The 48,546-nt window shown below is 65.0% G+C and carries 51 protein-coding genes and 1 tRNA gene; 21 read left to right on the forward strand and 31 right to left on the reverse strand.

The features are described from left to right. Nucleotides 1-358: 358 nt before the first annotated feature. From KMAL_RS09565 to KMAL_RS09575, 3 genes are all read right to left on the reverse strand, one after another. Entirely contained in the window at nt 359-868 is a 510-nt protein-coding gene (locus KMAL_RS09565; protein ID WP_110095487.1) for a DUF192 domain-containing protein, read from the reverse strand. A 47-nt stretch (nt 869-915) separates the two neighbouring features. Next, the gene (locus KMAL_RS09570) at nt 916-1,584 is read right to left on the reverse strand and encodes an MBL fold metallo-hydrolase (protein WP_110095488.1); all 669 of its coding nucleotides are present in this window, start codon (nt 1,582-1,584) and stop codon (nt 916-918) included. Between the two features lie 80 nt (nt 1,585-1,664). After that, nucleotides 1,665-2,045, reverse strand: a complete 381-nt coding sequence (locus KMAL_RS09575; protein WP_110095489.1) for a baeRF12 domain-containing protein — start codon at nt 2,043-2,045, stop codon at nt 1,665-1,667. Between the two features lie 148 nt (nt 2,046-2,193). On the opposite strand from KMAL_RS09575, the gene KMAL_RS09580 reads away from it, so the two are divergent. The 4 genes from KMAL_RS09580 to KMAL_RS09595 all read left to right on the forward strand — a co-directional run bounded on the left by KMAL_RS09580 (nt 2,194) and on the right by KMAL_RS09595 (nt 5,474). Continuing rightward, the gene (locus KMAL_RS09580; protein WP_110095490.1) at nt 2,194-3,291 is read left to right on the forward strand and encodes an XdhC family protein; all 1,098 of its coding nucleotides are present in this window, start codon (nt 2,194-2,196) and stop codon (nt 3,289-3,291) included. Continuing rightward, on the forward strand, nt 3,288-3,926 hold the full coding sequence (locus tag KMAL_RS09585) for a nucleotidyltransferase family protein (protein ID WP_110095491.1): 639 nt from the start codon (nt 3,288-3,290) through the stop codon (nt 3,924-3,926). The genes KMAL_RS09580 and KMAL_RS09585 overlap by 4 nt, the downstream gene beginning before the upstream one ends. Nucleotides 3,927-4,031: 105 nt before the next feature. Beyond that, a complete protein-coding gene (locus KMAL_RS09590) occupies nt 4,032-4,382 on the forward strand; it encodes a RidA family protein (protein WP_110095492.1) in 351 nt (116 codons plus the stop codon). 327 nt (nt 4,383-4,709) lie between these two features. Beyond that, entirely contained in the window at nt 4,710-5,474 is a 765-nt protein-coding gene (locus KMAL_RS09595) for a CHAP domain-containing protein (RefSeq protein ID WP_110095493.1), read from the forward strand. A 160-nt stretch (nt 5,475-5,634) separates the two neighbouring features. On the opposite strand, the gene KMAL_RS09600 is transcribed toward KMAL_RS09595, so the two are convergent. From KMAL_RS09600 to rfaD, 14 genes are all read right to left on the reverse strand, one after another. Beyond that, the gene (locus KMAL_RS09600) at nt 5,635-6,090 is read right to left on the reverse strand and encodes a 23S rRNA (pseudouridine(1915)-N(3))-methyltransferase RlmH (RefSeq protein ID WP_180999790.1); all 456 of its coding nucleotides are present in this window, start codon (nt 6,088-6,090) and stop codon (nt 5,635-5,637) included. A gap of 16 nt (nt 6,091-6,106) precedes the next feature. Continuing rightward, complete coding sequence (rsfS, locus tag KMAL_RS09605; RefSeq protein WP_110095531.1) at nt 6,107-6,562, reverse strand: ribosome silencing factor; 456 nt, start codon at nt 6,560-6,562, stop codon at nt 6,107-6,109. A gap of 124 nt (nt 6,563-6,686) precedes the next feature. Further along, complete coding sequence (locus tag KMAL_RS09610; RefSeq protein WP_110095495.1) at nt 6,687-7,313, reverse strand: nicotinate-nucleotide adenylyltransferase; 627 nt, start codon at nt 7,311-7,313, stop codon at nt 6,687-6,689. A gap of 19 nt (nt 7,314-7,332) precedes the next feature. Next, nucleotides 7,333-8,601, reverse strand: a complete 1,269-nt coding sequence (locus KMAL_RS09615) for a glutamate-5-semialdehyde dehydrogenase (RefSeq protein ID WP_110095496.1) — start codon at nt 8,599-8,601, stop codon at nt 7,333-7,335. 91 nt (nt 8,602-8,692) lie between these two features. Beyond that, nucleotides 8,693-9,787 carry a redox-regulated ATPase YchF gene (ychF, locus tag KMAL_RS09620; protein ID WP_110095497.1) on the reverse strand — a complete coding sequence of 365 codons (1,095 nt, stop codon included), beginning with the start codon at nt 9,785-9,787 and terminating at the stop codon, nt 8,693-8,695. A gap of 5 nt (nt 9,788-9,792) precedes the next feature. Beyond that, complete coding sequence (gene pth, locus KMAL_RS09625; RefSeq protein WP_110095498.1) at nt 9,793-10,365, reverse strand: aminoacyl-tRNA hydrolase; 573 nt, start codon at nt 10,363-10,365, stop codon at nt 9,793-9,795. Nucleotides 10,366-10,397: 32 nt separating this feature from the next. Beyond that, nucleotides 10,398-11,018, reverse strand: a complete 621-nt coding sequence (locus KMAL_RS09630) for a 50S ribosomal protein L25/general stress protein Ctc (protein ID WP_110095499.1) — start codon at nt 11,016-11,018, stop codon at nt 10,398-10,400. A gap of 266 nt (nt 11,019-11,284) precedes the next feature. Beyond that, the gene (locus tag KMAL_RS09635) at nt 11,285-11,875 is read right to left on the reverse strand and encodes a histidine phosphatase family protein (RefSeq protein WP_110095500.1); all 591 of its coding nucleotides are present in this window, start codon (nt 11,873-11,875) and stop codon (nt 11,285-11,287) included. 123 nt (nt 11,876-11,998) lie between these two features. Next, a complete protein-coding gene (locus KMAL_RS09640) occupies nt 11,999-12,982 on the reverse strand; it encodes a ribose-phosphate pyrophosphokinase (RefSeq protein ID WP_110095501.1) in 984 nt (327 codons plus the stop codon). A gap of 200 nt (nt 12,983-13,182) precedes the next feature. Continuing rightward, nucleotides 13,183-14,637 (reverse strand): hypothetical protein, encoded by a 1,455-nt coding sequence (locus KMAL_RS09645; RefSeq protein WP_110095502.1) that lies wholly within the window; start codon nt 14,635-14,637, stop codon nt 13,183-13,185. A gap of 7 nt (nt 14,638-14,644) precedes the next feature. Then, nucleotides 14,645-15,460, reverse strand: coding sequence for a peptidoglycan editing factor PgeF (gene pgeF, locus KMAL_RS09650; protein ID WP_110095503.1), 816 nt, complete (start codon nt 15,458-15,460; stop codon nt 14,645-14,647). Continuing rightward, on the reverse strand, nt 15,457-16,530 hold the full coding sequence (locus KMAL_RS09655) for a class I SAM-dependent methyltransferase (protein WP_110095504.1): 1,074 nt from the start codon (nt 16,528-16,530) through the stop codon (nt 15,457-15,459). Before KMAL_RS09655 ends, pgeF begins: the two co-directional genes overlap by 4 nt. After that, nucleotides 16,530-17,387: a prolipoprotein diacylglyceryl transferase gene (gene lgt / locus KMAL_RS09660; protein WP_110095505.1), complete on the reverse strand. Its 858-nt coding sequence runs from the start codon at nt 17,385-17,387 to the stop codon at nt 16,530-16,532. Before lgt ends, KMAL_RS09655 begins: the two co-directional genes overlap by 1 nt. 209 nt (nt 17,388-17,596) lie before the next feature. Continuing rightward, nucleotides 17,597-18,577 (reverse strand): ADP-glyceromanno-heptose 6-epimerase, encoded by a 981-nt coding sequence (gene rfaD / locus KMAL_RS09665; protein WP_110095506.1) that lies wholly within the window; start codon nt 18,575-18,577, stop codon nt 17,597-17,599. Nucleotides 18,578-18,786: 209 nt separating this feature from the next. On the opposite strand from rfaD, the gene KMAL_RS09670 reads away from it, so the two are divergent. The 5 genes from KMAL_RS09670 (at nt 18,787) to KMAL_RS09690 (ending at nt 21,607) form a co-directional block, all read left to right on the forward strand. Beyond that, nucleotides 18,787-19,080 carry an accessory factor UbiK family protein gene (locus KMAL_RS09670; RefSeq protein ID WP_110095507.1) on the forward strand — a complete coding sequence of 98 codons (294 nt, stop codon included), beginning with the start codon at nt 18,787-18,789 and terminating at the stop codon, nt 19,078-19,080. Nucleotides 19,081-19,323: 243 nt separating this feature from the next. Then, on the forward strand, nt 19,324-19,827 hold the full coding sequence (locus KMAL_RS09675; RefSeq protein ID WP_110095508.1) for a type III secretion system chaperone family protein: 504 nt from the start codon (nt 19,324-19,326) through the stop codon (nt 19,825-19,827). Next, nucleotides 19,827-20,657 carry a pyrroline-5-carboxylate reductase gene (proC, locus tag KMAL_RS09680; protein WP_110095509.1) on the forward strand — a complete coding sequence of 277 codons (831 nt, stop codon included), beginning with the start codon at nt 19,827-19,829 and terminating at the stop codon, nt 20,655-20,657. The genes KMAL_RS09675 and proC overlap by 1 nt, the downstream gene beginning before the upstream one ends. 124 nt (nt 20,658-20,781) lie before the next feature. Further along, nucleotides 20,782-21,435, forward strand: coding sequence for a TetR family transcriptional regulator (locus KMAL_RS09685; protein WP_110095532.1), 654 nt, complete (start codon nt 20,782-20,784; stop codon nt 21,433-21,435). 97 nt (nt 21,436-21,532) lie between these two features. After that, a tRNA-Gln gene (locus KMAL_RS09690) sits at nt 21,533-21,607 on the forward strand. 537 nt (nt 21,608-22,144) lie between these two features. Here the strand turns inward: KMAL_RS09690 and KMAL_RS17255 are convergent. Further along, nucleotides 22,145-22,312: a hypothetical protein gene (locus KMAL_RS17255; protein WP_167400068.1), complete on the reverse strand. Its 168-nt coding sequence runs from the start codon at nt 22,310-22,312 to the stop codon at nt 22,145-22,147. Nucleotides 22,313-22,377: 65 nt separating this feature from the next. Between KMAL_RS17255 and dosP the strand changes: the two genes are divergently transcribed. Next, on the forward strand, nt 22,378-24,936 hold the full coding sequence (dosP, locus tag KMAL_RS09695; RefSeq protein WP_110095510.1) for an oxygen-sensing cyclic-di-GMP phosphodiesterase DosP: 2,559 nt from the start codon (nt 22,378-22,380) through the stop codon (nt 24,934-24,936). Between the two features lie 125 nt (nt 24,937-25,061). Here the strand turns inward: dosP and KMAL_RS09700 are convergent, their stop codons facing one another. Together KMAL_RS09700 and KMAL_RS09705 are read right to left on the reverse strand one after the other, a co-directional pair. Beyond that, nucleotides 25,062-26,105, reverse strand: a complete 1,044-nt coding sequence (locus tag KMAL_RS09700; protein ID WP_110095511.1) for an alpha-E domain-containing protein — start codon at nt 26,103-26,105, stop codon at nt 25,062-25,064. Continuing rightward, nucleotides 26,087-27,559, reverse strand: a complete 1,473-nt coding sequence (locus KMAL_RS09705; protein ID WP_110095512.1) for a circularly permuted type 2 ATP-grasp protein — start codon at nt 27,557-27,559, stop codon at nt 26,087-26,089. The genes KMAL_RS09700 and KMAL_RS09705 overlap by 19 nt, the downstream gene beginning before the upstream one ends. A gap of 311 nt (nt 27,560-27,870) precedes the next feature. On the opposite strand from KMAL_RS09705, the gene KMAL_RS09710 reads away from it, so the two are divergent. The 3 genes from KMAL_RS09710 (at nt 27,871) to KMAL_RS16935 (ending at nt 30,342) form a co-directional block, all read left to right on the forward strand. Beyond that, complete coding sequence (locus KMAL_RS09710; protein ID WP_239020057.1) at nt 27,871-28,713, forward strand: transglutaminase family protein; 843 nt, start codon at nt 27,871-27,873, stop codon at nt 28,711-28,713. A gap of 102 nt (nt 28,714-28,815) precedes the next feature. Further along, a complete protein-coding gene (locus tag KMAL_RS09715; protein ID WP_110095514.1) occupies nt 28,816-29,889 on the forward strand; it encodes a zinc-binding metallopeptidase family protein in 1,074 nt (357 codons plus the stop codon). Between the two features lie 195 nt (nt 29,890-30,084). Then, nucleotides 30,085-30,342: a hypothetical protein gene (locus KMAL_RS16935; RefSeq protein ID WP_146044190.1), complete on the forward strand. Its 258-nt coding sequence runs from the start codon at nt 30,085-30,087 to the stop codon at nt 30,340-30,342. 77 nt (nt 30,343-30,419) lie between these two features. Here the strand turns inward: KMAL_RS16935 and KMAL_RS09725 are convergent, their stop codons facing one another. Next, on the reverse strand, nt 30,420-31,361 hold the full coding sequence (locus tag KMAL_RS09725; RefSeq protein ID WP_110095516.1) for a LysR family transcriptional regulator: 942 nt from the start codon (nt 31,359-31,361) through the stop codon (nt 30,420-30,422). Between the two features lie 102 nt (nt 31,362-31,463). Here KMAL_RS09725 and KMAL_RS09730 point away from each other — a divergent pair, with 102 nt between their 5' ends. From KMAL_RS09730 to KMAL_RS09740, 3 genes are read left to right on the forward strand one after another with little or no spacing between them, the layout of a single operon-like run. Next, a complete protein-coding gene (locus KMAL_RS09730; protein ID WP_110095517.1) occupies nt 31,464-32,207 on the forward strand; it encodes a (Fe-S)-binding protein in 744 nt (247 codons plus the stop codon). After that, nucleotides 32,204-33,610 carry a lactate utilization protein B gene (locus KMAL_RS09735; protein ID WP_110095518.1) on the forward strand — a complete coding sequence of 469 codons (1,407 nt, stop codon included), beginning with the start codon at nt 32,204-32,206 and terminating at the stop codon, nt 33,608-33,610. The genes KMAL_RS09730 and KMAL_RS09735 overlap by 4 nt, the downstream gene beginning before the upstream one ends. Then, nucleotides 33,607-34,191 carry a LutC/YkgG family protein gene (locus KMAL_RS09740; protein ID WP_110095519.1) on the forward strand — a complete coding sequence of 195 codons (585 nt, stop codon included), beginning with the start codon at nt 33,607-33,609 and terminating at the stop codon, nt 34,189-34,191. Before KMAL_RS09735 ends, KMAL_RS09740 begins: the two co-directional genes overlap by 4 nt. Nucleotides 34,192-34,272: 81 nt before the next feature. Here the strand turns inward: KMAL_RS09740 and KMAL_RS09745 are convergent, their stop codons facing one another. The 3 genes from KMAL_RS09745 to KMAL_RS09755 all read right to left on the reverse strand — a co-directional run bounded on the left by KMAL_RS09745 (nt 34,273) and on the right by KMAL_RS09755 (nt 38,616). Beyond that, entirely contained in the window at nt 34,273-34,542 is a 270-nt protein-coding gene (locus tag KMAL_RS09745; RefSeq protein ID WP_003617455.1) for an HU family DNA-binding protein, read from the reverse strand. Nucleotides 34,543-34,961: 419 nt separating this feature from the next. Further along, nucleotides 34,962-36,329 (reverse strand): hypothetical protein, encoded by a 1,368-nt coding sequence (locus tag KMAL_RS09750; RefSeq protein ID WP_146044191.1) that lies wholly within the window; start codon nt 36,327-36,329, stop codon nt 34,962-34,964. A gap of 241 nt (nt 36,330-36,570) precedes the next feature. Further along, nucleotides 36,571-38,616 (reverse strand): NAD(+) synthase, encoded by a 2,046-nt coding sequence (locus tag KMAL_RS09755; protein ID WP_110095521.1) that lies wholly within the window; start codon nt 38,614-38,616, stop codon nt 36,571-36,573. 227 nt (nt 38,617-38,843) lie between these two features. On the opposite strand from KMAL_RS09755, the gene KMAL_RS09760 reads away from it, so the two are divergent. Then, on the forward strand, nt 38,844-39,020 hold the full coding sequence (locus tag KMAL_RS09760) for a DUF1328 domain-containing protein (RefSeq protein WP_003617451.1): 177 nt from the start codon (nt 38,844-38,846) through the stop codon (nt 39,018-39,020). Here the strand turns inward: KMAL_RS09760 and KMAL_RS09765 are convergent. The 7 genes from KMAL_RS09765 to KMAL_RS09795 form a co-directional block, all read right to left on the reverse strand. Further along, nucleotides 38,977-39,462: a disulfide bond formation protein B gene (locus tag KMAL_RS09765; RefSeq protein ID WP_110095522.1), complete on the reverse strand. Its 486-nt coding sequence runs from the start codon at nt 39,460-39,462 to the stop codon at nt 38,977-38,979. The genes KMAL_RS09760 and KMAL_RS09765 overlap by 44 nt on opposite strands. Nucleotides 39,463-39,489: 27 nt before the next feature. Then, nucleotides 39,490-40,842, reverse strand: coding sequence for an alpha,alpha-trehalose-phosphate synthase (UDP-forming) (locus tag KMAL_RS09770; protein WP_110095523.1), 1,353 nt, complete (start codon nt 40,840-40,842; stop codon nt 39,490-39,492). Further along, nucleotides 40,830-41,582: a trehalose-phosphatase gene (otsB, locus tag KMAL_RS09775; RefSeq protein WP_110095524.1), complete on the reverse strand. Its 753-nt coding sequence runs from the start codon at nt 41,580-41,582 to the stop codon at nt 40,830-40,832. Before otsB ends, KMAL_RS09770 begins: the two co-directional genes overlap by 13 nt. 106 nt (nt 41,583-41,688) lie before the next feature. Then, on the reverse strand, nt 41,689-42,354 hold the full coding sequence (locus tag KMAL_RS09780) for a DUF2155 domain-containing protein (RefSeq protein WP_110095525.1): 666 nt from the start codon (nt 42,352-42,354) through the stop codon (nt 41,689-41,691). Next, nucleotides 42,351-42,581, reverse strand: coding sequence for a hypothetical protein (locus KMAL_RS09785; protein WP_110095526.1), 231 nt, complete (start codon nt 42,579-42,581; stop codon nt 42,351-42,353). Before KMAL_RS09785 ends, KMAL_RS09780 begins: the two co-directional genes overlap by 4 nt. 2 nt (nt 42,582-42,583) lie before the next feature. Next, nucleotides 42,584-43,183: an outer membrane lipid asymmetry maintenance protein MlaD gene (gene mlaD / locus KMAL_RS09790; protein ID WP_239020058.1), complete on the reverse strand. Its 600-nt coding sequence runs from the start codon at nt 43,181-43,183 to the stop codon at nt 42,584-42,586. 58 nt (nt 43,184-43,241) lie between these two features. Then, on the reverse strand, nt 43,242-43,610 hold the full coding sequence (locus KMAL_RS09795) for an NADH:ubiquinone oxidoreductase subunit NDUFA12 (protein WP_110095527.1): 369 nt from the start codon (nt 43,608-43,610) through the stop codon (nt 43,242-43,244). A gap of 253 nt (nt 43,611-43,863) precedes the next feature. Between KMAL_RS09795 and KMAL_RS09800 the strand changes: the two genes are divergently transcribed. The 4 genes from KMAL_RS09800 to KMAL_RS09815 all read left to right on the forward strand — a co-directional run bounded on the left by KMAL_RS09800 (nt 43,864) and on the right by KMAL_RS09815 (nt 48,348). After that, nucleotides 43,864-45,480, forward strand: a complete 1,617-nt coding sequence (locus tag KMAL_RS09800; protein ID WP_110095528.1) for a TSCPD domain-containing protein — start codon at nt 43,864-43,866, stop codon at nt 45,478-45,480. A gap of 38 nt (nt 45,481-45,518) precedes the next feature. Then, complete coding sequence (locus tag KMAL_RS09805; RefSeq protein ID WP_110095529.1) at nt 45,519-45,986, forward strand: RidA family protein; 468 nt, start codon at nt 45,519-45,521, stop codon at nt 45,984-45,986. Between the two features lie 77 nt (nt 45,987-46,063). Further along, nucleotides 46,064-47,236 carry a GNAT family N-acetyltransferase gene (locus KMAL_RS09810; RefSeq protein WP_167400067.1) on the forward strand — a complete coding sequence of 391 codons (1,173 nt, stop codon included), beginning with the start codon at nt 46,064-46,066 and terminating at the stop codon, nt 47,234-47,236. A 125-nt stretch (nt 47,237-47,361) separates the two neighbouring features. After that, nucleotides 47,362-48,348, forward strand: a complete 987-nt coding sequence (locus KMAL_RS09815) for a zinc-dependent alcohol dehydrogenase family protein (RefSeq protein ID WP_110095530.1) — start codon at nt 47,362-47,364, stop codon at nt 48,346-48,348. The last annotated feature ends 198 nt before the right edge of the window (nt 48,349-48,546 follow it).

Here is a 48,546-nt window from a genome sequence, read left to right on the forward strand (position 1 = left end):
ATCAACAAACGTCTCGGCCAGTCGATCAGTCACCCAATCCAACCGCACCTCCACCATGCCTACACAAGGTAAACACAGCAAAACGCCGCCAACATATCCCTTCCAGTCTCTATTCTATTGTCAATGAACCCCGGTCACCTAAACCGTCAACCCAACCGGGCCAAACACTCTAGAAAACCAGGCCGCTAAACTCAAGAACTTTCTGCCCCCGAAGCGGTGAACGGGGATATAGGCCCCTCACTCACCACCGTCAATCCAAAAATGAAAAAAATCCGCTTCTTTTTTCGCGCCGCCAGAAAAAATCAGCGAGAAACAGCGGAAAACCGCCATTTCCCTTGATTTTCATAAAGTTGGCGAATCAGGGGGCCGCGTTTTTCGTATCTGACAGGGCGGCAGATTCGACCTTGTCGCCCACAACGATCCCCAGCTTTTCCGTCAGGCCACCCTGCAGCTCCAGTGTCGCGCGCACCGGTCCATGGCTGCTGATATGCGCAAGGCTGAGCGGGACCGCATTCTCCACGATGGAGGAAATCCGGTTGTCATTCCCGATGAACACGATATCGAGCGGCACGAGCGTATGCTGCATCCACATGTCGCTCTGGCGCGGGAAGGACCAGACGAAGATCATGCCGCCATCGGCGGGCACGGACTTGCGATACATCTCCCCCACCTGCTGTTCGCGTGGGGTCGTGGCCTTTTCCACTGAAAAGGCATGCCGCACATTGTCATGGCCCGTGATGGTCAGCGCGACCTTGGGCAGTTCCGCCTGTGCGTGGGTGGGTTCGCCCGTTTCCTGCGCCTGCGTCACGATCGGACCACACAGCAACAGCCCACACAGACACGCGCCCGCAACCCGGACGGGCGTCATCACGGATGACTTCATCAGTTCTCTCTCCAGCAATCGGTCCCTCCCGATCAGCGCAGAAAGAGGTTGCCCTGCCGTTCCGCCCCGATCGTGGTGGTCGGTCCATGACCGGGCAGGATCGTGACATCATCGCCAAGTGGAAGCAATTGCCGCACGATGGCTTCCTTCAGCACGTCCGCATCCCCATAGGGGAAATCGGTGCGCCCGACCGATCCCTGGAACAGCGTATCGCCCACGAAGGCAAAGCGGGTCTGTGGATTGAAAAAGACGACATGGCCGGGCGTATGGCCGGGCACATGCAGCACCTGGAATTCATGGCCAAGCAGGTTCAGGCGTTCCCCATCGGTCACGAAACGATCGACATGGGCATCATGCATACCCTCCACGCCGAAACGTGCGGCCTGCTGCGTTATGCTTTCAAGCAGGAACTGGTCACGCGCATCCGGCCCGATCAGGGGAACCTTCTCCCCTCCCTGCCGCTCGCTGAGCGCATCGCGCAGGGCGTCGGCCCCGCCGGCGTGATCAAGGTGGCCATGTGTCAGGATGATCGCATCGACCGTCAGGTTCCGATCCGCGATCACCTGCAGCAGCCGGGGCACATCCCCCCCCGGATCGACGACAACCGCATGGCGCGACCGCCGGTCCCACAGGATGGAACAGTTCTGGGCAAAGGCCGTAACCGGGACGACCTCCAGCGCAAGTGACGATGGCTGCGACATCTCGGAGCTCCTCCTGTGGGTCCTGTTGATCGGATGGTCCCGTCATTGAGCCATAAACAGTCCGACGGGACCACCGTTTATCAACGGATCTTGGGCAGCGGCCATCCCGTCGCGGGAATATCGAAGTGAGACGCCAGATTGTGATCGGGGATGTTGCTCAGATCCTTCTCCAGCTTCGCGACCACGGCGGGACGTGCCTCCACATCCAGGTGGGTGATGATCTGGTGCATCACTTCGCCGGGCGCCGCGATGGCAATGCCCGGGGCTTCCTTCTTGCGCACGGCGTCGTTCAGGTACGCCGCGATCACCTTGCCATACGCACCATCATGGGGTGCCGTGGGGCCTTTCTTGTCGTCGCTCTTGAGGTGGGCGATCGTCGCAAGCCCATGCTCGCCATGCTTGAGGATACGGGCATGCAGGCTGTCGGCGACGACGTACCAGACGGGATCAACGTAACTCATGAAATATCAACTCCTTGATATGGAACGAAACGCAGAGGACATGAAAACCTCACGCCAGTGCGAGCGCACAGGCACGAACATGGAGATGAATGCGCGACATTTCCAGCAGGTGACGCACCCGCATCCGTGCTGATAGAGTAGCCCTGCCATGACACAGACCCTCACCTCCCATGATCCGCTGGACCTCGCCATCGCGTGGGCCCGCGCCGGACAGGCCACCGCCCTTGCCTGCGTCACCTCCACCTGGGGCAGTTCCCCCCGCCCCGCCGGCAGCATGATGAGCGTCAGCGCCACGGGCCGGATCGAGGGATCGGTCAGCGGCGGCTGCGTCGAGGGCGCGGTGATCGAGGAAGCGGGCGAGGTCATGCGCGATGGCCTGCCGCGCAGCCTGTCCTATGGTGTCAGCAGCGAGGACGCATGGTCCGTTGGGCTGGCCTGTGGCGGCCTTCTTGACGTGTATGTGGAGGCGGTCCGCACGCCAGAACATCCCGTCGGCACCCTGCCGCTCGACCTGCTTGAACAGATCGCAGCCCTGCGACGCGCGCGCCAGTCCGTCATCCTTGCGACACGACTGTCGGACGGACGGCACATCATCCTGACCCGCACGGCCGATGGCATTGTCGCGCCCGATGCGTCGCCCGGGGATGCAGGGCATGTGGATTCCCTGCGTGAAACGGCACGGCAGGCCTTTCATGCCGGCCGCAGCCTGCGCCACACCGACGCGCAGGAAGAGGCATGGTTTCTCCACCTGATCCCGATGCAGCCGCGCCTCATGATCGTGGGCGCGGTCCATATCGCGCAGGTGCTTGCCCCCATGGCGCAGGCATCGGGCTTTGCCGTGACGGTCATCGACCCGCGCACGCAACTGGCTACAGTGGAACGCTTCCCCGGCATCACGCTGGATACCCAATGGCCTGACGAGGCCCTTGACCACCTGCGCATCGACAACCAGACCGCCATCGTCACCCTGACGCATGACGCGAAACTTGACGACCCGACGCTGCGCCATGCCCTGCGCGGGCCGGCCTTCTACATAGGGGCGCTGGGGTCGCGCAAGACACAGGCGTCGCGGCTGGCGCGACTGAAGGAAGACGGGTTTTCCGAAGAGGAGGTCCGCCGCATCCACGGTCCCGTCGGGCTGGCGATCGGGGCGATCGGGGCGGCGGAAATCGCGCTGTCGATTCTGGCGGAAATCATCGCGGTCCGCCGCAACGCGCCGCTTGGCCATCATCCCGGCTGGGCATGACCCCGGCCACGCCCTGCACCACGGACGCCATCGTCCTTGCCGCCGGGCTGTCGCGCCGGACATCCCCCCGACACAAGCTGCTGGCGCGGGATGCGAACGGCCGCCCCATGATCGCGACAACCGTCCGGCGCATACAGGCCAGCGCCGTGCGGCGGACCATCATCGTGCTGGGCCACCGCGCACGCGAAATACATGACGCGCTCATGCCCTGGCTGGATGCGCGCCATCCCCCGCCGCTTCTGGTCCATGCGCCAGACCATACGCATGGCCTGTCCGCAAGCCTGCGCACGGGTATCGGGGCCGCACGGGCGGGCCATGCGGGCGCGGCCCTCATCTGCCTTGGCGACATGCCGCTGGTGCCCACGGGCCTGCTGGACCGCATGATCGCGGCCCATGACGGCAGCCACCCGTCCGCCGTAACCGTCCATCATGGCGGCCGGCGCGGCCACCCCGTCCTGTGGGATGAACGGATGTTTCCCGAACTGCTGCGGCTCGGGGGCGACCGTGGCGCGCGTGACCTGCTGCACCGGATGGGGCCCGACCTGCTGCGCCTGCCCGCCGGCCCGGAAATCCACGAGGATTTCGATACGCCCGAACGGCTGGAGCGGTTTTCAACCCTGTCGCCCGCCTCCTGATGGTGGCGCTGCTCTCTTGACCTGTGGGGCGGGCATGGCACACAGGACGGCCGAGCGGAAAACCGCTTTGGCCAACGCTCCTTCTTTCACCCAGGGAACAGAAACATGAGCAAGATTATCCGCAGCGATTCGAACGACATCCTGTCCAAGGTTGTCGAATATCACGGCTTCCTGTTCACGCAGGGATTCGTGGCGCGCGACCTGTCCGCCGACATCACCGGGCAGACCAAGGACGTGCTGGAACAGATCGACGCAGCCCTCGAAGCGCACGGCACCGATAACACGCGCCTGCTGCAGGCCCAGATCTGGGTGAAGGACATCACCGAGCGTGATGCCCTGAACAAGGTCTGGAGCGCGTGGCTGCCCAAGGGCGGCGCCCCGGCCCGCGCCTGCGTCGAGGCCAAGATGGCCCATCCCGACGTGCGCGTCGAAATCATGATCATCTGCACGAAATAATCCATTCCGGCAGGCCATTGCGAAGGGTGGCGGGGCGCGAATCAAGTGTCACATTTATGCCACTCTTCGTATCTACATGCTGATCTTCCGAGAGTGCGAATCAAGACATAAAGCTGTGAAAAGTGGCGCACAAAGCAGATGTTTTTAGTCCTGTTAAGGAATATATTCCTATTTTTTCGTTTATGATGGGTCATTCTGCGAAAACTTGCGTACTCGCGATCGAGATGCGCCGCACAGGCTTGTCAGGATTGCAAACAGCTTGCTACTTCACTTGGGCGGGATGCAACGACCCCTACGGCATAACCCAGAGGCGGAGACTTTAAGAGAATGCGGATCGGCAGTCTGAAGCGTGGCTTTTTCCTATCCGCCTTTACAGCCTCTTTCGGGTTGATGATATCGGGCACCGCACAGGCGCGCACCGTCCATCACGCCGCATCCCACGCAACGCACGCCTCCACCTCCCTGCATCACGGCAACGTGCGCCACGCGACCTACCGCAGCGCGCGTCACCATGAAACAGGCCACGTCATCCAGTGCGTCGCCTTTGCCAAGAGCGCATCCAACGTCATGATCCACGGCAATGCGGCCGACTGGTGGCATAATGCCGCAGGCCGCTACGCCCGCGGAAACACGCCGGAGGAAGGCAGCATCCTGAACTTCCGCGCCACGCGCCGGATGCCGCTGGGCCATGTCGCCGTTGTCCGCCAGTTGGTGGACAGCCGGACGGTCATCATTGACCAGTCGCACTGGGGACAGCGCGGCGTCAGCCGGAATGTTTCCGTCATCGACGTGTCGCCCAACAATGACTGGTCGGCCGTGCGCGTAGCGCTGAACAGCCGCAACGGCGCGTTTGGCAGCATCTACCCCACCTATGGCTTCATCTATGGCCGCCCCGAAGGCAGCGGCCGTGGCAACATGAGCCAGCAGGCCGACATGATGACCGCTTACCAGCAGGTCGACCGCCAGCCCGTCGCCAGCAGCCGCAAGGCCCATCATGCTGTGACCGAAATCGCGGAAGCCCCCGAACCCGTCTCTACGGATTCGTCTTCCCTTGCCTTCGAAGACGACGCGCCCAACCGCTCCTGGGAATGATCGCGAACACGGCAGGACCGGTTCAAAATTAGCCTGATGACGTCATGAAAGTTTTTGGGTGCCGCCTTTTTTTCAAAAAGGCGGTATTCTTCTTGAAGCTTTTTGTAAAAAGCTTCACCAAAAACTTTCAGGACTTCAGCAATTCAGTCGATGATGACTATCACGCGCCCGGACGTCCGGCCCGGTGATAGGGATGGCCGGTCGCGATTGCCCGTGCGCGATAGAGTTGCTCCGCCAGCAACCCGCGCACCAGCATGTGCGGCCACGTCATCTGCCCCAGCGACAGGGTTTCATCCGCGCGTTCAATGACGCAGCCATCAAGTCCTTCCGCCCCGCCGATCAGGAAACAGATGGGCCGCGACAGTCCCATCCAGCGTTCCAGCGCCCGTGCGAAAGACAGGCTGTCGTAGGTCCTGCCGCCCTCATCCATCGCCACGACCTGCGCGCGCGCAGGCAGCGCCGCAAGCAGGGCCTGCCCTTCGCGCCGCTTGGCTTCCCCCGCCGCACCGCGCCCTTCGGGCAGTTCCGTCAGCTTGATCCGGGGGGAAAGACGTTCGGCATAGCGGGTGAACAGGTCCTTTTCGACCCGGTCCTTCATCCGCCCGATGGCGATCATATGCAGCAAGGCTGCTTCAGCCCAGCGGGTCCACGGGTTCTTCGGGGGGCGTGTCGAGTTCCTTGCCCCACATCCGTTCCAGGCCATAGATTTCCCGTGCCTCGGCCTTGAACAGGTGGACGATGATGTCGCCCGCGTCGATCAGGACCCAGTCGGACCCGTTGGCCCCCTCGATCAGCACGCGCTTGAGCCCGACCTCGCGCAGCTTGCGCTCGATATGCGACGCCATGGCCGCAATCTGGCGGTCCGCAACGCCGGTGGCGATCACCATGCGGTCGGCAAAGGCCGCGCGCCCACGCAGGTCCAGCACGACAATATCCTCTCCCTTGTCATCGGACAGGCTGTTCGTGATGATCTCCAGATAGGTCTCGACTTTCGGGTCGGTCACGGGTTCACGCTGCTCCGATGCGGCGGGGCCGGCGACAGCGGCTTTCTTGCGCGGTGTGCCCGGCGCGGTGACTGCACTGCCCAGCGGGGTTACGGGCGTGGCTGCGGTCTTGGTGCCCGTACGGCGTTTTGCACCCGTTTCGGCTGAAGGCTTCCTGATGATGGCTCTCACTCCTGTCGGGGTGCCCGCGCATGCCCGGCAGGCATGGTCAGGCCGGGCGGTGGCCCGATGCACGTATTTCTGTTGCTGATATAGCGTTCTGCGGCGCGGGAAGAAAGACCCATGCGCATCCGCCATATCGTGTCAGTACCGGCGCTTCACGCGCGGGACGGCGCGCGGACGCCATATAACGCGCGACCAGTCCCCGCAACGCCGCCGGATTATAGCCCGGGCGCGGCAGGATCGCGACCGGGACAAGCTGCATGATCCGCCGCCATCGCCGCCAGCGCGCCATCTGCGCCAGGCCATCCGCCCCCATCAGCCAGACGAAGCGGGCACAGGGAAAACGCCGTCGCAACTGCGTAATCGTATCAACCGTGTAACGGGTTCCCATGCGGCTTTCGATATCCGTGGCGATGATCCGCCGCCCGAACGGGGCGACACGCCTGCGGGCCTGTTCCAGACGCTGGCGCTGCGGGGCCATGCCCGCCACGGGTTTCAGCGGGTTCCCCGGCGATACCAGCAGCCAGACCTGATCGAGGGCCAACTGACGCAGCGCACGGCAGGCCAGCTGGATATGCCCCTCGTGAATGGGGTTGAACGACCCGCCAAGCAGCCCGATACGCGTCCGGCGACGATCCCCGCGCACGGGAATGGTGGAGGAAATCCCGCTCATGCCACAGACATCACACGTTTCAGGGGCGGACCTGGCCGGTGCCGATCACCTCGTAACGGAACGTGGTCAACTGCTCCAGCCCGACGGGACCACGGGCATGGAAACGCCCGGTGGCAATGCCGATTTCCGCGCCAAAGCCGAACTCCCCCCCATCACAGAACTGGGTGGAGGCATTCCACATGACCACCGCACTGTCGGTTTCGTTCAGGAACCGCGTCGCGGCCGTTGCGTCTTCGGTAATGATGGCCTCGGTATGTGAACTGCCATAGCGCACGATATGGGCCAGCGCGTCATCGATCCCGTCCACCACGGCAATCGACATGACCGCGTCAAGCCATTCGGTGGCGAAATCCTGTTCCGTTGCTGGCGGCAGGTCGGGCACGATGGCGCGCGCGCGGGCGTCGGCACGGAACGTGCAGCCCTTCGTCGCCAGGTCTTCCACCAGACCGGGCAGCAGGACCGGGGCGATCGCACTGTCAATCAGCAGCGTCTCCGTCGCGCCACAGATGCCCGTGCGCCGCATCTTGGCGTTCAGGACGATGCGCCGCGCCATTTCAAGGTCGGCAGCGGCATGGACATAGGTATGGCACAGCCCTTCGGCATGGGACAGGACCGGCACGCGGGCTTCACGGCAGACACGCTCCACCAGCGACTTGCCCCCGCGCGGAATCAGCAGGTCGATCAGGCCGGATGCCGCCAGCATGTCCGCCACATGGCGGCGATCGGCATCGGGGGGGATCTGCACCGCATCCACCGGCAGGCCCGCGGCCCGCAGGCCCGCCTGCATCGCACCATGGATCACGCGCGCGCTGTTGAGGCTGTCGGAACCGCCGCGCAGGATCACCGCATTGCCCGACTTGATGCACAGGGCGGCGGCATCGGCCCCCACATTGGGACGGCTTTCGTAAATCATGCCGATCACGCCCACCGGCGTTGCGACACGGCGTATCTTCAGCCCGTTGGGGCGGCTCCATTCCGACAGGACGCGGCCGACCGGATCGGGCAGTTCCGCGACATTCTCCAGCCCCTTTGCCATCGCCTCGATCCGGGCGTCATCAAGGGTGAGGCGGTCACGGAAGGAGGCCGCGCCGGAAAACGCCGCCACGTCGCGCGCATTGGCCGCCAGCAGTTCGGCCCGCGCCGCACGCAGCGCCGTCGCCGCATGACGCAGGGCCGCGTTACGCTGTGCCGTCGGGCTGTGTCCCAGCATGCGGCCCGCGACACGGGCACGCCGCGCCATGTCGGCCACGACCGTGGGCGCGGTTTCGGGAACGGGGGCATGATCCATGGATGTGGACGTGGTGGAAGTCGTCATGCCCGTGGGTTTCCCTGTCATTTACTGCGGGATGCGGATCACCGGACCCCCACCCCGTCCTGCCTCAGACGTTGAAGCGGAACAGCAGGACGTCGCCATCCTGCACCACATAGTCACGTCCTTCGATTCGCAGCTTGCCAGCCTCTTTCGCGCCAGCTTCGCCATTGCACTGGATATAGTCGTCATACGCAACGGTTTCGCAGGCGATGAAGCCACGTTCGAAGTCATTGTGAATGACGGCGGCGGCCTGTGGCGCGCGCATCCCGGCGGTGATCGTCCACGCCCGCGTCTCCTTCGGGCCAACCGTGAAGTAGGTCCGCAGCCCCAGCAGGCGGTACCCGGCCGCGATCACGCGATCCAGTCCGCTGTCGCTCAGGCCCAGCCCCTCAAGGAATTCGGCACGGTCCTCGGCCCCCAACTGGCTGACTTCCGCCTCGATCGCGGCGGAGACGACCACCACCGCCGCCCCTTCGGCCTCGGCACGGGCGCGGACGCTGTCGGAAAAAGCATTGCCGGTCGCGGCCGAGCCTTCGTCCACGTTGCAGACATACAGCACCGGCTTGGACGTCATCAGGTTCAGGCGGCGCACCGCTTCTTCCTGCCCTTCGGGGATGGCGCTGCGGGCGGGCCTGCCCTCACGCAGGGCGGCGATCAGCGGTTCCATCAGTTCGACCTGGGCCGCGGCCTCGCGGTCATTGCCGCGCGCCTTCTTCTGCAGCGCGACGATCCGCTTTTCCAGCGACTCGAGGTCGGCCAGCATCAGTTCCGTCTCGATGATCTCCGCATCGCGCAGCGGGTCGACCCCACCCTCGACATGGGTGATGTCGTCATCCTCGAAACAGCGCAGGACATGGATGATGGCGTCGACCTCGCGGATGTTGGCCAGGAACTGGTTGCCCAGCCCCTCGCCACGCGACGCGCCACGCACCAGGCCCGCGATATCGACGAATTCAAGGCTGGTCGGCAGGATCTTCTGCGACTTGCCGATACGCGCCAGTTCCGCCAATCGCGGGTCGGGCACGGCGACACGCCCGACATTCGGCTCGATGGTGCAGAAGGGATAATTCGCCGCCTGCGCCGAGGCCGTTTCGGTCAAGGCGTTGAACAGCGTGGACTTGCCGACATTCGGCAGCCCCACGATCCCGCAGTTGAAGCCCATATCCCCTATTCCCCCGTATGGCTGGCCATTCTGGTCATGAACAGTTCCGGCTGCCCGTCCGCCAGCAGTGCCGCCGTATCCGACAGCGCATCGAGCATGGGGTCGAGCCACAGCCGGTCATCGCGCGAAAAATCGCCCAGCACATGCCCTGTCACCCGCTCACGGGTTCCGGGATGGCCAATGCCGATCCGCACACGCCAGTAATCCTGTGTGCCAAGCATGCGGTCCATGGACCGCAGCCCGTTATGTCCCGCCGCCCCGCCACCGCGCTTGACGCGGATACGGCCGGGGGCAAGGTCAAGTTCATCGTGAAATGCCGTGATGGCATCGGCCGACAGCTTGTAGAAAGCCGCCGCCTGCTGAACGCTCTCGCCCGAGAGGTTCATGTAGGTCTGCGGCTTGAGCAGCATGACCTTGTGGCGGCCAACCTGCCCTTCGCTGACCTCGCCGCGAAAGCGCTTGCGCCACGGGGAAAACCCGTGGCGCTCGGCAATCCGGTCAACGGCCATGAACCCGACATTGTGGCGATTCCGGCTCATCCCCGGTTCGGGGTTCCCCAATCCGGTCCAGAGGAGCATGGCGTCTCTCCAGTCGTGTCAGGTTCGCGTGATCAGCCGGCGGCTTCCGGGGTCTCGGCTTCCTCGGCCGCTTCCTCGGCATCGACGGTCGGCGCGGCGATCGTGGCGATGACGAAGTTCGGGATGTGCTGGACGGGAACGACATGTTCCGTGCCCTTGAGGTCTTCCCAACGCACGTTGTCATGGATGTCGAGCTTCGACAGGTCCGCGCTGAAGCCTTCGGGCATGTTGGCGGGGTCGGCCACGACGTCCACGGTGTGACGCACGATGTTCAGCACGCCGCCACGCTTGATGCCGGGGGAGGTCTCTTCACCGGTGAAGGTGATGGCCACTTCCACATGCACCTTCTGCCCTTCGGCAAGGCGCTGGTAGTCGACATGCAGCGGGGCATCGGACACCGGGTGCAGCTGGATCTCGCGCAGCAGCGCGTGTTCCGTCTTGCTGCCGTCGATGGAGATGTCATAGATGCGCGAACGCCAGCCCGGCTTGTGCAGTTCGCGCGCCACGATGCGCGGGTCAAGCGCGATCAGCGCGGCTTCCTGCTTGCCACCATAGATGACGCCGGGAACCAGCCCGGCACGTCTCGTCGCCCGCGCTGCCCCCTTACCAGCCTTCGCGCGCGAAGAAACATCGATTTTCGTGAATTTGGTCACTTGTCTGCTCCTGAAACACAAGGCGCGCCGGCCTCCAGGGGTGCCAGCGCGTGCGCGGCCTTTAACGGAAAAAGCCGCCAGATGCAACGCGCCAGCCCGTATTTTCGCGCCGTCAGGCCGGGCATTGCGGTGCAGGATGCCTTTCAGGCCAGCCACTTGAAATAAAGATACATGTTTCTGGGGGCCGGATCTTTTCAAAAAGGCGGCGTTCTTCGAAGCTTTTTGGAAAAAGCTTCACCAAAAACTTTTCTGCGATCTACCAGCCTTCAGGAAAACGCCGTCAGTTCCCACGGCTTCCCCTCGCCTGCGGGCTGTGCCCACATCGGCGTGGCGTTGGGCAGGCGCACGTTGGGCTTCAGCCCCATTGCGGCCCTCAGGGCGCGGAACATGCCGCCATGGCACACGACAAGCGGCACGCCGGGGGCCTCCGTCGCGCGATTGATCGCCGAAACCGCACGTTCGCGCAGTTCGGCGAAGCTTTCGCCATCGGTGGGGGTATACTGACCAGCGATCCAGCTATCGTACCACGTCCCCATCGGCTTGCCTTCCTCCGAACCGAAGCAGACTTCCTTCAGTCCGTCATCGATCTGCACCTCGAAACGGGGGGCGCCATGCTGCGCCAGCACCTCCGCCACGATTTCGGCCGTGCGCCGGGCGCGGCCCAGCGGGGAGGAGACGATGCGCGCAATCGGGTGCGCGCCCAGATGCCGCGACAGGACCAGTCCGGCCTGGCGTGCCTGCTCCACCCCCCGCGCATTGAGCGGGATGTCGGTCCGGCCCTGCGAACGCCCTTCGGCATTCCAGTCCGTCTCCCCATGTCGCAGATACCAGTAGGGCCGTGCGAGCAGGTCCGTCATCAGCAGGTTCCTTCTTGAGTGGCTCTGTGGGCGATAGCCTCCACATGGCGGGGGGTCAATTCAATCCCCCGACACACTATGAAATAAATCTGTCCCGCCCAATGATCCCGATCAAGCGTGGCGTCAGTCGAACAGGGACGACACCGAACTTTCATCCGATACCGCGCGCATCGCGCGCGACAGCAGGTTGGCGGTGCTGATCTGGCGGATATTGTGCGACTGGCGCACGTCCTCCGTCTTGGCGATGCTGTCGGTCAGGGTCAGCATCTGCAGCGGCGACTGCCCGATGCGGCTGACCGCGCCCCCGGTCAGCACGCCATGGGTCACATACGCCTCCACCGCTGCCGCGCCATGGCGCATCAGGGCTTCGGCCGCATTGCACAGCGAGCCGCCACTATCGACGATGTCGTCCACAAGGACGCAGTACCGGCCGCGAACGTCACCAATCACGTTCATCACCTCCGACACGCCCGCGCGTTCGCGCCGCTTGTCGATGATGGCAAGGTCCACGTTCAGTCGCTGCGCCAGTTGACGCGCGCGCACCACGCCCCCCACGTCGGGGGAGACGATCATCAGGTTGTGCGGGCCACCGGGGATGTTGAGTTCCGGCGCCTCGTAAGGCAGAGGCGCCTCAAGCCCCATGCGGCCCTTGATGTCGCGGGTGAACAGGGGCGCGGCATACAGGTTGTCCACGGGAATGTCGAAAAAGCCCTGGATCTGCATGGCGTGCAGGTCCATCGTCAGGATGCGGTTGGCCCCGGCTTCGACCAGGATGTTGGCGACAAGCTTCGCGCTGATGGGGGTGCGGGGGCCGGATTTGCGATCCTGCCGGGCATAGCCGAAATAGGGCATGACCGCCGTGATGCGCCGCGCGGAGCCACGACGCAGCGCGTCGAGCATGATCAGCAGTTCCATCAGGTTGTCATTGGTGGGCGAGCATGTGCTCTGGATGACAAACACATCCTCGCCACGCACATTTTCATGGATCTCGACAAAGATTTCCATGTCGGCGAAGCGACGGACGGTCACGTCGCACAAGGGCATCCCCAGTTCGACCGCAACTTTTTCAGCAAGGGGCAGATTACTGTTACAGGCGACGATTTTCATCTTGCGACGTTCCCGGACGACGTGAGGCGAAGCGGCCGTGGCAGGCCACTTCCGTTTTCATGGATCGGCCGGGTTCTAGCAATCGCACCAGTCCCTGTCACCACCGCACCCCCTTCAAGAGGGGCCAGAACACGTCAACACGGACCTGCGTCACAAACACGCGTGCCCATCGTGGCGCGATGGCCACACTCCGTCCGCCATTACCTCCGCGGCGGAAGCGTGACCCCCGGCAGGTGCCGCGCGGGCGTTCCCTGCGCCGCGACGGTCTGTGGCGTGGTGGTCTGTGGCGTGGTGGTCTGTGGCGTGGCGGTCGGGGTCGTAACAGGGGTTGCCGTTACGGCGGGCGGCGTCGCGGCAGGCGGCACCACCGCAGGCGTGGGCGCGGCCGGGATGGACGCCACAGGCGCCGTCACCGCAGGGGCCGCAACCACTGGGGCCGTAACCACTGGCGGGGCGGCAACCGGCGCGGGCGCCACGGGCACGATGGGGGCAGGCGGCGGCGTGGGCACCACCACGGGCGGAACCGCGACAGGGGCGGACGGTGGCGTCACGGATTGCGTCACCACCGGGGTCACGGGTGGTCTGGATGCGGGCACGACCGGGGCGGGGGTCGCGACTTCTGCCGGGGTGGCCACCGGCGACTCCGGCACGCTCCGCGCATGGCGCGTGACGGGATGGGCCGGCGTGGCGGGATGGTCCGCCGCCGCGGCACCGGCCGGAGTGGTGCCGGACGGGGGAACGGCGGGGGACGCGCCGGCGGACAGCGGCACGTTGTCCCGCCCGGAATAGCGCGTGATGATCTGCCGCACGCCACCGGCCGCTTCCTCGCCTGCCGCTTCGGCGGCGTCGCCCCATTTCCCGTCGAGCGTATGCGCGGCGATATCATGGATCTGGGTTGCGGCCCCGGCTTCCTTGCCATGGGGATCGGTCACGCGCCATGTCAGCGTCAGGCGCTGGCGGGCCGGGCCGGTGGCGGGCAACTGGGTGACGGCCACGGTGCACAGGACGGTGAAGTCGGCCCCGCCCTGCGTATGCTGGATCTGGTCATGCGCATCGCGCAGGGAGGCGGAAAAGGCCCGCGCAAGGGCTGCATCCCCATCCCCCGGCGCGCCCCGCACCCCCTGAAAGAACACATGGGCGGGCCGGTTCTTCAGGCTGTTGGGGTCCTTCTGCATCTGGGCAGCCTGGATCCCCGTCAGCAGTTCCGCAATTTCCGGCGCGGCCTGCGCGGCGGAGGCCTGCATCACCGCATCCGAACCCCCGGACCATGACGCGGCGGGTACGGGCGCGCCACTGGTCTGGCCCCGGACCTCGCCCTTGGGGGTGATGACGGCATAGGTCGGGACGACCACGCTGCCCTGCAGGGTCGCGGTCATGCGCAGCCACCAGTCACCGGCCTTGGCGGGTTGCCCCACGGCGGGTACCGACTGGTCCAGCATGGCGGCGACCATGTCCTTCTGCCATGTCTGCGCGGCCATGTTGACCAGCAGCGCCTGCGTGGGCAGCGGCACGGCCAGGCGGGCCGGCGGCGCATTCGAAAGCTGCGACTGCCCCGTGCCACGGAATGGGTGCGGCACGTCAAGGCACCCGGCAAGAAGGCACAGGCCCGACATCGTCAGGGCCATCACGCCATGCCTGAAAAACTTTACCCTCATTACGGCATCATACATGGGGTCGGGTGATTACTGAAATCTGGTGCCCGATCTTCCCCCCGCCCGCCAGCGTGCGGCGGCGGTGGCTGAAGAACCGCGCTTCGTCCGTCAGGGTATCGACACCCAGTGCCCGCGCCTGCCCCACGCCCGCGCCACGCAGGCGCTCCACGCAGAAACCGGGCAGGTCGAACTGGTAATGCCCCTGCCGCCGCGCAGGGGCGAAGAACGCCCCCGCCGCGCCATCAAGCGCCAGCACGGCATCGCGCATGTCATCGCCGACCTCGTAACTGTCACGCGCGATGCAGGGGCCGACAATGGCGCGGATGTCCCCCGCCCGGCATCCCAGCGCGCACATCGCGGCCACCGTCGCCTCCAGCACGCCTGCCGCCGCCCCACGCCACCCGGCATGCGCGGCCCCGACCACATGCCCGCGCGCATCGGCAAACAGTACCGGCGCGCAATCGGCGGTAATGACCCCCAGCGCAAGGCCCGGCCGGGCACAGACCATCGCATCGGCCCGCGCGCCCTGCCCTTCTTCCCACGGGGTGTCCACACTGATGACATCGCTGCCATGGACCTGCGTCACGCCAAGGAGGTTTTCAGGCACGACCCCGACCGCGCGCGCGACCCGCGCACGGTTTTCACGCAGGGCCGCAGGGTCGTCACCACTGCGCACGGAGCAGTTGAGCGACGCATATGGCCCCGTCGAGACACCGCCAAGGCGGGTGAAGAACCCGTGCGGCACATGCCCCAGCAGGCCCGCGCGCAGGACCGGCCCCTCCAGTTGATCCCGTTCCACCTGCCCTGTCCCATCCATGCGCGTCATCCACCCTTTTCCATGCCTGAAGCCACCGGGGCCACGGGGGAGCATCCCTCGAACCCCGGCAATGCCGTGATGCCGGGCGACGCCATGGCCATGACGCGGAACAGCCCCCCCATGCGGTCCGGCGCCGCAAGGCGCTGCGCGGCCTCGCTGACCTGTCGCGCGACCTCCGGCGTCTGGTTGCGCGCAAGCTGCGCCGCACGCGCAAACAGCCCCAGCGCGGACAGGAACGCCCCCTGCGTCACGCTGCCCCACGTGGCGCACCCGCCCGCACGCGCGGCCACGCCCAGCGCCGCGAAATCGACATGCGCCGTCAGGTCCGCCATGCCGGGACGGGCCAGCGGCCATGCCGGGCGCCCATCGCACAGCGCCTGCAGCGTATCGCCCCATTGCGGCCCGTCATATCCGTAATCGATGAACAGGGCCGCACCTTGCCCCTGCGCCAGACGCCGCCCCAACTGGCGCGCGATCGCCAGGGCGCCTTCGCAGATTTCCAGCACCTCGCCTTCGGGCACGTCGCGTGTCGCAGGCGGCCCATCGGCGGGCAGGTCGGTGGCGGGCGCGGTCACGAACACCTCCCCCGCGACACTGCGTTCATCCCATCCCCGCGCCGTGCGCACGAACTGCCGGATCGGCAGCGCGTCGAGGAACTCATTGGCCAGCAGGATCATCGGACCCGGCGGCAGGTCGGCCACCGCGTCGCACCAGACCGGGGCGACAGGATCGGCATGGGGGGCCAGCGCCTGCGCCTGCACGTCGCGCAGGCGGGGGGACGTTTCGACCATATGCACCCGCGCCGCCGCGTAACAGGCCGGGGCCACGCGCGCCAGCAGGCGCAGCGCATCGGCCATCAGCGTCCCGCGCCCCGGCCCGGCCTCCGCCAGCACGAAGGGCGTGGGCGCGCCCATGCCCTGCCACGTCACCGCAACCCATGCGCCCAGCAGTTCGCCAAACATCTGCGAGATTTCGGGCGCAGTGATGAAATCGGCAAACGGGTCGCGCGTGCCGTAATAGGCCGCGTTGGCGCGCGCCATGAACCGGTCCAGCCTGACGGGCGTGGCGGGATCGCCCATCACGCGGCGTCCCCCTCCTCCAGTTCCGGGGGGACGGGCGGCATCAGTTCCGTGCGTGCGGGGCGCAGGCAGGCATTGAGCATCAGGCCCAGCCCGCCGATCGCCATGGGCACGCACAGGACCTGCCCCATGGTGACGCCAAACGGCAGGAAGCCGATGAAGGAATCCGGTTCGCGGAACAGTTCGCACACCGTGCGCGCGATGGCGTAGCCGAACAGGAACAGGCCGGCGAGGAAGCCGGGATGTTCGCGCACCTTTCGGCTGCGTGACACCAGCCACATCACGCTGAACAGGACCAGCCCCTCGGCAAAAGCCTCATACAGTTCGGAAGGATGGCGCGGGATCGGGCCGGCGTCGGGAAAGACCATCGCCCACGGCAGGGAGGCCGGGGCCTCGCGCCCCCACAGTTCGCCATTGATGAAGTTGGCGATCCGCCCCAGCCCGAGCCCGATGGGCACCACCGTGGTGATCCGGTCCGAAAAGCCGAGGAAGCTGAGGTTGTTGCGCCATGTAAAGACGATCAGCGCGATGATCACGCCGGCCGCCCCGCCATGGAACGACATGCCGCCGTGCCAGACCTCCAGGATCGCCTGCGGATGTGTCAGGTAGTATCCCGGCTGGTAGAACAGGATGTAGCCCAGCCGCCCGCCAAGCACCACGCCCAGCGTCGCCCATGTCAGGAAGTCATCGACCTGCAGCGCCGTGGCCGCGCGCGGCGGCAGCGCGACAAGGCGACGCGCCACCCGCCACCCGACCACCAGCGCCACGATATAGGCCATCGCATACCAGCGCAGGCCGAACGGCCCGAAATGCACCATGACCGGGTCAAATTGCGGAAACATCAGGACAGGCAGCATGCAGCGACTTTCGCGATCAGGAATTGACAGGCGCGGGAGGTGACTGCGCCTCAGGCTTTGAAATAATCCGCCGATCAGAAATTCCAAAAGTTTCGGGAGGCCGTCTTTTTTCCGAAAGGCGGCATCCCCTGAAGCTTTTTGGAAAAAGCTTCACCAAAAACTTTTATACTCTTCGGGATGTCATTGGGGACGACTTTTCAGGCAGTCTCTTAAAGATAGGGATCAGCGGCGGCAAGATAGTCGCGGACATAGTGTTTCACCCCCTGCGCCAGCGGGGTGAAGGGCTGCGTGTATCCCGCCGTGCGCAGCCGCGTCATGTCGGCACGGGTACGGGACTGGTACTGCCCACGCAGGGCGACCGGCATGTCGATGAATTCGACCCGTCGCGCAACGCCTGCCGCATCGCACACCGCATCGACAAGGTCGAGGCAGGTCCGCGCCACCCCGGTCCCGCAGTTGAACAGCCCGTGGACATGCTGGTGGTCGAGCAGCCACAGCATGACCGACACCACATCCCCCACCCATATGAAGTCACGCATCTGGTGCCCGTCGGCCACGTCCGGCCGGTCGGAACGGAACAGCCGCGCCGGCCCCCCTGCGCGGAGTTCGGAATAGGTGGCATAGACCAGCGAGGCCATGGCCCCCTTGTGATATTCATTGGGGCCATAGACGCTGAACAGCTTCAGCCCCGCCCATGACAGTCCCTGCAGGTCACCCTGCGCCAGCCTGCGCTGCAGCAGGCAGTCGAAGGCGTGCTTGGACCACCCGTACAGGCTGGCCGGGCGCAGCGTCGCCAGACGCGCCGGGTCGTCGGAACACATCCCGTCCCCCGCCACCATGCCATAGGTCGCGGCGGAGGAGGCATAGATGAAGCGCACCTCCTCACGCGCGCACCATTCCAGCAGGCGCAGCGACAGGTCCACGTTGGTGCGCCACACCTGATCGCCATCGGCGGCGGTGGTGTCGTTGATCGCGCCAAGGTGGAAGACCGCCGTCACGTCGGGGCGACTGTCGAGGAAGGCGTCAAGCTCCCCCGGCGCGATCAGGAAATCCGGCACGTGCCTGCACAGATTGTGCCATTTCCCGCCATTTCCCAGCGAATCGACAATGGCGGTCTGTTCCCCGCGCGCCTGCAGCGCCTGGTGCAGGCATGACCCGATGCACCCTGCCCCGCCCGTGATGATGATCATTGAACCACTAAATCCCATATGTCCGCGAACGCCATGACACCATGCCACAAACCGCCACAAAGACAGCCCCCCACCCGGGTCACGGCGCATTGCGCACGCATGCGGACGCACGGATGGCTCTGCGGCGGGTATGGGGCTATAGTCGCGCCCCGCACGTCGCGACCCGGCGTGCCCCACCCATCCGGCCCATGCCCAAGGAGTTACGCGCGATGTCCGCCAGACCACGCATTTTTGATGATCTTGCCGGTGTTGCCGGCGGTGCCTTTTCCGCCCTGTCCGGCGTGCGCGAGGAAATCGGCGCCATGGTCCGCGCCCGCGTTGACGAGGCGCTGGCCAACCTGAACCTTGTCCGCCGCGACGAATTCGAGGTCGTGCGCGAAATGGCCACCCGTGCGCGAATCGCGCAGGAAGCCACGGAAAAGCAGATTGCCGCCCTTGAGTCCCGCGTCGCCGACCTCGAGGCCAGCATGACCACGCCCGCCGCCACGTCCTATCGCGGCTGAGGCCACCTGATCGCCTGCGGCGGCACGCGCCATCACGGGTGGTGCGGATGACGCCTGCCGGCCAGAACACGGGACACGCCCCATCCGCCGCCCGCGTCGCCACAGGCTTGCCACCACGGCCATACCGGCAATAGGGTTGGGTTGCGTCCCCGCGCTTCCATTGTGGCGGGGGACGGGTTGCAGACGCTCGGGATCCGGCCGGAATGCCGGATTCCCTCCACGACGGCTTCGGGGAGTCCCACAATGCCTGCCTTGAATTTCACGACAACGCCCAAGGACTCCAACCCGCTCGATCTGATGGAACAGATCGTCGGCGGGTATGAATGGGCATTCGACCGGCGCAATGATTCGGAAATGGCGGCCGAGGCACCGGGCAAATGGTGCGATTACGGCCTGTTCTTCTCCTGGTCGCGCGAAGTCAGCGCCATGCATTTCACCTGCACCTTCGACCTGAAGGTGCCGCATGCGCAGCGGCGCAACCTGTTCGAACTGGTCGCGCTGGCGAACGAGCGCCTGTGGATCGGGCATTTCGGCATGGACCTCGACAATGGCATGCCCCTGTTCCGCCATGCCGTACTGCTGCGTGGCGCGCCGGGGGCGTCGGTCGAAAGCCTCGAGGACATGATCGACATCGCCCTGACGGAGTGTGAGCGTTTCTATCCCGCGTTCCAGTTCGTGCTGTGGGGGGGCAAATCACCGGCCGAGGCGCTTGAGGCGGCGATGCTCGACTGCGCGGGAATGGCGTGATGGCGGACGCGCATTCCCCTTCGCTCCCGCCGATCCTGCTGGTGGGATGCGGGAAGATGGGCGGCGCGATGCTGGAGGGATGGCTGGCGGAGGGGCTTGCCCCCTCCGTCATCGTCGACCGCCATCGCGACACGCTGCCCGCGCCGCACCGGCTTGTCCGCGACGTGGCGGACCTGCCGGCGGATTTCCGTCCCGGCCTGATCGTGCTGGCGATGAAACCGCAGAAGGTGGCGGCGGCGATTGCCGCCATCGCACCGTTCGCGGCACATGCGCCCGTGCTGTCGGTGCTGGCGGGCAGGACCGTGGGCGGACTGACGGACGCGCTGCGTGCCCACATGCCCGCCGGGGCGCATCCCGTGGTCATCCGCTCCATGCCCAACACCCCGGCGGCGGTGGGCGAAGGGATGACCGTCTCCTACGCCCCGCCGCACGCCACCGCGGCGCAGCGCGCCCTGTGCGACCGGGTCCTGTCCGCGATCGGCAGGACCGCATGGGTGGAGCATGAACCCGAGATCGACGTCGTGACCGCCATATCGGGCAGTGGCCCGGCCTACGTCTTCCTGCTTGCGGAACTTCTGGAACAGGCCGGCGTAGAAGGGGGACTGCCCCCTGCCCTTGCCCGCCAGATCGCGCGCCAGACGGTTTCGGGCGCAGGCGTGCTGATGCAGCGCAGCGGGATCGATGCGGAGCAGTTGCGCCGCAATGTCACCAGTCCGGGCGGCACCACGCAGCAGGCGCTGTCGGTGCTGATGGCGCCGGACGCATGGCCCGCGACCCTGCGCGCGGCGGTACGTGCGGCAAGCCGGCGGGCGCGTGAACTTGCATCCTGAGATACGCGCAATATAACGGCGGCAACCCGGCGGAACCTTTCGCCATTTCAAGTTGGCGCCCGGCCCGTACCCTGCGGACGTGCTGCGCCCTGGCAAACAAGACATCCGGAAGATCGTGATTTCCATGGACAACGACCAGTTTGACGATGCCCTTCTCCGCTCCGCCATGGAGCGCGCCGCCCTTTATGGCTGGCGGCGACTGACGGTTGTCGATGCCGCACGCGATGCGGGGCTGAGTCTGGATGTCGCGCGCAAGCGCTTCCCGTTCAAGGCGAACATCCTGCTGACGCTGGGCCGGTTGGCGGATGAGGCCGCGCTGGTGGATGACGGATCGACCGGCACCCCGCGTGAAAAGCTGTTCGACCTGCTGATGCGGCGCATCGACGTGTTCCAGCAGTACCGCGCCGGCGTGCGCGCCGCCCTGCGCGCGCTGCCGTTCGACCCGCCGCTGGCGCTGCTGCTGGGCGGGGCGACGGTCGAAAGCATGAAATGGATGCTCAGCGCCGCGGGGCTTGAGGTCGGGGGACTGGCGGGCGCGCTGCGCGTGCAGGCGCTGCTGGGCGCCTGGACCGTGACGCTGCGCGCATGGGACAAGGATGACAGCATGGACATGGGCACCACCATGGCCACGCTGGACAAGGCGCTCGACAAGGCGCTGCGCTTCAGCGCACTGCCCGGTTCCAAAACCGCAGGCGCGGCCGAAGGGATCGGTGGCCTTGACGGGCATGATTTCTCCACCGACCCCAGCGTGGACCTGCCCCTCGAACCGTCCGCCTGAAAATACCCTTTCCCGCGAATGGATGCTGTTGCCCCTTTACGCGACCCCGTTTCGCGCTCTAGAAGGGCGGCAGCACTGACGAATCGGTCATGACGATTGGGGCGTAGCCAAGCGGTAAGGCAGCGGATTTTGATTCCGCCATGCGGAGGTTCGAATCCTCCCGCCCCAGCCAGCCGTTCTTCCATGAAATGAATGATCCCGGCGGCCCGGGACGACACGCCCGCCTGCCCCCCACGGGCCGGTCATGGCGGTCATGGGCCGTTGGCATGCGATGGCGTGGGTTCCCGCGCGCCGCCCGCGACATCAGGGGGCGAATCGTGGCAGGACCTGCCGCTGCCGTTCCCTGCGGCATATGCCCCGGAATGAGGACTGTTCCGGTGCTTTTTATTTATTTCTGATATTTGCCCGGTGCATTGATCTAACAGATGTTCATATTCCGCCCCGCCTGTCGCGGGCGGACGGGACAGGCGGCAAATATCCCACAAGACCGCCACCCTTCCCTGATGCACCCGTCCTGTGCGCCTGAATGATGCGCCCGAACCCCGGACATGGGTTCCGGGTGATTCAGGTTGTGACGCACAAACGTCACAAGATTGTGATTTAAATTGCCGGGAACAGTTATTAATCTTTTTTAAACTTATAAAGCAGATCATAAGTTTTTGATATTATTTCACGAATGTACAAGTCTACTTCTGGTGTCATGAAAAAATCAGACTGTTGGATACCACTTTACGGTCATCAGTATTTTATCGTCCTTTTGCAGCACCATGGCCGCCCGTGCCGTGTCGGGCCATGCAGCCTGGATACGGACCCATGATGTCGTGTCCCTACATCCGCATTTCACTGCTGCTTTCCCGCCCGCACCGGCTTCGTCCATGCGTGGCGGGTTCCTTCGCATTTTCCGCCTGTAATCCTGTCCGCCTCTGAATCGTGGAGTTCGCCATGCCCCGGGACACCCTGGACGACACGCAGGTCACCGTCCTGCCTGCCCTTGAACAGACCATTCTGGGGGTTGTTCTCATTGACGAGACCAACACGGTCACGTTCTTCAACAGCGCGGCCGAACGTCTGTGGAACTGCACGCGCGCGGATGTCCTGGGCCGCAACGTCAACGTGCTGGTCCCGCGCAAGATCCGCTCCTCCCACGACGACCTGATCAAGCATAACCGCGACACCGGCATCAACAAGATCGTCGGCACCTCGCGCGAGGTGCAGGTGGAGCGCTTCGACGGCACCAGCTTCTGGGCGGAACTGTCACTGTCGCGCATTTCCGTCAGTGGCAAGATCGGCTACATGGCGCTGATCCGCGACATCTCCCAGGAGGTGGCCGACCGCGAGAAGATCCGCCTGCTCTCGCTCGTGGTCCGCGAAACCGACCGTGGCGTGGTCATCCTCGACCCCGAATTCCGGCTGATCTACGTCAACCGCGCCTTTACCGACATGTTCGGCTATGAACCCAGCCACGTCATCGGCCACGGGCTGTCGGTCATTCTTGCGGGGGATACGACGGACATCAGCACGCTGAACCAGCTGCACAGTGGCGCGCAGAACGACAAGGGGTTCAACCTCGACATCCGCGCACGGCACAAGAACGGGCGCGACATCTGGGTCTCGGCCACGATGAACCCGGTGTTCGAGGACCATGGCGATATCGAGAACATCGTCGTCGTGCTGACGGACATCACGGAGAACCACTTCCTCGAAACGCTGCAGCGCGATGCGCTCGAGGCGATTTCCAGTGATCTCAGCCTGCGCGAGATCATGGATTTCATCTGCCGCCGCATCGAGAACAACGGCCTCGACGTCATGCCCGCCATCTTTACGGTGGACAACAATTCCAAGCTGAAATGCGTCGGCCGTGCCAGCCTGCCGCTGTCGCTGGTCGAACTGTTCGATTCCCTTGAAATCGGGCCGGATGTCGGCAGCAGCGGCGTTGCCGCCTATACCGGCAAGAGCATCACCTCTCCCGATATCGAAATCGACCCCAAATGGCTGACGCTGCGCTCCGCCGCGATGCGCAACGGCATCCGCGCCGCATGGGCCACGCCCATCGTGCTGCGCGGCGGCCGGGTGGCCGGGGTGTTCACCCTGTATTTCCGTACCAAGCGCCAGCCGCAGGCCTGGTGCCAGAAGGCTGTCAACGCCAGCCTGCACCTGTGCACGCTGGCGCTGGAACGTTATGAGGCGAAGGAACATATCGCCAAGCTGTCGCATTTCGACACGCTGACGGGCCTGCCGAACCGGCTGTGGCTGCGCCAGCATCTCGACAAGATGCTGCGCCGTCCCACGCGCGGCAATTTCATGCTGCTGTCGCTGGGGCTGGATAACTTCAAGAACATCAACGACGTTTTCGGCCATGCCGCAGGCGACGACCTGATTTCCTACATCGCGACGCAACTGCGCGATGCGATCGGCATTGACGACACCATCGTGCGCTCCGGCGGTGACCAGTTCACGATCATCACCAGCGGCATCCAGCAGCATGCGTCATCGCTGTCGGACATGATCCTGCGCCTGCTGTCACAGCCGATGCAGGTGGGCGACGTGTCGGTCACGTTCTCCGCCAGCATCGGGATCAGCGTCTATCCCGAAAATGGCGAAACGGGGGAAATGCTGCTCAAGCACGCCGAAACGGCGATGTTCCAGGCGAAGGCGCATGGCGGGGGCAATTACTGCTTCTTCAGCCCCAAGATGAACCAGCAGGCCACGGACCGGCTGATCCTTGCGGCGGCGCTGCGCGATGCGATCGCCCATGACCGGCTGCGCCTTGTCTACCAGCCACAGGTGCATGCCCGCACGGGCAGGATGTACGGGGTGGAGGCCCTGTCGCGCTGGAACGACCCGACGCTGGGCTTCATCTCGCCTGCGCGTTTCATCGCCGTGGCGGAGGAAACCGGGCAGATCGAGGCGATCGGCAAATGGTCGATGCGCGCGGCGTGCCGCCAGATGGCCGAATGGATCCGCAACGGGATCGACATCCCCACCGTGTCGGTCAACCTGTCGCCGCTGCATTTCCGCGATGAGAAGCTGCCGGAATTCGTGGCCGAAGTGCTGGAGGAAACGGGCATCCCGCCGGCACGCCTGATGGTGGAAATCACCGAAAGCACGATGATCGACAATTACGACCGCACCATCAAGGCCGCGCAGGCGCTGCGTGAACTGGGGGTTGGCATGTCGATGGACGATTTCGGGACCGGGTTCTCCAGCCTGTCGAACCTTGCGGGCCTGCCGGTCAACGAGGTGAAGATCGACCGCAGTTTCATGAACGGCCTGGAAACCGTGGACAAGGTCCGCTCGGTCGTCACCGCGGTCATCCGCATCGGCCAGAGCCTGGGCATGACCGTGGTCGCCGAAGGGGTGGAGCACGAGGAACAGCGCCAGATCCTGGTCAACATGGATTGCGACGTGCTGCAGGGCTACATGTTCTCCAAGCCGCTTGCGTCCGAGGACCTCATCACGTGGCTGGCCAACTACACGCCCAAGGAAGTCGCGCCGGCCTGACGGGCGCTGGATAACGAATAGAAGTTTCCGGGTGCCGCCTTTTTTCAAAAAGGCGGCGTCTTTCGAAGCTTTTTGAAAAAAGCTTCACCAAAAACTTCTTTTCGTTCCGGTGCAGTCCTGCCGGGTTACTGCGCCTGTCCCTGCGCGATACCGGTGGACATGGGGGCCACGGGCCAGAAGGCCTGTGCGATTTCCTCCTGGATCTGGCGCAACTGGCACTGGATCCATTCCATATATTCATGCAGGCCGCGCTGGATGATCTCATCAGCGGTCTGCTCCGCCAGGGTCACGCGCAACTCCTCCACCCGTTCAAGGATGTGGCTGCCATGGCGCAGGCGGTATTCCCCCGCCAGCAGGCCCAGCGCGGAATGAACCTGCCGCAGGCTGGTGGAGAGCGAGCGCGGGAACCCGTCATTCTTGAGCAGGAACCCCACGATGTTCACCGGCGCCATCCCCGATGGCAGTACGCGGCGAAAAGCGTGGTAGGCTGCGGCCGAACGCAGCACGGACGTCCACTGGCTGGTATCGATGTCGGAACCCACATCCGCGCCGCGCGGCAGCAGGGTATGATACTTGATGTCCAGCAGGCGGGTGATCTGGTCCGCGCGTTCCAGATGCTTGCCCAGCACATAGAACAACCATGCCTGGTCACGGTACAGCGTGCCTTCGGTAATACCGAAATGGGTCTGGCATTCCTGCTTCAGGCGCGTGCAGATGCCCGACAGGCTGCCCGCGCGGATATCGGACGGCGTCAGGTCGCGCACCCATTGCGTGAAGACATTGAGGTGCATCCACATCTCGGTCGAGATCAGCGGGCGCAGCGCACGGGCATTTTCCCGCACCGCATGCGCCATCCCGGCAATGGAACCGGGATTGTCGCGTTCGGTGATATAAAACCCGACCACCGCATGTTCCGACGCCTGTTCATGGATGGCGAAGAACCGGGCTTCGTCCGCGTTGATCTGCAGCACGGAGTCCCACCCCGCATGGCCATTGCGGGGGCGGACGAACGTGCCCGTAACCTCGATCAGGCGGGCAAGGTTTTCGATGCGCTCCATGTAGCGCGCCATCCATGTCATGCTCTCGGCATAACGTGACAGCAGGTTATGCAATCCCGGCAGGACAGGCGTGGGGAAAACCGAAAGATTTGTCATGACGCAAGCACCCATGTGTCCTTTGAACCACCACCCTGCGAGGAGTTGACCACCAGCGACCCCTTGCGCAGCGCCACGCGCGACAGGCCACCGGGCAGCACCCATGTCTCCCTGCCGGTCACGGCGAAGGGACGCAGGTCCACATGCCGCGCCTCCAGCCCCGCCGGGCACAGCGTGGGGGAAACCGAGAGGTTGATGACCGGCTGGCTGATGTAATTCGCCGGGTCGGCCTGCAGCCGCGCGCGGAAATCCTCAAGCTCGGCCGAGGTGGCATGCGGGCCGATCAGCAGGCCATACCCGCCGGACTCCCCGACCGGCTTGACCACCAGCTGCTCCAGATTCGCCAGCGTGTAGTCCAGCCCTGCCTTCTCCGCGCAGATATGGGTCTCCACATTGTCGAGGATCGGGTCCTGGTCCAGATAATAGCGGATGATGCGCGGCATGTAGGCATAGACCGCCTTGTCATCGGCGACCCCCGTCCCGATGGCGTTGGCGATGGTGACGTTCCCCCGGCGATAGGCGTCCACCAGTCCCGGCACGCCCAGCAGGCTGTCGGGGTTGAAGACCTGCGGGTCAAGGAAATCGTCATTCAGGCGGCGATAGATCGTATGGACCGGCGACAGGCCGGCCACCGTGCGCATGAAGACGCGGCCATCCACCACCACGAGGTCGCGCCCCTCCACCAGGGGGATGCCCATTTCGCGGGCCAGGAAGACATGCTCGAAATACGCGGCGTTGTAGATGCCCGGCGACAGCAGCACGACCTGAGGGTCGGCCACACCCTGCGGCGCGGTTTCCGCCAGCGCGCGATGCAGGCGCAGGCCGTATTCGTCAACCGGGCGGATATCCAGCCCGGAGGCGAGGTCCGGCATCATGCGCAGCATCATGTGCCGGTTTTCGATGACATAGGACACGCCCGAAGGCGTGCGCGCGTTGTCTTCGAGGATCAGGAAACGCCCGGCCGGGTCCCGCACGAGGTCGGTGCCGTTGACATGGACATAGACCCCGCCCGGCACGTCGAGCCCCATCATGGCCTCGCAGTAATTGGCATTGCCCAGCACCATTTCCGACGGGATGATCCCGTCACGCAGGATATGGCGGTCATGGTAGATGTCCCACAGGAACAGGTTGATCGCCTGCACGCGCTGGCGCACGCCGCGTTCCACGTGGTCCCATTCCGCCGCCGTCAGGACACGCGGCACAACGTCAAAGGGCAGGATGCGGTCGATGGCCTGGTTGTCGGTATAGACGGTAAAGGTGATGCCAAGGCGGTAAAGCTGCGCCTCTACCGCAGCGGTGCGACGGCGCAGTTCATCAAGGTCGAAATGCGCCAGCCGGTCACGCACGCAGCGCAGGCCGGGAGAGGCAAGGTCGGCACGGTTCATGAGTTCGCAAAAGGACGATGGCACGTCATATGTCGCAAACAGTCCCGCACCCTGTGTCCTGGTGCGCCCTACCGTATCATTCATGCCCCTGCTCCCGTACCCATGGCGGAAGGAGGATCAGGCGTGACGGAAACATGCCCACCCACCTGCCATTTCGTTACGCTTATGACTTAGCGGAGCAAGAAAACACGTCCTTGCCAAGGTGAAATCTGCATCCCGTTTTCTTTTTCGCCATTCCTGCCACGAAATGACCGTCGCGTATGGCGCTGGCGACAAAGTCATGCAATTCATGGAGATCGCTTGCCTGATACACGGTGCGCATGGCGGTCCGGGAACATGATGCCTTTTCTTGCACGACATGCTTTCATGAAAGCTCCCCTGTCATGAACCGGCCCGTGACACTGGTTCACCGGACAAGCTACCGTTACGACCGCCCGGTTTCCCTTGGCCCGCAGACCATCCGCCTGCGGCCCGACGCGACATGCCCGACACCCATCGCCTCCTATGCCATGGACATCCTGCCCCACGGCCACCAGCGGACATGGCGGCATGATGCGTTCGGCAATCACGAGGCCTGCGTCACGTTCGGGCAGAAGGTCCGGCATTTCGACATCACGGTACGCCTGACGGCGGACCTTGCCCCCCTCGCGCCGGGCCTCCGTCCCCGCACCGGGGCGCTGGGCAGTCCGCCTGCGGCGTTCACGCAACCGCTTCCCGCCGGCCCGCACCTGCGCGCCTTCCTTGCCGACGCCATGGCGATCCACGATCCCGATCCCGTGGCACGGCTGGTGGCGATCAACCGGATGATCGCGACGCGCATCGCCTATCGCACCCGCATGGAGACCGGCGTCTGGGAGGCGGAGGAAACCCTGGCCCGCCAGACGGGTTCATGCCGTGACAGCGCATGGCTGTTCATCCAGGTCCTGCGCCATATGGGCATCGCCGCGCGCTTCGTATCGGGATACCTGATCCAGCCCGATGCCGGTGATGCCGCCTGCGACCTGCATGCCTGGGCACAGGCGCATGTCCCCGGCAGGGGATGGGTGGGATTCGACACCACATCGGGACTGCTGGCGTCGCAGGGGCATATTCCCCTTGCGGTGGCATTGCGGCCCGAACAGGTCGCCCCGGTTTCGGGACTGCTCGACAGTTGCAACGCGACACTCGACGTTTCGATGACGCTGCACCGTAACGGCCATCACGGCGACACGAAGGTCACTGACCCTGAAGGCCAATGATGTAGATAAGGACTGTCAGGACCCACGCGGGGATGCCATATCCTGACTTTCCCCACGGGGTATGGCGCATGCCCCCTTTCGCGTTACGGAAAGCAAACAGCCGTGCAACTCTTTTCCTGCCAGTCTTGCGATCAGGTCCTGTTCTTCGAGAATACGGCCTGCGAACGCTGCGGGCACAAGCTGGGCTACCTCCCGACCATCAACAGCCTGTCCGCGCTGACATCCACCGATGGCGGCCTCGCCTGGCATGCGCTCGACCCGCGTGCGGATGACGGCCCGTACCGTTTCTGCGCCAACCATGCGCATGACGCGTGCAACTGGCTGATCCCCGCCAGCCAGCAGGGGCAGGAATTCTGCATCGCGTGCCAGTTCAACCGCACCATCCCCAACCTGTCGGTGCCGGGCAACCTGGAACGGTGGCGCAAGATCGAGGTCGCGAAGCACCGGCTGTTCTATACGCTGCTGCGCCTGCACCTGCCGATGCACACGCGCCGGGAGGACCCGCGCGACGGGCTGGTCTTCGATTTCCTTGACGACGTTCCCCACGAAACCCCCGTCATGACCGGCCACCAGAACGGCCTGATCACCATCGCCCTGCGGGAAGCCGATGATGCCCAGCGCGAGAAGATGCGCATGGAAATGGGGGAGCATTACCGCACGCTGCTGGGCCATTTCCGCCATGAAATCGGGCATTATTACTGGAACCTGCTGGTGCGCGACGGGCAGTGGCTGGCACAATGCCGGGCCATTTTCGGCGATGACCGCATGGATTACCAGCAGGCGCTGCAACGCCATTACGAAAATGGGCCGCCCAAGGGATGGCGCACGCAGTATGTCAGCGAATATGCCACCTGCCACCCGTGGGAGGACTTTGCCGAGACATGGGCGCATTACCTGCACATCGTCTCCACGCTGGAGACGGCGTGGGCCTATGGCATGACGGTGCGCGAACAGCCCGGCAATCCCCACACCCTGCGCGCGATGATGACCGACAACCCCTATGACGTGGCGACATTCGACACCATCGCGCAGGGGTGGCTGCCGCTGACCTATGCCGTCAACAGCCTCAACCGCTCCATGGGGCTGGCGGATTTCTATCCGTTCGTGCTGACACCGGCCATCCTGCGCAAACTGGACTTCATCCACCAGTTGGTACAGGCTGCACGGACACAGTAAAACAGGCCCCACCGAACGCAGCATGGCAGAAATACATGTAGCGCATGGCTTGGCGCTGATACTGATGCCGGATTTATTAACAAAATGTGACCGTGTTTTTTAGATTGCATCCGATTGTAACATTCGTACACATTAAAGACACTATAAGGTCGCGTTCCAAATGCCTTATTGTCTCGTAAACAGGAGGTACATTTCATGAAGTTCACACGTTTTCTGATGATCGCTGGTATTGCTGGTGCCCTGGGCGCGTATGGCGTTCCCGCAATGGCGCAGGACAACAACAACAACGACCATCATGAATTCCATCATGACGAGCAGGGTGATCACCATGAAGGTGAGCACCGCGAAGGCGAAAATGGCAACGAGCACCGCGAGGGTGAGCATCACGATGGTGAGCACCATGAAGGCAAGCATCGCCATGGCCACCATGGTCACGAAGAAAACAAGAACTGACATGGCATGACCCCGCCTGCGGGCGGGTCGTGACTGACAGTGAAGGGGGGAACTTCCACAGGGGAGTTCCCCCTTTTTCATTTTTCCACGGACTCGGTATCGTCACCGTCACCCGCGGGCAACTGCATGTCCCGGCAGGCATCGCGCAGGATCGCGACGAAATGCGAAATCAGCGGCGAATGCTGTCCCGCGCGCATGGCGATCGCAAGGTCCGCCTTTGGCGCCTTCGGCCCGAGCGAGTGATAGGTCACCCCGCCAGAATGGATCTGGTGCAATGACTGCGGCACCACGGAAATCCCGAGCCCCGCCGCGACAAGCGGCACGGTGGAGGCGATCTGTGGCGCCTGCTGCCCCATGCGCGGGGTGAAGCCCGCGTTCTGGCAGGCCGACAGGATGGCGTCATGAAATCCCGGCCCGAGTTCACGCGGGAAGATGATCAGCGGTTCATCCGCCAGCATCTCCAGTTCCAGGCGCGGGCGGGAGGCCAGCGCATGCCCCTTGGGCAGCGCAACCACCGTCGGTTCCGCCAGCAGGGGCGAGACGATCAGCCCCTCCCCCCCATCGGGCACGGGCGGGCGGACGATTGCAATATCTATGGCCCGGTCATGCAGCGCCTTGCGCAGGGCTGGCGTATTGCTTTCCTCAAGCGAGATGGTGACATCGGGCCACTCCTCGCGGAAGCGGCGCACGGTCTGCGGGATCAGCGGCAGCAGCGACACCGCACCCGCCAGCCCGACCCGCAGGTGCCCGCGCTCACCCCGGGCCAGGCCGGTGGCAATGGACAGGAACTGCTGTTGCATGCCAAGGATGGCCTTGGCCTGGTCCATCAGGACGACCCCCACTTCCGTCAGGCGCACCCCACGCGTCAGGCGCTGGAACAGCAGCACGCCAAGCTCGTTCTCGAACTGCTTGATCTGCTGGCTCAGGGGGGGCTGTTCTATGCCCAGCTGTTCGGCCGCACGTGTGAAACTGCCATTTTCCGCGACGGCGACAAAATAGCGCAGGTGTCTTAAATCCATTTGGCATATAAATAATATATGGAAACCTAGTTCAATATATATTTGACGCCATAACATGCCATGCGCCACGTTCCCCCATCTGCTAAGGATGAGTGCTCCCTGATGAAGATTGGCCTGTTTATCCCCTGTTATATTGATGCTTTCTACCCGCAGGCCGGCATTGCCACGCTGGAGTTGCTGGAGAAGCTGGGACAGGACGTCGAATACCCTCTGGACCAGACATGCTGCGGGCAGCCGATGGGCAATTCCGGCTGCAACTCCGACGCTGCCGCTGCCGAGGCCCTGTTCGTGCGCAACTTCGCCCGGTTTGACAAGATCGTCATGCCGTCCGGCAGCTGCACGCACCACGTACGCGACAATTTCGATGCCATTCCCCAGACCGACGAAGTCCGCCATGTGCGCGAAAACACGTATGAACTGGTGGAATTCCTGCATGACATCCTGAAGGTGGAGGAGTTCCCCTGGGCGGAATTCAACCACACCGTCGGCCTGCACAACAGCTGCGGCACCCTGCGCGCGCTGCGCACGGCAAGCATGTCGGAACTCGGTGAAAAGCCGTTCTCCAAGCCGATGGACCTCCTGTCGAAGGTCAAGGGCATCCGCTTCGTCACCCCGAAGCGGCCTGACGAATGCTGCGGCTTTGGCGGCACCTTCTCCGTCACGGAGGAAGCGGTCTCCGCACGGATGGGCGTGGACAAGGTGCGCGACCATTACCAGGCGGGCGCGGACTACATCGTCTCGGCGGATTCATCGTGCGTCATGCACCAGCAGGGCTGCGCCGAACGCGCGGGCATCCCGATCCGCTTCATCCATATCGCACAGATCCTCAACGGAGCACGGTCATGAGCAACAGGCCGGTCAACCACGCCAGGGCTGCCGAGAAGTTCCTCGAAGACGCCCCCCACCTGAAGTTCCATGACGAACGCCTGTGGGACATGCGCCAGAAGCGCGACGACCAGATGCACATGCTGCCCGAATGGCAGGAACTGCGCACCGAGGCCTCGCGCATCAAGGAACACACGCTCTCCCGCCTGCCCGAATACCTGGAGCAGTTCGAGGAAAACGCCAAGAAGAACGGCATCCACGTCCACTGGGCGCGCGACGGGGCGGAGCATAACCGCATCGTGGGCGAGATCCTGCAGGCGCACAACGCACGCAGCCTGATCAAGAGCAAGTCGATGGTCACCGAGGAATGTGACATGCGACCGTATCTTGAAAAGCGCGGCGTCACCGTCACCGAAACCGACCTTGGCGAACGCATCCAGCAGCTTGACGACCAGCTTCCCAGCCACATCGTCGTGCCCGCCGTGCACAAGCTGACATCGGACGTCGCACGCATCTTTGCCAAGGATTACAAGACCGACCCCGGCATCCGCGACCCGCACCTGCTGGCCGAGGCGCAGCGCCAGGCGGCGCGTCCCGTGATCCTGCACGCCGATGCGGGCATGACCGGCGGCAATTTCGTCGTCGCGGAGACCGGCACCTTTGTCGTGTGCACCAACGAAGGCAATGCCGACCTCAGCGCGACCGTGCCCAACCTGCATATCGCGACCATCGGCATCGAACGCCTCGTGCCGCGCATGGCCGACCTTGGCGTGTTCATCCGCCTGCTGTCACGCAGTGCGCTGGGATCACCGATCACGCAGTACACGTCCCATTTCCGCGGACCGCAGAAGGGCGGGGAGATGCACGTCATCCTCGTCGATAACGGACGTTCGGCACGACTGGGGATGAGCGATTTCTGGACTTCGCTCAAATGTATCCGCTGCGGGGCGTGCATGAACACCTGCCCGGTCTATCGCCGTTCGGGCGGGCTGTCCTATGGCGCGGTCTATTCCGGGCCGATCGGGGCGATCATCGACCCGACCTTCAACGAGCGCAAATACAGCACCCTGCCCTATGCCTCCACGCTGAACGGCAGCTGCACCAATGTCTGCCCGGTCAAGATCAACATCCACGAGCAGCTGTACAAATGGCGTCGCGTGCTGGTGCAGCACCATGAAATGCCGTTCGTCAAGCGCGAGATCATGCACATGGCGGGCAAGCTGATGGGGCAGCCGAAGCTGTACCGCGCCGCCATCAGCGCGACGGAAACATCGCTGAGCACGCTGCCGCGCTTTGCGCTGTACAACTGGCTCAACCCATGGGGCAAGCACCGCGAAAACCCCCATCCGGTCAAGCAGACATTCCATTCATGGTACAAGGCCAACCGGATGAACAAGGCTGGCAAGACCGAGGAATCACGATGAACGCGCGCGATACAATCCTTCAGGCCCTGCGCACCAACCGCCCCTCCCCCGAGCAGTATCCCCTGCCGCCGGTCGCGACCCTTGGCGACCTTGACGCCAGCAGGGAGCGTTTCATCACCTCGCTGAAGATCCTTGGCGGTGACGTGCTGGAACGCCAGGGCGATGAGACGCTTGATGCGGCGATCGCGCGGCGTTTCCCCGATGCAAAGAATGTCTGCTCCGCCGTGCCGGAAACCAACGGCACGATGCGCGCGGAAACGCTGAAGACCCCGCAGGACGCCAAGGACGTGGACATTGCCGTCGTGCGCGCGGCCTTCGGCATCGCGGAGACGGGATCGATTTTCCTGAGCGAGAAGCAGCTGCCCCTCAATTCGCTGGCCCATCTGGCGCAGCATATCGTCATCCTGCTGTCGCCGGACGAAATCACGGCGAACATGCACACGGCCTATCAGAAGCGCCCGGAATTCCGCAGCGCGAATTATGGCGTGCTGATGAGTGGCCCTTCCGCCACGGCGGATATCCAGGGCGTGCTGATCCGTGGTGCGCAGGGCGTACGCAGCCTGAGCGTCTGGTTCACCTGAACCGGGCGTCCGGCCCCGCCGGAAGCAACATGTCCGCCCGCCGGTTGCCCCATTACGGGACGACCGGCGGGCGTAACTGTATCAGACAGCCTTTTTCAGGTTGGGACTTGCCTTGAACCGGACGGTCTTGCCGGCCTTGACCTTGACGGGCTCGCCGGTGCGGGGGTTCAGCGCCTTGCGCGCCTTGGTCTTCTTGACGGTAAAGGTACCGAATGACGGCAGGGTGAAACCGCCTTCGCGCTTCAGTTCCTTGATAATGGCTTCCATCAGATCCGAAGCAGCCTGGTTGGCGGCCACGCCAGTGCAATCGATCGAATCCTGAATCACGGCGGCAATAAAGGCTTTGCTCATCGAGACTGTCTGCTCCTTTCAAACCATGCTGTATAAAATTAGGACTTATCCTGGTCCCGCCCGTAACGGTGCATGAACCATCAGGCCGGGCGGTCGCGGCTTGTAACGCGGCAGACAAGGTTACGCCAGAGATTTTTTGTCATTACATGCCAAATCTTGCTGTCCAGATCAGCAAAAGCTCCGCCTCTTGCCGAAGTAGACGATATGATACCAACTTTGGCGAAGATGGAATCGTTTATATCGAATCTGTATCATTATTTCACATGCCTGTCATCTTTGCCGGCAGGAAACCATCGCAAAAGACCCGATATGACAGGCACGATGGCAAAACCGGCCCCCGCGATGCCACAGGGCCATGGACATGAAAAATCCGCCCCGGATGCTTCCGGGGCGGATCATGCAGGGACCGGCGGGCAACCTTATGCCTTGAAATTCTGCGCCCCCAGGTCGGTCACGCCAACAAATGTCACGCGCGTATGGTCCGACAAAGATACCGTCGTGTTGCCACCTGTTACGGTGGCGCTGGCAATCATGTCCTGCAAAGAGGCCTGCGTCATGTTGTAGCCGCTGAGTTCCACGACATTCGCTGACGACTTGCCAAAGTCCTTGATGATGTCCTGACCGCCGGCATGCCCCTTGATGAAGATGAAATCATTGATGCCGTTCGCACCGGACAGGGTATTGTTGCCGCTGCCACCGATCAGGGTGTTGTGGCCGCTGCCGCCGACGGCGTCGATATCGCCCGTCGAATTCGCGCCATTGAACAGCTCGTTGCCCGAACCCTGGCTGCCATCGAAATCGGTATAGGTATCGTCGCTGGCGGTAATGTTCAGGTCATCCGTCCCGGCGGCGCCATAGATGGTGCTGCGCCATGCGCTGACGGTGGCGGTGCCACGCGCATTGAGGAAGCGCAGGCAGCCATCGACGCTGACATCGCCGCCGGTCGGGTCATTGACCGTCACGAATCCGGTGGCGGAGATCGTATCGCCCGCCTCGCTGTTCATCGTCTGGGCCTCCAGCAGGTCTTCCAGCCCGTACAGGCCCTGCTGGTTCATCAGCGTCACACTGTCATCCGTGCCGCCGGTCACCGTGCTGCCGCCATGCACGGTCATGCTGTTGCCGCTGCCGGTATCGGTCACACGCGACTTGGCCCCGATGTCGAGGCTGGCACTGCCGGAGACCGAACTCCTGTTCTCCAGCGTGACGTTCTGCGCCGCGTTATTGGCGCCATAGACCGTATCCGCGCCCTTCAGGTCCACCGTGTTGTTGGCGGCGGCAAGGTAGATGGCAGCGGCACCGATGCCGGCATTGATCGTATCCTGTCCGGTCCCGGTGCTGATGGTATCGCGGCCCGCGCCCGTATTGACGACGTAATCCCCCGACCCGCCGACAAAGACATTGTTGCCCGATGCGGCGGTGAAGACCCCGGATTCACTTCCGGCGGTATAGGTGATCCCCCCAAGGTCGCCTGCGATCACGTTCACCGGTGTCGTGACGCCCGCGGCATTGACCGACACCGCCTGGCTGAGTGACTGGCCATTCAGGCCGCCAATGACAATGCCCGCATCGCTGCCATCAAGGGTGTAGGTCCCGCCGGACGTGATATCGACAAAGGTGCGCGCCGCACTGGCCTGGTCCGTGCCGGGCGTCCCGGCGACCATCGTGTCGCTTGCCAGCGTCGCGGTCACCTGCTGTGCGTACTGCTGGGCAAGGGTATGGGTGAATGTGCTGTCCGTGGCGATGGAGACGGTCGTCCCTTGCGCACCCGTGATGCTTACAGCCTGCATGCTTTGCGCTCCCTGTTCCGTGTTGCGGACATGGGCCGTGCGCCCCGCCACCAATCAGTTCCAACCTGTGGGGGGACCTGCATGCGTTGCGGACCAACCGCCTGCATCCCGCCATGGAAGGGACCGCCGCCATCACCGGCACGGCGCGTCCGATCCCGCACGCAGGAATAGACAGAAGGAGGTTAACAATTCTCGAAGAGAGCGACCTGTCCGGCAGATTACGCGAATTGGGGCACGGGCATCACTTCAGGGGCACGACGCGCTCGATCTCCTCGATCCACAGCCGCGCATTCCCGTCCGATGGCGCGCGCCAGTCCCCGCGCGGCGACAGGGCGCCACCCGCCAGCACCTTGGGGCCGTTGGGCATGGCCGAACGCTTGAACTGGCTGAAGCCGAAGAAACGCTCGACAAAGACCAGCAGCCAGCGGCGTATCTCCTCCAGCGGGTAGGCGACCTTGCGCTCCTCGGGGAAGCCGGGGGGCCATGCCCCGCATGCCGCGTCACGCCAGGCATGATACGCCATGAACGCGATGCGCGACGGGCGGAACCCGTGGCGCAGGACATAATACAGGTTGAAATCCTGCAGGGCGTAGGGACCGATTCGCGCCTCCGTGCTCTGGACCGGGTGGCCTTCGTGCGCGGGGATCAGTTCGGGCGAAATCTCCGTATCGAGGATGTCGCGCAGGATGGCGCAGGTCCGCGCCTCTTCGTCGCCGCTGGACATGACCCAGCGGATCAGATGCTGGATCAGCGTCTTGGGCAGGCCCGCATTGACGTTGTAGTGCGACATCTGGTCGCCCACGCCATAGGTGCACCACCCCAGCGCCAGTTCCGACAGGTCGCCGGTGCCGATCACGATGCCGCCCGACTGGTTCGCCAGCCGGAACAGGAAATCGGTGCGCAGCCCGGCCTGCACGTTTTCAAACGTGACGTCATAGACCGCCTCCCCTTCGGCAAAGGGATGGCCCATCTGCTCCAGCATCATGCGCGCGGTCGGGCGGATATCGATTTCCGCCGCCGTAACGCCCAGCGCCTCCATCAGCGCCAGCGCGTTCGAGCGCGTCCCCGCCGTGGTGCCAAAGCCGGGCATGGTATAGCCCATCACCACGTCACGCCCCAGCCCCAGTTCATCGGCCGCCCTGACCGCGACCAGCAGGGCATGCGTGGAATCCAGCCCCCCCGAAATGCCGATCACCATGCGCCGCGCGCCCGACGTGCGGATCCGCTGCTTCAGGGCGGAGACCTGGATGGCAAATGCCTCGTAACAGTCCTGTTCAAGCTGGGCGGGGTCCGACGGCACGAAGGGGAAGCGCGCGATCTCTCGCCGCAGCCCGATATCGCGCATCGGCGGGTTCAGGACAAAGCCCACGCGCCGCCATGCGCCGTCCCCCTCCGTTGCGCGGCGGTTGTCACCAAAGGTGCCCATGCGCATGCGTTCCTGGCGCAGCAGGTCGAGGTCGATATCCGCGACCGCGCGGGCGGGACCGGTGGGAAAGCGGTCGCTGCGCGCAAGGACGACGCCATTTTCAAACACCGAGACCTGCCCGTCCCAAGCAAGGTCGGTAGTCGATTCCCCCTCGCCTGCCGCGGCATAGACATAGGCGCACAGGCACCGCGCCGCATGGGCCTGACACAGCAGGGTGCGCGTCTGCGCCTTGCCCACGGTGATGTCGCTGGCGGACAGGTTGGCGATCACGCTGGCCCCCGCGAGTGCTGCGCGGGTGCTGGGGGGCTGGGGCACCCACATGTCCTCGCAGATCTCGACCCCCAGCGTCAGGCCCGTGACATCGCGCGCCTCGAACACGATATCCGTCCCGAACGGCGCCTCCTGCCCGCCCACGCGGATATGCGCGCCGCGCACGCCCGCGCCGGGGGCGAACTGCCGTGCCTCGTAGAATTCGCGGTAATTGGGCAGGTAGGATTTGGGCACCACGCCAAGGACACGGCCACGGTGGATCACGACGGCGCAGTTATACAGCCCGTCGCCATGGCGCAGCGGCGCGCCGACCACCAGCACCGGCAACAGGTCCGCACTGCCCGCAGCCAGTTCGGCCACAGCCGCGTCCACGCGTTCCAGCACGACATCCTGCTGGCGCAGGTCCTCGATGGCGTAACCCGAAAGGCCGAGTTCGGGGAACACGGCAATCGCCACCCCATCCGCGTCGCACGCCTGCGCCTGCTGCAGGGTACGCAGGACATTGGCCTGCGGGTCCGCCAGCGCCACCGGCAGCGTGCAGGCCGCGACCCGCGCGAAACCATGACGATAGAGTGCCAGGAAATCCGTCATGAAACTGCCTCCGCCTGATGCCGCAACCCGGCCATGCGCCAACCGCGCGGGCGCGCCGCATGCACGGGCCACCAGATGTACTCCCACATCCCGCCCGTCACAAACCCCGCACCTTCACGATATGCCCATCGCGGTGAACTTCGCCGGACATGAAACATTTACATGAGACGCATGGACGCCACCGACCGGCCGGCCCCATGCGACACACCAACTGAAGGAGCGCGGATATGGACCTGTTACGCTGGACCATCACCTTCCTCGTCCTGGCCCTGATCGCTGCGGTTTTCGGGTTTGGCGGGATTTCATCGACCTTCGCCTATTTCGGGAAGGTCCTGTTCTTCATCTTCATCATACTGTTCGTCATTGGATTGTTTTTCGGCCGCGGCCGCGGAAGCGTCCCTTGACCTTCAGCCCACGCGGCACGAGCAGCAGAAGCATGAACGCGTAAAGGCCGCTCAGCGCGGTCATGGAAACCGGCAGCCACGCTACCAGATAGGTCGGGGCGTCACATGGCTTGGCCGGGCGCACGGGCATCGCGGCCAGCCGCTCGGCAAAGGTGCCGCCGTGGAAGGTGGGGGCCCGGCATTCCGGCAGCGGGCTGGGCCACCATCCCTGCTCCACCCCCACATGCAGGACCGACAGACCGCATGACGCCAGCAGCACCGGCATGCAGCACCACAGCACGGGGCGGGCGGCGTCACGCGGCAGCACCATGGCCCCGATCCCCAGCCCCACCAGCACGCGGTACGGCCATCTTTCCCACAGGCACAACCCGCACGGGACATGGCCCAGCGCGTGCTCCGTCCACCATGCCAGAGCAAGCGCCAGCGTGCCCGCCAGCGCCATTACAAATCCCGTGCCTCTCATCATCCCTTACGAAGAGACAGAAACGGGTGCCCCGTCAAGCGCCTGAAGGAAATCATTGGCCCAGCTGACGGCCGTCGTGCGGCTGACTTCCTTCTCCAGCGCGATCCAGCGGGTCTGGCGTTCCGGGCGCTGCATCGTCAGCGCCTGGTGCAGCGCATCGGCGATTTCGTCCGTGTCATAGGGATTGACCAGGATCGCCTCGTCCAGTTCGGGCGCGGCGCCAGCGAAATGCGACAGGATCAGCACGCCGGGGTCCGCCGGGTCCTGGGCTGCGACATATTCCTTGGCCACAAGGTTCATCCCGTCACGCAGCGGGGTGATCAGCGCCACATCCGCCATGCGGTAGAACCCGGCCAGCACATCGCGCGAGATCGGGCGGGTGATGTAGCGGATCGGCGTCCAGTCGAATTCGGAATAGGCGCCATTGATCCGCCCCGTCAGCTCATCAAGCTGGCAGCGAAGCTGGCGGTATTCCTCCACATTCCCGCGCGAAATCGGGGCGACCTGCAGGAACGTGACCCTGCCGCGATGTTCGGGATAGCGCGACAGCAGCGCCTCATACCCCTTGAAGCGTTCGGGCAGGCCCTTGGAATAATCCAGCCGGTCCACCCCCAGCACCAGCTGCGCCCCGCGCAGGCTGTCGCGCAGGCGGCTGACCTCCGGCCCTTCCATGCTGGCTTCGGCCTGCGCGCGGAATTCCACCGGGTCGATGCCGATCGGGAACGCCTGCCCGCGTTCGGCCATGTGGTTCATGCGCAGCGCGTGGTTGAGGTTTTCCGCGTCCTCGGGCGTCTGCACGCCGACAAGGTCATAGCTCTGCATGTCCTCAAGCAGCAGTTCCGCGCCCGGCAGGGCACGCACCAGGCTCCATGGCGGGAACGGTATATGCAGGAAGAAGCCGATCCGGCACTTCACCCCGAGGTCACGCAGCGCCTGGCCCAGCGGGAACAGGTGGTAGTCATGGATCCAGATCGTGTCGTCAGGCCGCAGCAGCGGGCGCAGCGTGCGCGCGAACATGGCATTGACGCCAAGGTACATTTCCCAGTCCATGCGGGAATAGTTCATCAGCCCGACACGGTAATGGAACAGCGGCCACAGGATGCCGTTGGAGAAATTCTGGTAGAACCCGGCATGCTGCGCGCGGGTCAGGTCGATGGTGGCATAGGTGACGTTCTTCACCCGGTCGATGCTGGGGGTGGGATCGCCCTCCATATGCTCCACCTGCCGCCCGGACCAGCCGAACCACAGCGCATCGCCTTCACGCAGGGCATCCTTCAGCCCGACCGCCAGCCCACCGGCGGGCTGGCTGCGGTCACGCGGGGCGGGAACGCGGTTCGAGACGATGATCAGGCGCCCCATGTGTCATCCCCCCCACAGGACAGCGCCGCAAGCCAGGCCCGCACGGCGGCCGGGTCTGCAAAATCGCGCGGGATGCGCAGGCCGATTCCCCCAAGGGCGACCGCCGCGCGGATCCCGTCCTCATCCGTCACGTCGTCACCGATGAAGACCGGGTAACGCCCCGCGAACGGCGCGGCGCGCATCAGGTCGCGCACCGCATGGCCCTTGTCGATGCCGGCGGGGCGGATCTCCCACGCCATCTTGGCTTCCTGCACGTGAAAGCGCGGGTCGGACGCCACCCAGCCATCCGCCACGTCACGCAGGGCCGGGCCGGCATCGGGCGCGCCACGGAAATGCAGGACGACCGCCGCCTTCTTGCGCTCGATCCGCACGCCGGGATGCTCCACCGCCAGCGCGTCCGCCTGCGCCAGCCACGCGGACGGCACGGGGGGCAGGTTGGCGCGGTGGATGATCCCGCCGGGGCTGCGCCGCACGGCAATGCCATGCTCCCCCGCCACGGCATAGGGCACATCGCCAAGGAAAAAGTCGATCTGTTCAATGGGACGGCCCGAAATGACCGCCACCGCGTCCGCGCATTTCGCGCGCAGCCGCCGCAGGCTTGCCAGCAGTCCGGCCTGTACCTTCACCGATTCGGGCGTTGGCGCGATTTCCACCAGCGTGCCATCGAAATCCAGCAGGAACGCGGTCTTGTCGGGAGGGGGCATGTCGCCGTGGCCGGGCAGGGAAGACATCAGGCTCATATTGGTTCAGACCTCCGGGAAACCGAACGGGCAGGGATATCGACGCAAGGGCGGGGAACGGCGGCGCCAGTCCCCCGTTTACGTGGCGTCGGGGTACGTTTGCATATCAATGCAGCAAGAGTGGGGCAGCCGCCGACCCCTCATCGCCCGGCGGCGGCGGGGCGGGCATCGGGCGCGCCGCCTGCGGCGGTGGCATGGGCGGCAGCGGCGGCAGGGTGCTCCCCCCCTGCTGTGGCGCGGCCGGACCGGCGGCGGGCGCGGAATCGGTCGCGGGCGTCACGGGGGGCGGGGCCTGCTGCTGCACCACCGCAAGCGGCGGCGGGATGGGGGCGACATCCGCCCCGCCACACCCGACGACCTGCACGTCATAAAGCGGGTTCTGGAACACGCCGAGCGCCGGTTCCTGCCGCAGCATCCACCCGTCGAACGGGGTCATCCCCTCATGCGCGTCGCGCACCGCAAGCCATGCCGCCGTATCCGCGGGCAGCGTCGGCGGCCGTTCAAGGCAGGCACGCGCATGCAGCGTCAGGCTCTTGTAGGTCGCATCCTGCCCGGCGGGGATATCGAAGACCTGCACATGGGCATCGAGCTTGTCGAGGATCCGCACCACCGCAACCGCGCGCCCCTTCCACGTATCGGGCGGGTACATCGCGGGCGGCGGCAGCCATTGCGGCGCATCGGCACGGGCGACGCCGCAAAGGGCCACACCCCCGCCAGCCAGCGAAACGCCAAGGGCCGCGACACACACGGCGGCACGCATCCGGCGCCTCATGCGTGGGGACTCCGCATCCTGTTGACCAGTTCGATCAGGATACGCCGCATCTGCGCCTCATCCACACCCATCAGGATCGCATCCTCGAACGCGTCGCGCATGACATCATGCAGTTCGACATAGTTTTCACGCAGCACCAGAAGTTTCTCACGGCACGAGACCGGCTGCCCGTCGGGCTGGGGCCAGATCGCGGGGATGGCGTCGTCCTCACTGTCACCCTGTCCCATCCTCATGGCTCCCTGCCGGATGTGGGCGCGTCAAGGGGCGCGGGGGCAGCCGGGGGCCGCGCCGCCGGGGCCGCCGTCGTGTCCGTGGCGCCGGACTGCTGCGCATGGGCCCGGGCCTGGTTGGCCTGCGTCAGGGTATCGGTGACGGAGAAGATGAACTTGCTGAGCAGCTGCTCAAGGCTGATGGAGCCCTGCGTCTCCCCGATCGTGGCGCCGGGCCGGAGCATCCTGTCATCCCCGCCGGGGGAGAGCGCGATGTATTTCCCGCCAAGCAGGCTGTCGCTGGTGATGATGGCCGCCGTATCGTCGGGCAGCTTGATGTCCGGGCGCACCGTGAAGGTCACGCCCGCGGCGAACGTCTTCGGGTCCACCCGTTCATCGACGACCTGCCCCACCGTGATCCCGGCAAGGCGCACGTCCGAACCGACGGCAAGCCCGTCGATATGCGCGAATGTCGCATTCAGGCGATATCCGCTTTCGGCCGGGCGGCCCTTGTCGATCACGGCATAGGCCAGGAAACCGCCCAGCAGTGCAAGGACCGCGAACCCGGCCAGAAGATCCGCCGGTTTCCGTTCCGGACGTGCTGAAACCCCAGCAACCATGACGCGATGCTTTCCCAAAATCGATCAGCATCACCCATAACAGGTTATGCCGTGCGTTTCACCCTTCGGGGAACCATGCATCATAATCGCTGGTGGTTGAAGCCCGCTGCCCGCCGCGATAGTCGCTGCCGGGCGGACGGTAGGCGTCCGGTGTCCCGGTCTGGTTGGGCTGGTACGGGATCTGCCACGACCTGCGCGCGCTTTCGGGCAGGGGGGCGTCATCGACATGATGCAGCCATCCCCACCATTCCGGCGGGACGGCGGACGCATCCTCCCCCTTGTGATAGATGACCCAGCGCTCGTGCCGCTTCAGACCTCCACCGGTCCGGTTGGCCGTGCGGGCCTCATAATAGCACCGGCCATCGGCATCCTTGCCAACCAGCCGGCCCTTGAATCTGGTATAGATACGGGTGCCGAGATTTGCCATGGCCCGCAGCCTAGCGGCATTTCGCGCAGGTACGGCGTCACATCTGCGGGATCATGCCCATGCCGGGCACGTAACGTCGCGACATCCATGCCCGTGGCGCGGCGCAGGCACGCCCGCCACCACCACCCGCGGCGTCCCGCGCGCCGTTCACGCAAAGTTATCCCCCATATCCACGATATACAGTGGAATGTATAGTTGCGACTCCCCGTCGCGCGGGTTCCGGGGCGATAACGCGCGGGGATAGACTGCCCCCATGACAGCACGAAGCCACTGGAACGGCGTTCGCATGCGTACCGTGCAGGCCGCCGCGGACCCCGACGATGCCCCCCGCACCGTCACCCTTCCCGCCGATTGGGACGATACGGCGGCGGAGGCGCTCGCGCGGTTGACGCCGGGCCACCGTCCCGTCGACCTGACGCACGAGGCGGCGCGATGGATCGATGACCTGTGCGCGGGCGAAATCGCGCGCCCCGTCATCGAACCGGTCGCGCGTTCGCTCTCCTGCCTGCTGCTGCTGCGCCAGGCCGCCCCGACGGAGGCGCTGTGGCACGGGCATTTCGACCGCAGGCCGGGATTCATCGTCAACCTCGCCGCGTTCGTGCATCCCGACATCGGCTTCCGCGCCGATGATTTCGTCGCCGCCCTGCGCCTGCTGGCGCGCGTGCTGCGCACCATCGCGCAGCAGAAGGCGGCGCTGCGCAACGGGGAACTGCCGCTCAACGATCCCGCGGCCCCCGCAACCACCACCGCGCCGGATGACGCGACGGGGACACGCGCGATGGTCGCGGGCGAAATCCTGCTGACCAACCTTGACGCCTGCCTTGCGGGGCTGGGCCTCGATTATGACAGCGAGGGCGGGCGCGACGCGGCATGCAGCCTTGTCGCGCTGGCGACACTGGTGGCCCATGCGGGCGAGGGCGCGGACGCCCTGCCCCTGCCACCCGTGCGCAGCGTCGTCCCCGGCGTGAACCAGATCGCGCGCACCGTGTGGCAGGACGCGGCGGTGGAAACCGAACATCCCATGGCGCGGGTGGAAACCGGGTTTTCCGCCCCCGGCCCGATCGACGCCCTGCTGGGGGTGGAGGCCTGCGGACTGGCGCCTGCATTCTCCCCCCTGCGTCCCGACGGACGGCTGGCGACCAGCACGCTGGCGCGCCTGGCCTGCCGTGGCCTGACGCTGGAGGCCGCGTTCGCCGCCATGCTGGCGGGCGAGGTCGTCCTGCCCCTGCCCGATGCGTCCTCCCACCAGGCGATGTATCGCGCGCTGGCGGGTTTCATCGACCGCATGCCGCCGCGCCCCGATTCCATGCGCGACACGCTGCAGACCCGCGCGGTGCTGGAACGTGGCGTGCGCCGCGCCCTGCCGCCGCGCCATGGCGGCTTCACGCAGAAGGCCAGCGTCGGCGGCCACAGGCTGTACCTGCGCACCGGCGAGTATGAGGACGGGACGCTGGGCGAGATCTCGATCACGCCCACGCGCGAAAGCCCGATGACGCGCGGCCTGATGGACAGCCTGGGGCAGGCCGTCAGCATCGGGCTGCAATATGGCGCACCGCTGGAAATCTATGTCGACGCGTTTGCCTACAGCCATTTCGGCCCGGCGGGCACCGTGGAAGGCGACGCGGTTGCGTCCTATGCGACATCCATGCTGGATTATGCGTTCAGGGCGCTGTCCGATGCCTATCTTGGCCGCAGGCTGCCTGATGCCCCGCACGAGGACAGCCTGGCGCCGGCGCCATCGCCGATGCTGCCGCTGGACCTTCCGGCGCAGGGGCATGTGGCGCAGGGATACGCGGCAAAGGGGCATTCGGGCGGCGACAATGACGAAACGCCGCCGCCGCGACGCGGCAGGCTGCGGCTGGTTGTATGACGGCGTTTGCACGCCACAGGAAAACAGGAACAGACCCGATGTCCGCACATACCCCCGAAGAACGCCTCAGGCAGCTTGGCATCGTCCTGCCGACGCCTGCCGCCCCGGTCGCCAATTACGTCGCTGCCGTCATCACCGGCTCCTCCCTCGTCGTGTCGGGGCAGCTGCCGCTGGTGGACGGGAAGCTGTATGCCAGCGGCAAGCTGGGCGACAGCGTGGCGGTGGAAGTCGCGGTGGAGGCCGCGCGCTACAGCATGGTCAACGTCATCGCGCAGGTGAAGGCAGCCATCGGCGACCTGTCGCGCGTGAAGCGGGTCGTGCGGCTGGGCGGCTTCATCGCCTGCACCCCTGATTTCACGCAGCATGCCAGCGTGATGAACGGTGCGTCCGACCTGGCCGTCGCCGTGTTCGGTGATGCGGGCCGCCATGCGCGCTCCACCGTGGGCGTGCCGTCCCTGCCGCTGGATTCGGCGGTCGAGGTCGAGGGCCTGTTCGAAATCGCCTGATCCCTGCGTCCCACCCATGGCCGCGCGCCCGACTGTCCCGGCAGGGGGCGGCGGCACATCGTCACGGGGATCATGCGATGCCTGACACCGATCCTTGCGCAGGGCTCAGCCTGACGCTGCACCGCCGCATCGCGGAAATCCCCGCGACGCAGTGGGACCTGTGCGCGGGCGGGGACAACCCGTTCGTCAGCCACGCCTTCCTGTCCGCGCTGGAGGACAGCGGGTCGGTCGACGCACGCACCGGCTGGCTGCCACAGCACGCCGCCCTGCGCGCGGCGGACGGGTCGGTGGTGGCGGTGGCCCCGATGTATGCGAAATCCCATTCCTTCGGCGAATATGTGTTCGACCAGCAATGGGCCCGCGCGTTCGAGCAGGCGGGCGGGCAGTATTACCCGAAACTGCAGGTCGCCGTCCCCTTCTCCCCCGTGCCCGGCCCACGCCTGCTGCTGCGCGCGGACCGGCGCGACGACCCGCGGCTTGCCCGGACGCTGGTCGGCGCGCTGCGGCAGGCCTGTGGGGAACTGGGCCTGTCCTCCACCCATGTGACGTTCTGCGAACGGGGCGAATATGACCTGATGGGGGACGAAGGCTGGCTGCGGCGTCTGGGGGTGCAGTATCACTGGGACAATCCCGGCTATGCCAGCTTTGACGATTTCCTCGACGCCCTCGCCTCGCGCAAGCGCAAGACGCTGCGGCGTGAACGGCGCGACGCCAATGGCTGCGGCCTGACGTTCGAGGTGGTGCGCGGTCCCGACATTACCGAGGACCTGTGGGACCATTTCTACCGCTTCTACCTTTCCACCGTGGACCGCAAATGGGGCAGCGCCTACCTGCGCCGCCCGTTCTTCTCCCTGCTGTCGCAACGCCTGGGCGAGCGCGTGGTGCTGATGGTCGCGCGCCAGGACGGGACGCCAGTGGCGGGCGCGCTGAACCTGATGGGGCGCGACACGCTGTATGGCCGCAACTGGGGCTGTGACCGGGGCGACTGGCCATTCCTGCATTTCGAACTGTGCTACTACCGCGCGATGGAATTCGCCATCAGCCACGGCCTGCGCCGGGTGGAGGCGGGCGCGCAGGGGGAACACAAGCTGCAGCGCGGCTATCGCCCCTGCCTGACCCATTCCGCGCACTGGATCGAACATCCCGGCCTGCGCCATGCGGTGGCGGAGTTCGTGGAACATGAACGCACCGCCATCCTTGGGGAGATGGAGGCGCTCGACGCAATGACGCCCTACCGCACGCAAAGCTGAACGCCACGGCCCGCCCATCGGTGATGCAGGTCATGCGCCCGCGTACCCCGTGGTGGTAGGATATTCCCCTGCGGCCGCGCGTGCCCCGTGCGCACGGACCTGACGATGAGGGAGGACCAACCGCCATGTACGCCATGAGACTGAACGCCCCGCACACCCCGCTGCAATGGACCGAACTGCCGGACCCCGAACCGGGACCGGGACAAATCCGCGTCAAGGTCGGGGCCTGTGGCGTCTGTCGCACCGACCTGCACGTGGTCGACGCGGACCTGCCCTTTCCCGGCCATCCGCTGACGCCGGGGCATGAGATCGTCGGGCGCATCGATGCACTCGGCCCCAATGTCACCGACCTGCATATCGGGCAGCGCGTCGGCATCCCGTGGCTGGGCCACACCTGCGGGCACTGCCATTACTGCGACACCGGGCGGGAGAACCTGTGCGACCATCCGCTGTTCACCGGCTATACCCGCGATGGCGGCTACGCCACGATGGCCGTGGCGGATGCGCATTTCGCCTTCCCCCTGCCCGATGGCACCGACGACGTGGCCACGGCCCCCCTGCTGTGCGCGGGCCTGATCGGGTGGCGTTCGCTGGTGATCGCGGGCAAGGACGCGCAGACCATCGGCCTGTACGGCTTTGGCGCCGCCGCCCACATCATCGCACAGGTGGCCCTGTGGCAGGGGCGCAGGGTCTATGCCTTTACCCGGCCGGGCGATACGAAGACACAGGAATTCGCCCGTGACCTCGGCGCGACATGGGCGGGCGGGTCGGATGAACTCCCGCCCGAGCAGCTGGACGCCACGATCATCTTCGCCCCCGTGGGCGCGCTGGTGCCCGCCGCGCTGAAGGCGGTGCACAAGGCCGGGCGCGTCGTGTGCGCGGGCATCCACATGAGCGAGATCCCGGCATTTTCCTACGACCTGCTGTGGGAGGAACGGCAGCTTGTCTCCGTCGCGAACCTGACGCGGCAGGACGGGATCGACTTCCTCGAACTCGTCCCGCGCGTGGGGGTACGCACGACGACGACCCCCTATCCCCTGCGCGATGCCAACCGGGCGCTTGACGACCTGCGCCATGGCCGGTTCGAAGGGGCGGCCGTCCTGGTGCCCTGATGCTGTCCTTGGGTTTGGATAGCAGACTGATATTGAACAGAAAAATGTTTTCGGGTGCCGGCTTTTTTGCAGGGTCTGTTGGGAATTATGGTTTTTAAAAGCGTGTGATTGTGATTCAAGGTCTGCATGGATCGCTTCGTACTGACAGACGCCCAATGGGCGAAAATGGAACCGCTGTGCCTTGGCAAGAAAACGGAT

The sequence above is a fragment of the Novacetimonas maltaceti genome, from assembly GCF_002906255.1.
Classification (GTDB): domain Bacteria; phylum Pseudomonadota; class Alphaproteobacteria; order Acetobacterales; family Acetobacteraceae; genus Novacetimonas; species Novacetimonas maltaceti.

Bases quoted from the DNA above. Each gene is read 5' to 3' on its own strand.
- KMAL_RS09565 (WP_110095487.1), bottom strand. From the start codon at position 868: ATGACGCCCGTCCGGGTTGCGGGCGCGTGTCTGTGTGGGCTGTTGCTG.
- KMAL_RS09570 (WP_110095488.1), bottom strand. From the start codon at position 1,584: ATGTCGCAGCCATCGTCACTTGCGCTGGAGGTCGTCCCGGTTACGGCC.
- KMAL_RS09575 (WP_110095489.1), bottom strand. From the start codon at position 2,045: ATGAGTTACGTTGATCCCGTCTGGTACGTCGTCGCCGACAGCCTGCAT.
- KMAL_RS09580 (WP_110095490.1), top strand. From the start codon at position 2,194: ATGACACAGACCCTCACCTCCCATGATCCGCTGGACCTCGCCATCGCG.
- KMAL_RS09585 (WP_110095491.1), top strand. From the start codon at position 3,288: ATGACCCCGGCCACGCCCTGCACCACGGACGCCATCGTCCTTGCCGCC.
- KMAL_RS09590 (WP_110095492.1), top strand. From the start codon at position 4,032: ATGAGCAAGATTATCCGCAGCGATTCGAACGACATCCTGTCCAAGGTT.
- KMAL_RS09595 (WP_110095493.1), top strand. From the start codon at position 4,710: ATGCGGATCGGCAGTCTGAAGCGTGGCTTTTTCCTATCCGCCTTTACA.
- KMAL_RS09600 (WP_180999790.1), bottom strand. From the start codon at position 6,090: ATGATCGCCATCGGGCGGATGAAGGACCGGGTCGAAAAGGACCTGTTC.
- KMAL_RS09610 (WP_110095495.1), bottom strand. From the start codon at position 7,313: ATGAGCGGGATTTCCTCCACCATTCCCGTGCGCGGGGATCGTCGCCGG.
- KMAL_RS09615 (WP_110095496.1), bottom strand. From the start codon at position 8,601: ATGGATCATGCCCCCGTTCCCGAAACCGCGCCCACGGTCGTGGCCGAC.
- ychF (WP_110095497.1), bottom strand. From the start codon at position 9,787: ATGGGCTTCAACTGCGGGATCGTGGGGCTGCCGAATGTCGGCAAGTCC.
- pth (WP_110095498.1), bottom strand. From the start codon at position 10,365: ATGCTCCTCTGGACCGGATTGGGGAACCCCGAACCGGGGATGAGCCGG.
- KMAL_RS09635 (WP_110095500.1), bottom strand. From the start codon at position 11,875: ATGACGGACCTGCTCGCACGGCCCTACTGGTATCTGCGACATGGGGAG.
- KMAL_RS09640 (WP_110095501.1), bottom strand. From the start codon at position 12,982: ATGAAAATCGTCGCCTGTAACAGTAATCTGCCCCTTGCTGAAAAAGTT.
- KMAL_RS09645 (WP_110095502.1), bottom strand. From the start codon at position 14,637: ATGAGGGTAAAGTTTTTCAGGCATGGCGTGATGGCCCTGACGATGTCG.
- pgeF (WP_110095503.1), bottom strand. From the start codon at position 15,460: ATGACGCGCATGGATGGGACAGGGCAGGTGGAACGGGATCAACTGGAG.
- KMAL_RS09655 (WP_110095504.1), bottom strand. From the start codon at position 16,530: ATGGGCGATCCCGCCACGCCCGTCAGGCTGGACCGGTTCATGGCGCGC.
- lgt (WP_110095505.1), bottom strand. From the start codon at position 17,387: ATGCTGCCTGTCCTGATGTTTCCGCAATTTGACCCGGTCATGGTGCAT.
- rfaD (WP_110095506.1), bottom strand. From the start codon at position 18,577: ATGATCATCATCACGGGCGGGGCAGGGTGCATCGGGTCATGCCTGCAC.
- KMAL_RS09670 (WP_110095507.1), top strand. From the start codon at position 18,787: ATGTCCGCCAGACCACGCATTTTTGATGATCTTGCCGGTGTTGCCGGC.
- KMAL_RS09675 (WP_110095508.1), top strand. From the start codon at position 19,324: ATGCCTGCCTTGAATTTCACGACAACGCCCAAGGACTCCAACCCGCTC.
- proC (WP_110095509.1), top strand. From the start codon at position 19,827: ATGGCGGACGCGCATTCCCCTTCGCTCCCGCCGATCCTGCTGGTGGGA.
- KMAL_RS09685 (WP_110095532.1), top strand. From the start codon at position 20,782: ATGGACAACGACCAGTTTGACGATGCCCTTCTCCGCTCCGCCATGGAG.
- KMAL_RS17255 (WP_167400068.1), bottom strand. From the start codon at position 22,312: ATGGACGAAGCCGGTGCGGGCGGGAAAGCAGCAGTGAAATGCGGATGT.
- dosP (WP_110095510.1), top strand. From the start codon at position 22,378: ATGCCCCGGGACACCCTGGACGACACGCAGGTCACCGTCCTGCCTGCC.
- KMAL_RS09700 (WP_110095511.1), bottom strand. From the start codon at position 26,105: ATGGGTGCTTGCGTCATGACAAATCTTTCGGTTTTCCCCACGCCTGTC.
- KMAL_RS09705 (WP_110095512.1), bottom strand. From the start codon at position 27,559: ATGAATGATACGGTAGGGCGCACCAGGACACAGGGTGCGGGACTGTTT.
- KMAL_RS16935 (WP_146044190.1), top strand. From the start codon at position 30,085: ATGAAGTTCACACGTTTTCTGATGATCGCTGGTATTGCTGGTGCCCTG.
- KMAL_RS09725 (WP_110095516.1), bottom strand. From the start codon at position 31,361: ATGGATTTAAGACACCTGCGCTATTTTGTCGCCGTCGCGGAAAATGGC.
- KMAL_RS09730 (WP_110095517.1), top strand. From the start codon at position 31,464: ATGAAGATTGGCCTGTTTATCCCCTGTTATATTGATGCTTTCTACCCG.
- KMAL_RS09735 (WP_110095518.1), top strand. From the start codon at position 32,204: ATGAGCAACAGGCCGGTCAACCACGCCAGGGCTGCCGAGAAGTTCCTC.
- KMAL_RS09740 (WP_110095519.1), top strand. From the start codon at position 33,607: ATGAACGCGCGCGATACAATCCTTCAGGCCCTGCGCACCAACCGCCCC.
- KMAL_RS09745 (WP_003617455.1), bottom strand. From the start codon at position 34,542: ATGAGCAAAGCCTTTATTGCCGCCGTGATTCAGGATTCGATCGATTGC.
- KMAL_RS09750 (WP_146044191.1), bottom strand. From the start codon at position 36,329: ATGCAGGCTGTAAGCATCACGGGTGCGCAAGGGACGACCGTCTCCATC.
- KMAL_RS09755 (WP_110095521.1), bottom strand. From the start codon at position 38,616: ATGACGGATTTCCTGGCACTCTATCGTCATGGTTTCGCGCGGGTCGCG.
- KMAL_RS09760 (WP_003617451.1), top strand. From the start codon at position 38,844: ATGGACCTGTTACGCTGGACCATCACCTTCCTCGTCCTGGCCCTGATC.
- KMAL_RS09765 (WP_110095522.1), bottom strand. From the start codon at position 39,462: ATGGCGCTGGCGGGCACGCTGGCGCTTGCTCTGGCATGGTGGACGGAG.
- KMAL_RS09770 (WP_110095523.1), bottom strand. From the start codon at position 40,842: ATGGGGCGCCTGATCATCGTCTCGAACCGCGTTCCCGCCCCGCGTGAC.
- otsB (WP_110095524.1), bottom strand. From the start codon at position 41,582: ATGAGCCTGATGTCTTCCCTGCCCGGCCACGGCGACATGCCCCCTCCC.
- KMAL_RS09780 (WP_110095525.1), bottom strand. From the start codon at position 42,354: ATGAGGCGCCGGATGCGTGCCGCCGTGTGTGTCGCGGCCCTTGGCGTT.
- KMAL_RS09785 (WP_110095526.1), bottom strand. From the start codon at position 42,581: ATGGGACAGGGTGACAGTGAGGACGACGCCATCCCCGCGATCTGGCCC.
- mlaD (WP_239020058.1), bottom strand. From the start codon at position 43,183: ATGGTTGCTGGGGTTTCAGCACGTCCGGAACGGAAACCGGCGGATCTT.
- KMAL_RS09795 (WP_110095527.1), bottom strand. From the start codon at position 43,610: ATGGCAAATCTCGGCACCCGTATCTATACCAGATTCAAGGGCCGGCTG.
- KMAL_RS09800 (WP_110095528.1), top strand. From the start codon at position 43,864: ATGACAGCACGAAGCCACTGGAACGGCGTTCGCATGCGTACCGTGCAG.
- KMAL_RS09805 (WP_110095529.1), top strand. From the start codon at position 45,519: ATGTCCGCACATACCCCCGAAGAACGCCTCAGGCAGCTTGGCATCGTC.
- KMAL_RS09810 (WP_167400067.1), top strand. From the start codon at position 46,064: ATGCCTGACACCGATCCTTGCGCAGGGCTCAGCCTGACGCTGCACCGC.
- KMAL_RS09815 (WP_110095530.1), top strand. From the start codon at position 47,362: ATGTACGCCATGAGACTGAACGCCCCGCACACCCCGCTGCAATGGACC.